General features: G+C 38.3%; 57 protein-coding genes, 1 tRNA gene, 2 rRNA genes and 1 other RNA gene (1 of these 61 running past the window's edge). 2 read left to right on the top strand and 59 right to left on the bottom strand.

Annotated features, from left to right (window positions below; all coding sequences use genetic code 11):
• The 17 genes from QMG11_RS09740 to QMG11_RS09660 form a co-directional block, all read right to left on the bottom strand.
• A protein-coding gene (locus QMG11_RS09740; protein WP_281835586.1) for an SEC-C domain-containing protein crosses the window boundary here: on the bottom strand, positions 1 to 1,602 show its 5' portion. Its footprint begins 597 nt before the window's first position; only the first 1,602 of its 2,199 coding nucleotides appear in the window; the start codon lies at positions 1,600 to 1,602; its stop codon lies off the left edge, out of view.
• Between the two features lie 604 nt (positions 1,603 to 2,206).
• Positions 2,207 to 2,611, bottom strand: coding sequence for a hypothetical protein (locus QMG11_RS09735; RefSeq protein WP_281835584.1), 405 nt, complete (start codon positions 2,609 to 2,611; stop codon positions 2,207 to 2,209).
• A 66-nt stretch (positions 2,612 to 2,677) separates the two neighbouring features.
• Positions 2,678 to 4,324, bottom strand: a complete 1,647-nt coding sequence (locus tag QMG11_RS09730) for a recombinase family protein (protein ID WP_281835582.1) — start codon at positions 4,322 to 4,324, stop codon at positions 2,678 to 2,680.
• 60 nt (positions 4,325 to 4,384) lie between these two features.
• Positions 4,385 to 4,531, bottom strand: a complete 147-nt coding sequence (locus QMG11_RS09725) for a hypothetical protein (RefSeq protein WP_281835580.1) — start codon at positions 4,529 to 4,531, stop codon at positions 4,385 to 4,387.
• A gap of 59 nt (positions 4,532 to 4,590) precedes the next feature.
• Entirely contained in the window at positions 4,591 to 4,950 is a 360-nt protein-coding gene (locus QMG11_RS09720; protein ID WP_281835579.1) for a hypothetical protein, read from the bottom strand.
• Positions 4,951 to 5,023: 73 nt separating this feature from the next.
• Positions 5,024 to 7,255, bottom strand: coding sequence for a DEAD/DEAH box helicase (locus QMG11_RS09715; protein ID WP_281835577.1), 2,232 nt, complete (start codon positions 7,253 to 7,255; stop codon positions 5,024 to 5,026).
• 206 nt (positions 7,256 to 7,461) lie between these two features.
• Positions 7,462 to 8,277 carry a hypothetical protein gene (locus QMG11_RS09710; protein ID WP_281835575.1) on the bottom strand — a complete coding sequence of 272 codons (816 nt, stop codon included), beginning with the start codon at positions 8,275 to 8,277 and terminating at the stop codon, positions 7,462 to 7,464.
• Positions 8,278 to 8,616: 339 nt separating this feature from the next.
• Positions 8,617 to 9,018: a hypothetical protein gene (locus QMG11_RS09705; RefSeq protein WP_281835573.1), complete on the bottom strand. Its 402-nt coding sequence runs from the start codon at positions 9,016 to 9,018 to the stop codon at positions 8,617 to 8,619.
• A gap of 112 nt (positions 9,019 to 9,130) precedes the next feature.
• Positions 9,131 to 9,499: a hypothetical protein gene (locus QMG11_RS09700; RefSeq protein ID WP_281835571.1), complete on the bottom strand. Its 369-nt coding sequence runs from the start codon at positions 9,497 to 9,499 to the stop codon at positions 9,131 to 9,133.
• Positions 9,500 to 9,519: 20 nt separating this feature from the next.
• Positions 9,520 to 9,810, bottom strand: a complete 291-nt coding sequence (locus QMG11_RS09695; protein ID WP_281835570.1) for a DUF960 domain-containing protein — start codon at positions 9,808 to 9,810, stop codon at positions 9,520 to 9,522.
• Between the two features lie 612 nt (positions 9,811 to 10,422).
• Positions 10,423 to 11,301, bottom strand: a complete 879-nt coding sequence (locus QMG11_RS09690; RefSeq protein ID WP_281835569.1) for a hypothetical protein — start codon at positions 11,299 to 11,301, stop codon at positions 10,423 to 10,425.
• A 401-nt stretch (positions 11,302 to 11,702) separates the two neighbouring features.
• Complete coding sequence (locus tag QMG11_RS09685; protein WP_281835568.1) at positions 11,703 to 12,035, bottom strand: hypothetical protein; 333 nt, start codon at positions 12,033 to 12,035, stop codon at positions 11,703 to 11,705.
• 1 nt (position 12,036) lies between these two features.
• Complete coding sequence (locus tag QMG11_RS09680; RefSeq protein WP_281835566.1) at positions 12,037 to 12,264, bottom strand: hypothetical protein; 228 nt, start codon at positions 12,262 to 12,264, stop codon at positions 12,037 to 12,039.
• Positions 12,221 to 12,526, bottom strand: a complete 306-nt coding sequence (locus QMG11_RS09675; protein WP_281835565.1) for a hypothetical protein — start codon at positions 12,524 to 12,526, stop codon at positions 12,221 to 12,223. The genes QMG11_RS09680 and QMG11_RS09675 overlap by 44 nt, the downstream gene beginning before the upstream one ends.
• A gap of 57 nt (positions 12,527 to 12,583) precedes the next feature.
• A complete protein-coding gene (locus QMG11_RS09670; protein ID WP_281835563.1) occupies positions 12,584 to 13,096 on the bottom strand; it encodes a DUF1643 domain-containing protein in 513 nt (170 codons plus the stop codon).
• Positions 13,097 to 13,222: 126 nt separating this feature from the next.
• A complete protein-coding gene (locus QMG11_RS09665) occupies positions 13,223 to 13,765 on the bottom strand; it encodes a hypothetical protein (RefSeq protein WP_281835561.1) in 543 nt (180 codons plus the stop codon).
• Between the two features lie 35 nt (positions 13,766 to 13,800).
• The gene (locus tag QMG11_RS09660) at positions 13,801 to 14,157 is read right to left on the bottom strand and encodes a hypothetical protein (protein WP_281835559.1); all 357 of its coding nucleotides are present in this window, start codon (positions 14,155 to 14,157) and stop codon (positions 13,801 to 13,803) included.
• A gap of 408 nt (positions 14,158 to 14,565) precedes the next feature.
• On the opposite strand from QMG11_RS09660, the gene QMG11_RS09655 reads away from it, so the two are divergent.
• Positions 14,566 to 15,366 (top strand): phage antirepressor KilAC domain-containing protein, encoded by an 801-nt coding sequence (locus tag QMG11_RS09655; RefSeq protein ID WP_281835557.1) that lies wholly within the window; start codon positions 14,566 to 14,568, stop codon positions 15,364 to 15,366.
• 91 nt (positions 15,367 to 15,457) lie between these two features.
• Here QMG11_RS09655 and QMG11_RS09650 read toward each other — a convergent pair whose 3' ends face one another.
• The 19 genes from QMG11_RS09650 to QMG11_RS09560 form a co-directional block, all read right to left on the bottom strand.
• Entirely contained in the window at positions 15,458 to 15,847 is a 390-nt protein-coding gene (locus QMG11_RS09650) for a hypothetical protein (protein ID WP_281835555.1), read from the bottom strand.
• Between the two features lie 184 nt (positions 15,848 to 16,031).
• On the bottom strand, positions 16,032 to 16,205 hold the full coding sequence (locus QMG11_RS09645; RefSeq protein ID WP_281835553.1) for a hypothetical protein: 174 nt from the start codon (positions 16,203 to 16,205) through the stop codon (positions 16,032 to 16,034).
• A gap of 14 nt (positions 16,206 to 16,219) precedes the next feature.
• Positions 16,220 to 16,378 (bottom strand): hypothetical protein, encoded by a 159-nt coding sequence (locus QMG11_RS09640; protein ID WP_281835551.1) that lies wholly within the window; start codon positions 16,376 to 16,378, stop codon positions 16,220 to 16,222.
• A gap of 218 nt (positions 16,379 to 16,596) precedes the next feature.
• A complete protein-coding gene (locus QMG11_RS09635; protein WP_281835550.1) occupies positions 16,597 to 18,270 on the bottom strand; it encodes a hypothetical protein in 1,674 nt (557 codons plus the stop codon).
• On the bottom strand, positions 18,270 to 19,274 hold the full coding sequence (locus QMG11_RS09630; RefSeq protein ID WP_281835548.1) for a dsDNA nuclease domain-containing protein: 1,005 nt from the start codon (positions 19,272 to 19,274) through the stop codon (positions 18,270 to 18,272). The genes QMG11_RS09635 and QMG11_RS09630 overlap by 1 nt, the downstream gene beginning before the upstream one ends.
• Before the next feature lie 258 nt (positions 19,275 to 19,532).
• Positions 19,533 to 20,684 carry a protein kinase family protein gene (locus QMG11_RS09625; RefSeq protein ID WP_281835546.1) on the bottom strand — a complete coding sequence of 384 codons (1,152 nt, stop codon included), beginning with the start codon at positions 20,682 to 20,684 and terminating at the stop codon, positions 19,533 to 19,535.
• 113 nt (positions 20,685 to 20,797) lie between these two features.
• Positions 20,798 to 21,145: a transfer-messenger RNA gene (gene ssrA, locus QMG11_RS09620) on the bottom strand.
• 563 nt (positions 21,146 to 21,708) lie between these two features.
• On the bottom strand, positions 21,709 to 22,698 hold the full coding sequence (gene galE / locus QMG11_RS09615; protein WP_281835545.1) for a UDP-glucose 4-epimerase GalE: 990 nt from the start codon (positions 22,696 to 22,698) through the stop codon (positions 21,709 to 21,711).
• 416 nt (positions 22,699 to 23,114) lie between these two features.
• The gene (locus QMG11_RS09610; RefSeq protein ID WP_281835543.1) at positions 23,115 to 24,389 is read right to left on the bottom strand and encodes an ArsB/NhaD family transporter; all 1,275 of its coding nucleotides are present in this window, start codon (positions 24,387 to 24,389) and stop codon (positions 23,115 to 23,117) included.
• Positions 24,390 to 24,402: 13 nt separating this feature from the next.
• Positions 24,403 to 25,329: a PTS sugar transporter subunit IIA gene (locus QMG11_RS09605; protein WP_281835540.1), complete on the bottom strand. Its 927-nt coding sequence runs from the start codon at positions 25,327 to 25,329 to the stop codon at positions 24,403 to 24,405.
• Positions 25,330 to 26,162: 833 nt separating this feature from the next.
• Positions 26,163 to 28,682, bottom strand: a complete 2,520-nt coding sequence (gene fakA, locus QMG11_RS09600) for a DegV family EDD domain-containing protein (protein WP_281835539.1) — start codon at positions 28,680 to 28,682, stop codon at positions 26,163 to 26,165.
• Positions 28,683 to 28,699: 17 nt separating this feature from the next.
• On the bottom strand, positions 28,700 to 29,221 hold the full coding sequence (locus QMG11_RS09595; protein ID WP_281835533.1) for a KdsC family phosphatase: 522 nt from the start codon (positions 29,219 to 29,221) through the stop codon (positions 28,700 to 28,702).
• A 15-nt stretch (positions 29,222 to 29,236) separates the two neighbouring features.
• Positions 29,237 to 29,785 carry a helix-turn-helix domain-containing protein gene (locus QMG11_RS09590; protein WP_281835531.1) on the bottom strand — a complete coding sequence of 183 codons (549 nt, stop codon included), beginning with the start codon at positions 29,783 to 29,785 and terminating at the stop codon, positions 29,237 to 29,239.
• Positions 29,785 to 30,993 (bottom strand): competence/damage-inducible protein A, encoded by a 1,209-nt coding sequence (locus QMG11_RS09585; protein WP_281835530.1) that lies wholly within the window; start codon positions 30,991 to 30,993, stop codon positions 29,785 to 29,787. The genes QMG11_RS09590 and QMG11_RS09585 overlap by 1 nt, the downstream gene beginning before the upstream one ends.
• Before the next feature lie 9 nt (positions 30,994 to 31,002).
• Complete coding sequence (locus tag QMG11_RS09580) at positions 31,003 to 31,500, bottom strand: phosphatidylglycerophosphatase A family protein (RefSeq protein ID WP_281835528.1); 498 nt, start codon at positions 31,498 to 31,500, stop codon at positions 31,003 to 31,005.
• Positions 31,501 to 31,510: 10 nt separating this feature from the next.
• Positions 31,511 to 33,694 (bottom strand): peptidase U32 family protein, encoded by a 2,184-nt coding sequence (locus QMG11_RS09575; RefSeq protein ID WP_444980837.1) that lies wholly within the window; start codon positions 33,692 to 33,694, stop codon positions 31,511 to 31,513.
• A 329-nt stretch (positions 33,695 to 34,023) separates the two neighbouring features.
• Positions 34,024 to 34,653 (bottom strand): dephospho-CoA kinase, encoded by a 630-nt coding sequence (gene coaE, locus QMG11_RS09570; RefSeq protein WP_281835524.1) that lies wholly within the window; start codon positions 34,651 to 34,653, stop codon positions 34,024 to 34,026.
• A 501-nt stretch (positions 34,654 to 35,154) separates the two neighbouring features.
• On the bottom strand, positions 35,155 to 36,735 hold the full coding sequence (locus QMG11_RS09565) for an AbgT family transporter (RefSeq protein WP_281835521.1): 1,581 nt from the start codon (positions 36,733 to 36,735) through the stop codon (positions 35,155 to 35,157).
• Between the two features lie 192 nt (positions 36,736 to 36,927).
• Positions 36,928 to 37,131: a hypothetical protein gene (locus QMG11_RS09560; RefSeq protein WP_281835518.1), complete on the bottom strand. Its 204-nt coding sequence runs from the start codon at positions 37,129 to 37,131 to the stop codon at positions 36,928 to 36,930.
• Positions 37,132 to 37,319: 188 nt separating this feature from the next.
• Between QMG11_RS09560 and QMG11_RS09555 the strand changes: the two genes are divergently transcribed.
• A complete protein-coding gene (locus tag QMG11_RS09555) occupies positions 37,320 to 40,319 on the top strand; it encodes a DUF748 domain-containing protein (protein ID WP_281835516.1) in 3,000 nt (999 codons plus the stop codon).
• Between the two features lie 126 nt (positions 40,320 to 40,445).
• Here the strand turns inward: QMG11_RS09555 and QMG11_RS09550 are convergent, their stop codons facing one another.
• The 23 genes from QMG11_RS09550 to QMG11_RS09445 all read right to left on the bottom strand — a co-directional run.
• Positions 40,446 to 40,667, bottom strand: coding sequence for a hypothetical protein (locus QMG11_RS09550; RefSeq protein ID WP_281835514.1), 222 nt, complete (start codon positions 40,665 to 40,667; stop codon positions 40,446 to 40,448).
• Positions 40,668 to 41,758: 1,091 nt separating this feature from the next.
• Positions 41,759 to 42,358, bottom strand: a complete 600-nt coding sequence (locus tag QMG11_RS09545; protein WP_281835513.1) for a hypothetical protein — start codon at positions 42,356 to 42,358, stop codon at positions 41,759 to 41,761.
• On the bottom strand, positions 42,355 to 43,050 hold the full coding sequence (locus QMG11_RS09540) for a DUF3800 domain-containing protein (RefSeq protein WP_281835511.1): 696 nt from the start codon (positions 43,048 to 43,050) through the stop codon (positions 42,355 to 42,357). The genes QMG11_RS09545 and QMG11_RS09540 overlap by 4 nt, the downstream gene beginning before the upstream one ends.
• A 342-nt stretch (positions 43,051 to 43,392) precedes the next feature.
• Positions 43,393 to 43,797 carry an ATP synthase F1 subunit epsilon gene (gene atpC, locus QMG11_RS09535; RefSeq protein WP_281835510.1) on the bottom strand — a complete coding sequence of 135 codons (405 nt, stop codon included), beginning with the start codon at positions 43,795 to 43,797 and terminating at the stop codon, positions 43,393 to 43,395.
• 2 nt (positions 43,798 to 43,799) lie between these two features.
• On the bottom strand, positions 43,800 to 45,203 hold the full coding sequence (atpD, locus tag QMG11_RS09530; protein WP_281835509.1) for a F0F1 ATP synthase subunit beta: 1,404 nt from the start codon (positions 45,201 to 45,203) through the stop codon (positions 43,800 to 43,802).
• Between the two features lie 39 nt (positions 45,204 to 45,242).
• Positions 45,243 to 46,091 (bottom strand): ATP synthase F1 subunit gamma, encoded by an 849-nt coding sequence (atpG, locus tag QMG11_RS09525; protein ID WP_281835508.1) that lies wholly within the window; start codon positions 46,089 to 46,091, stop codon positions 45,243 to 45,245.
• 12 nt (positions 46,092 to 46,103) lie between these two features.
• A complete protein-coding gene (gene atpA, locus QMG11_RS09520; protein WP_281835506.1) occupies positions 46,104 to 47,606 on the bottom strand; it encodes a F0F1 ATP synthase subunit alpha in 1,503 nt (500 codons plus the stop codon).
• Between the two features lie 37 nt (positions 47,607 to 47,643).
• On the bottom strand, positions 47,644 to 48,168 hold the full coding sequence (gene atpH / locus QMG11_RS09515) for an ATP synthase F1 subunit delta (protein WP_281835505.1): 525 nt from the start codon (positions 48,166 to 48,168) through the stop codon (positions 47,644 to 47,646).
• Entirely contained in the window at positions 48,165 to 48,671 is a 507-nt protein-coding gene (gene atpF, locus QMG11_RS09510; RefSeq protein WP_281835504.1) for a F0F1 ATP synthase subunit B, read from the bottom strand. Before atpF ends, atpH begins: the two co-directional genes overlap by 4 nt.
• A gap of 85 nt (positions 48,672 to 48,756) precedes the next feature.
• The gene (gene atpE / locus QMG11_RS09505; RefSeq protein WP_281835503.1) at positions 48,757 to 49,029 is read right to left on the bottom strand and encodes an ATP synthase F0 subunit C; all 273 of its coding nucleotides are present in this window, start codon (positions 49,027 to 49,029) and stop codon (positions 48,757 to 48,759) included.
• 65 nt (positions 49,030 to 49,094) lie between these two features.
• A complete protein-coding gene (atpB, locus tag QMG11_RS09500) occupies positions 49,095 to 49,901 on the bottom strand; it encodes a F0F1 ATP synthase subunit A (RefSeq protein ID WP_373877226.1) in 807 nt (268 codons plus the stop codon).
• Positions 49,902 to 49,986: 85 nt separating this feature from the next.
• Positions 49,987 to 50,370: an ATPase gene (locus QMG11_RS09495; protein WP_281835500.1), complete on the bottom strand. Its 384-nt coding sequence runs from the start codon at positions 50,368 to 50,370 to the stop codon at positions 49,987 to 49,989.
• A gap of 97 nt (positions 50,371 to 50,467) precedes the next feature.
• Positions 50,468 to 50,656, bottom strand: coding sequence for an AtpZ/AtpI family protein (locus QMG11_RS20035; RefSeq protein WP_373877225.1), 189 nt, complete (start codon positions 50,654 to 50,656; stop codon positions 50,468 to 50,470).
• A gap of 43 nt (positions 50,657 to 50,699) precedes the next feature.
• The gene (locus tag QMG11_RS09490; protein ID WP_281835497.1) at positions 50,700 to 51,428 is read right to left on the bottom strand and encodes a class I SAM-dependent DNA methyltransferase; all 729 of its coding nucleotides are present in this window, start codon (positions 51,426 to 51,428) and stop codon (positions 50,700 to 50,702) included.
• Positions 51,429 to 51,691: 263 nt separating this feature from the next.
• Positions 51,692 to 53,050, bottom strand: a complete 1,359-nt coding sequence (gene glmM, locus QMG11_RS09485) for a phosphoglucosamine mutase (RefSeq protein ID WP_281835495.1) — start codon at positions 53,048 to 53,050, stop codon at positions 51,692 to 51,694.
• Positions 53,047 to 53,559 carry a Gx transporter family protein gene (locus QMG11_RS09480; protein ID WP_281835493.1) on the bottom strand — a complete coding sequence of 171 codons (513 nt, stop codon included), beginning with the start codon at positions 53,557 to 53,559 and terminating at the stop codon, positions 53,047 to 53,049. Before QMG11_RS09480 ends, glmM begins: the two co-directional genes overlap by 4 nt.
• A complete protein-coding gene (gene purB, locus QMG11_RS09475) occupies positions 53,559 to 54,992 on the bottom strand; it encodes an adenylosuccinate lyase (protein WP_281835490.1) in 1,434 nt (477 codons plus the stop codon). Before purB ends, QMG11_RS09480 begins: the two co-directional genes overlap by 1 nt.
• 49 nt (positions 54,993 to 55,041) lie before the next feature.
• A complete protein-coding gene (rimI, locus tag QMG11_RS09470; protein WP_281835488.1) occupies positions 55,042 to 55,479 on the bottom strand; it encodes a ribosomal protein S18-alanine N-acetyltransferase in 438 nt (145 codons plus the stop codon).
• Positions 55,479 to 56,399, bottom strand: a complete 921-nt coding sequence (gene lepB / locus QMG11_RS09465) for a signal peptidase I (RefSeq protein ID WP_281835486.1) — start codon at positions 56,397 to 56,399, stop codon at positions 55,479 to 55,481. Before lepB ends, rimI begins: the two co-directional genes overlap by 1 nt.
• 202 nt (positions 56,400 to 56,601) lie before the next feature.
• Positions 56,602 to 56,952 (bottom strand): 50S ribosomal protein L19, encoded by a 351-nt coding sequence (rplS, locus tag QMG11_RS09460; RefSeq protein WP_281835484.1) that lies wholly within the window; start codon positions 56,950 to 56,952, stop codon positions 56,602 to 56,604.
• Between the two features lie 338 nt (positions 56,953 to 57,290).
• A tRNA-Trp gene (locus QMG11_RS09455) sits at positions 57,291 to 57,366 on the bottom strand.
• 9 nt (positions 57,367 to 57,375) lie between these two features.
• Positions 57,376 to 57,492, bottom strand: a 5S ribosomal RNA gene (gene rrf, locus QMG11_RS09450).
• Positions 57,493 to 57,550: 58 nt separating this feature from the next.
• A 23S ribosomal RNA gene (locus QMG11_RS09445) occupies positions 57,551 to 57,671 on the bottom strand; the annotation flags it as partial.

Here is a 57,671-nt window from a genome sequence, read left to right as displayed (position 1 = left end):
ATTATATCTCTCTTTATCAGTATATGGTACCTTTAAATGCTTAAACTCCATCAAAATTAAGCAATCTTCAAAAGTTCCAATAAAATCATATTCTATCTCTCTACCGTCAAATGCTTCGTACTTTAAAGCATCCTTATTTACATTAATATGAGGATTTAGGCTTAATGCCTCACGAATCTCTTTTTCAAATTGTATTCCTTTTTTAGCAACATCCTCTGATGAGACTTTATTTACAAGCATTTCTATCATTCTAAAAATATTTAATTGTAAAATTAAATTAGTAGAAAATATCACATTATTACCCCCTACATATGGAAGTGGTTGTGAAAACAAGTCTAATTTTAAGTCTTTTCCAAAAACGTATGTTTCTATAATTTGTTTTGCTTTTTTTAGTTCAATGTCATGTACATTTGAAAAATGACCTATTAATTTATCTAAACTTACTAAAGGAACTAATAAATTTTGATTATTTTCTGTTTCTATGAACTTATTCTTCTCAGCTTCTTGGTATATTAGAGCTAAAGTCTGTAAATACTCACAGCCCAATATATATTCTTCAATTTTTATTTCTGATATACTAGTATCAAAATAAATAGGAGCTAGCAACTCTTTAGAAGCTCTTGAAAGTTCATTTATAAAGTAATTAAGTTCCAAGTACTCCTCTTTAGTTATTCTAAATAAATTATCTAAGAGTCCCATCGTTATATTGTCAGAACTTTTTACTATTTTAGTATAAGCTTCTCTCATCTCTCTTTCTTTTTCTTTTATAATATTATTACCTATAGAATTTACTCTATAGGTATACCTATGAGTTGCAACATGCTTCATTGCTTCTATTTTTTTATTATTGGGATAAAATTTTTCTACCTCTTCTTTTGATTCCAACTTCCAGTCAGCATATTTAAATCTGCTCCAGATATCTTCTAATAATTTTCTATGATGTGCTAAATGCATAATTTCTTCAAAGCCTGGGTTCATATAAGGCGATATCCAGTCATTACTTTTATCAAATTCTTCTTCTATACTATCTTTATGCTCATAAAAACATAAATTGTATAGTGCTTCTCCTGATTCTATCAACCCTTCTAAATGCCCTCTATCTGGAACTACTATTTCCCTACCTTCTACAGCATATTTTGCGACTTCTTTTTCCATTCCAGTCACAAACTCTCCTTCTTCTACTACTTTCTCTTTAGACATGTATAGTCTTTGAGATTCAAAAAATGCCATAAAACTATGAATTTTTTGTAAAAAGGTATGATTTTTAAATTTGTTATCTTTTAATCTTTCGTTATTTAACTCAACACTTTTAAAGATAGTATTAATTGAGTTCATTATTTCTAATAACTCTCTAAGATATGCTAATGATTTCACATTATCTTCTTTAATTTCTTCTGCGATAACTTTAATGATAGCCCTTATAAAAAAGTCATTATCTTCCTTATTACATTTACGGTTTAATGGCTCTATTATAGTATTTCTCATTAATACTGCTTTTTTTATATTTTTAGGCTCTTCTTTTATTAGATTTTTTAACCCTTCAACCACTTTTTCTTCATTCTTATTTTTAATTCCCCTTTTTATTTCCTCTAAAGCAACCATGATCTCACCCCTAATTTTTTATTTTATCCCACTCAATAATATACATTAAATTTAGATTTAAAAACAAGTCTTTTGTTTATTTTATAAAAATAAAATCACATTAATAAACATCTCCTATACTCCTTACACCGTTTCTATACGTATTAGAGTCCAAGGCTCATTACACTCGAACTTACAGGGAGCTTCTAAATATTACATTAATAAAATTTAGAAAAGAAAGTAACAGCATGAATGCACATTTAGTTAAATTTGAAAGGAATAAGCACCCATATAAGCTCCCACTTATGATCAACTCCAAGATAGCTGATATGTTGAAAAAATACTCTAAGGGTCATAAACTTACTAAGTCTTGTCTTATTGAAAATCTGATCTTTAGAAATCTTGAAGCTGAAAAGATGGAGCTGAAGCTCTATAGCATAGGGTACATTTCAGATGATAGAACTTTAGTGATTATCTCTAGGGTAGATTCTTTTACTCTAATTTGAGATACAAAAAAAGAGCTAAGAATTTCTTCTTAGCTCTTACTTATATCAAAACCGCAAACTTTACAGTCGTGGATTTCATGGTGGAAGTGAGCTTCCACACACCTGATCCTCGACTAGAACTATTCTGTTATGTGTTGATCGTAACAGTCTTCACAGAGATTACCATGTTCCCCAGCATCTATAACTGCTTTATCATCACAATGTATACAGCCACCTAATCCTACTTCTTCTTCTTCTAATAAGTCACCAAGTAAATCATCAAGTTCTTCTACTTCAAAGTTCCCTGCACCATTTTTAAACTCGGTAATTTCAAAGTTAAGATTTTCAATCCTTTTTTCAATCGCTTCTTCTCCTGATAAAATATTGTACACTCCCCAGTGCAAACCTTCATTATCATTGTGTTCTTTTAAGGTTAGTTTCTTTAATATTTGCCAAACCTGATTTTCTTGTACTTCAGAAAAATCTTCTTCATACATCACTTCTTGCCACTTGTCACAATTTAAATCTCTTGCTATATCGTTCATTCTTCCTCCCCCTTATTTAAATTAATTTTAGGGTTTTAATATAGCACTTTTGAGGTTTTATTTCAATTAGTTTAATCCATATTGACTTGCTTCTCTACTATACTTATATCCCCTTTCTCTTAGAAATTTATAGTAGCAAGCTTGGCTATTCTTTACATACAAGTCATCTCTCTTTTTCTTTATTTGCTCTCCTGACTTTAGCCCTTCAAAAACAAAAGAAGCCACGTTGAGCTTCACCTCAACGTGACTTTCATATACAATTACTTCCTTCACAAAATCCTTAATAAGCTTCCTACACTCAGGTAAGTTCCTTGTCTTGACATATCCCTTCAAATGATTAAGCTTCTCTCTAACAGTCTGTATATCTATATTTGGGGCTATTACCTCTTTAGAATACTTACTTTTCTCTAGCTTTAGTCTAGTTTTTTCCTTTTTAAGCTCCTCAAGCTTCACTTTGAACTCCTCTTGAGCAAATCCGTCCATAATGGCCTTTATGATATTTCCGATCTGGCCATCTAAAGTAGATATCTCCTTCTCTATGTAACTCAGTTTCTCTCTATAAACGTTATTCTCCTGATCTACATACTCGTTAACTCTCTCTACTATGCTAGAAGCTGTTTCATTATTCACCAAGAAATTTTCTAGCTCTGTTAAAACATAGTCCTCGATATACTCCTTCCTAATCTCAGGAGTCTTACATTCGCTTGCAGCACCTTTCTTATGTCTGGCACCACAGCGATAAGAAATGTAAAGTGGTTTCCCTTTAGGCTTTCTTCTATTACCATACATTGCATGTCCACAATCACATTTTATGATACCCGATAGAAGATATATTTCCTTAGCCTTCTGCCTACCCTGACCATGCTTCCTAGTTGCCATTAAAGCTTGTGCTTTCTTATAATCTTCCTCTGAAATGATTGCGGGCATTCCTCCCTTAACTCTGATGATATCCTTTTCATCCTTGGTCTTATGGTTATTTCGTCTTCCAAAGGCATCTTTAGAAGCTGATTTATTAAACACAAATGTACCACAGTATTTTTCATTCTTTATTATCCCCCTTATGCTGTTAGTCCCGAATGAAACGCCTTTTTTAGTCTTGTAGCCCCTCCCATTAAGTTCTTCAACTATACTCATAACTGTATGTCCTTGCAGGTACTTCTCAAAGATTATCCTGATAGACTTCGCTTCCTCTTCATTAATAACGTACTTCCTAGTCTCTTTATCTACATCGTAACCTAAAGGTGGCTTGCCTCCTATATGGATCGCTTTCCTGCTCTGCTCTAACATCCCACGTGTAACAAGATTAGAAAGGTTCTTGCTATAATAATCTGCCATACCTTCTAAAACGCTTTCAAGTATTACCGACTCTGGATTATCTGATAACTGTTCTGTTACACTGACAACCTTAACACCATTTTTCAGAAGTTTCTTCTTATAGAAAACAGCATCATATTTATCACGACTGAATCTATCCAGCCGAAATAAAAGTAATACTTCAAACTCACCTTTTTCACTTTCTCTTATCATCCTTTGAAAGTCTGGCCTTTTATCAGTTGTAGCAGATTTTGCTCTATCAATATAAGTTTCTACAACTTCTATATTGTGACTTTTTGCATAATCATTTATTGCCCTGAGCTGAAAATCAATACTCTCATTTTTTTGGTTCTCACTACTATATCTCGCGTAGGCAATTCCTCTAATTTTCTTTTCCATGTTTTATCTCCTTTTTTGTTAAGGGAATAGGCTATTCGCCTACCCCCATTTTTTCTAAATCTATCCTTGAGTTATCATTTGAGCTACTACCCTTGAAAGACTTTCTTGGATATTTTCCCCACTCACACTACCAGTAAGCTCTTGAATACTATCCCTCTGATACTCCCTCCTATAGAGCTTCTTCCTATCAATAACTGTTAATCTCATCTCAATTCCTCCTATCTAAATTGATCCAACCCAACACATTACAAGACTATAATATATAGTTATTTTTTATTTATAAACGCTTCCAACTGACCTCTGTCCCATAATCCTAAAATTTCTTCATACATTTCACTTGTCCAAACAACAGATTTTGACAACCTTGGATTAGAAGTCTGTTCTAATTTTTTTACTTCCATATAACCCCTTTTGTCCATAAGTATTTCTGCCTTAATAAACTTTCCCTCTAGTGTTTCGGCTAAAGCTTTTAGTTCTAAAGGGATAGAGTAGTAGGTTTCATCAACATTTCCATAAAGCACTTCATCATCAAAATCCTCTGTAAGACTCTGAAGTTTCCCTTCCACGCTAAAGAAGCATTTTTCCTCCATTTTTATAAAGTTCTTCATTTTTCTAATATTTATCATCTTTTGATCTCCTCCAATTATTGTATTGTGAGAAGAGAAGACCTCTTCCCACTTAACTTCTACTCTTTTATTTCTATGCTGCTTCTAAGCCTTCAACTTTAGAAGCTTTTACTTCTTCTTCACTTACATTATCGTTAGAGTCACCGGAGTTTTCCTTAGTTGTGACATCTTCTGGAAAATAAGGAGATGGTATAGGTTTATCCATCTCACCCTCACACTTCTCCATCCAGTGCTTAAAGTCCAGGCTAAAATATACATTACTTTTACCTTCGATAGGATCATCTACATTCAGCTCTGGTGCGTTTGGTGCGACGACCTTGTCTACATAAAGATCTACCAGCTTAGTTTTTATCTTTTCATCTAGTAATTCTTGGAACTCATCTATGTACTTTTGATCCGTTATATTAAAGTTTTCAAGAATACTTTTTGCTGTATGTAAGCCTTTGGATTCTTTATAATGAACCTTTTTACCATCTTTTGTAGTAGATTTCTGTTCTAGGATAAATAGCTCATTCCCTCGTGTTGTGAGTTTATTTCGGGTATAATCCTTTCCTAGAAGGTTCTGATGCTGTACAAGTGTTTTTTTCTCTTCTTCCACAGTTGCACCTTTTTCATAAAGGTTATAAACTATTTCAAAGCTTTTATATCCAATGTCTCTTACAACCTCAGGATCATCTTTTAATCTTGAATAAACATAGGATTGAATATAGCTTCTAATCTTATTCTTCTTCTGATTAGGACCATATGATTTCATCATCAGCTCATAGGCAAGTCGATATTGAAATCCCAACGCCATATACATCCCAAATGTCTCAAAGAGAACGGAGGGCACCGTTACCTTTTTGCTCCATTTATTAGAAGAAAAATAATCTTTAGGTTTTTCACTTCGATAACACTCTAAAGCAAACTTTTGAGTGTCTAGAGCTTGAAGAGTTTTTAGTTGCTGAGATAGCTCTTTAGCGTTCTCCTCTTCTGTTCCCTCTAAAACCGAATCCGCATTTGTTCCACCACTTGATTTCAGGTCATACCCTTCTATCACTGTGGCAAGTCCATATTTAGAAAGTTCCTTTTGTAGAAGCTCAGGGTTAGTTTGAAGACTCCTGTAGTAGTTTTCATACTCAGCATTCCTTAATGCTTCCACATCCACATAAAACTTCCCTTCACTCTCCTCCTTTATATAGAACTCTTCATCGAGGGTATCTTCAACTAAGCTGAATTTAAATCGAAGATATTTCTGTGTTTCATCCTTCATATCGGTAAAACACTTTTCAATATCCCCTTTGATAGAAGCTGCTATTCTTAGCCTATTTGCTATCACTCCCTCCACCTTTTCTCGTGTATATCTATCTTCAGGCTTTCTATCCTTAGTATCTCCTTTGATGATTACATAGTGCTCCCCTAGGCTCACTCGGGGTCTAGCTGAAAATTGCCTTATCGCATTAGGGTCACCATTCTCAATATCAATTACCACCTCCACTTCTTTTAGGTTCACACCTGCATCCAGAAGTGAGGTACAGAATATCACTTGATATTCACTAGGTATGGTCTTTTCTCTTAGGAGCTTCTCCATCACTCCTGTTTTATTTTTATTTTCAGAAGTAAGAACCTCTGAGGAAATTTTGGATTTCTCTAAGCTCTTCTTGAACTGGGTCAGTGTGTTTTTATGGTTCATCTTTACAAGACACCTCTTTCCTTCTGCTACCTTCTTCCTTATAAGATCAAGGGCTACAGCCTTATTTGAACTTTTTCCAGAAGTCAGTATTTTAGATCTCCCTATGATGCTTTTAGGTTCCTCTGGTTCAAACCTCAGGACCTCACCATATAAATCGTGCTTTAAATGGTTTATAGTTGCCGATAAAAAAACCGCCTCCTTGGACTTCTCAACTAACTTCTTAACTCTTAAGATAGCGTCACTTCTGAAGTTAGCCTGCGATTGTAGGTTGTGTGCTTCATCTAAAACTATCAGAAGATTTTCCAAATTAGATTTCAGAAAAAATCCTGCCTTGTCATAGGTAGCTACTACAACGTTACTTTCACTCCAAAGTCCTTCTTTCACTTCATCACCATGCACCCCTGGAATACCATATTCATCAGCTATCTGAGTCACATTAGACACATTAGGAACCAAGAATATAGTTTTCCCCTCCCTATCTTTTGCAAGTTGGATAAAGGTATAGGTTTTTCCACAACCTGTAGGGGCTTTGATCAGTAGTCTCTTGTGCTCTACCAGCTTTTCTTTGATGACTGATAGAGCAACCTCCTCCGAAAGAAACTTTGAGTACTTTGTTACATTACTTTGCTGCATAGTAATACCTCCACAAAATTTATATTTAGTTCTCGATGTGCTAAGAAACCGTTATCCGATCTCTTTGCTGTTATTTTGTGGTACCACTTTCTGTCGACTCCTGTAGTATACAGATATTTTCTTAAGGGGTCGAAATATCAAAAAAATTAATTTCGAACTTTTTGTATATAATAACTTTCCCAATAAAAAAAGAGGTTTTCACCCCTTTAGTATCCTATCGATTCTAAAAATTTAAACTTAATATTCTTTGAATTTTTATTTGTTTCTTCAATATTATTATTAAGACCTTCCTTAAAAGCATTTTCAATATTATAAAACACTTTATTTAAAGTCTTATCAAATTGATCAACCAATGCTATTCTTACGTTTAACTCTGCTGTTTCTAACTTTTCATATCCATCTATCAATTCGTAAATCTCACTAAATCTTCCTAAGTTATTTTTATAGGACATCAACATATCAAACTTAAAATGAGATGAGAAAGAATTAAAAACTTGATCTCTCATTTCTGGATCTTCTATGTATATTTCTAAAAAATTATATAATTGATGAAAAAACATTTCTAAATCTATATATGTAATTCTATCCTTAGCTTGAGTTGTATACATATTCAATAATGCCTGGCTTGTCCCTAGCTCTATCAAAATAAATATTACTATTAGAATTTGAGCCTTAACGAATTTAAAATGCTTCTCACTTGATAAAGTATAGTCCTCTTTAGAACCTATTTTCTCTATGAAAATTAAAAATCTATCATTCATAGTTGTTTCGCTCACTAGATCATCATAATCTATCTTTTTAATAATTTTTATGATGGCTTTCAAACTCAAAAACTCTTCATCTTTTTCCCTAAGTTCAAAATCTATGATTTTATCTAGTGCCTCTTCTTTCTTTAGCCCCTCATAATAAAATTTCTTCTTTTCTACTGCTTTTTTACCTATTAACCCATAGAAAATTTCATCTTTAACTATTTTTCTTTCATGTATTGTATTACATATACGTAAAAAATCTTTAAACTTCATTTATCCCCCTCTATATAAAACAATAATATTTTTGAAAAAATACATCTTATTATAGTACTTTTCTAGTACTTCTGAAACCTTCACTTGAACTATTGTATCTATAAAATGCTTATCTTCAAGATTTTATACCCAAAACTTACAACTTATTTTCTTTAGAATTTTATTCCTTACTTTCGGGTTTTATCTTATACTGTTATTTCTATGATTTTTATAGGTAGTTTTGAAAAGGGTTTATACCTTTAGGTATATATTATTACCCTTTTCAAAACTAGATAGAAAACATCATACCCAAAACTTAGGATACTTTTTCTTTAGAATCTATATTTCTTACTTTCGGGTCTATCTTTCCCAATGTTCAAATATTTCATATCCCTCTACTCTATTGAACCTTTCTACTATTTCCTCTAGCAGTCGATCCAAAGTATCATCGGAGCTATTATACTTTTCCAGTAGTTCTTCTATTGCCTCCTGTACTTCCTCAACATCAAGGTTATTAATCTTCAAAATGTATAAAATCTCTAGCTCAAAATTTTGTACGTTTAAAGAAAATTGATAGACATGGCTCAGATACTTACATTTTAGATATTCCTTCAAAAAATATCCGTACAAATGACATATCCCATCATGCACTACTGGAATTCCCTTTATATACTTTTCAATTTCATCGACCATTCTATCTCTTGATTTAGAATTTATAGCATCATCCTTTACTATTATCTCTCCAATTTTTATTTTCTCCATCTATTCCTCCTACATCAAAAAAAGAGAAACTCTTAGCCCCTCTCTCCGTTTTCCGCTTCCTCAAAACTTAGGATAGTCTATTTTTAAAATTATCTCTCCTTACTTTCGGGTTTTACCTATTATATTTCAATGAAAATTGATCTATCACATCATCTATACAACCTGAAGCATTGATCTGCTCCATCAACTCATCTATATCATCTGAAATGAAGTATTCTGAATCATTTTTCAGATAGTCCACTATATCACCATCTTCAATCTCCTTTAGTAGATTAGTAACAGACAGCTTTTCTACTACAAATTTCTCCATTGAATCTACTCTATCCTCTATAGAATTCCAAAGATTGTCTACATTATGATTTTCTCCAATTATCTTTTCTATATCTTCAATTTCCCAATTCATAGAGATATACTTTTCTATTTCTTCTTTTCCTATTCTTTCTAGTATTTCTATTGGATCTAGCGATACAAAAATATTCATTCTCCCTCTCCTTTTTAGATTCAATATTCCTCTGCCAACATAACAGTAGTATGATCTCCATCATCAATCACAAACACTTTGGCTGTTACAGGTCTAGTGAATGCAAACCTATATATTTTCTTATATTCAGGCTCTTCCATTCTATGCTCCAATACTTGAATGTACCCTTCCTTGCTTAGCTCAAATACCTGCAAGTAGTCCATCTTAGATTTTATCTTCAATTCATCTATCAATTGGAATATTGTTAGTTGTAATTCCAGGGAGATCTCTTGCTGAAATCCTCGTGTCATGTATCTCTTGTTCTCAAACATTTTCTTTTCCTCCATCTTTTCCCAAAAGTTAGATCCTTTTATTTTAAGATTTACTCTCCTAACTTTCGTGTTCTGTTTCTACTACAACATCTTGTTATATTTTGTCAGTGATGATATACATATTGTGTTTTGAAAAGTATTTTATATATAAATCACATTGACTCCGTGAGTTGCTACATTACATTTTCCTTTTCATGATTTTCACTCATTAGTATCCTTGCTGTTAGATCTTGATCTCCTATTTGACTGAGTATTTCTTTCATTCTCTCTACAAACATCCTCACTCCCAACCTCAACACCCTTACGATAGAAAAAAGAAAAGAGATAGCCTTTAGGCTATCTCTCTTACTTATCAATATTATTTCCTATGATAGTTAATCCTGTTCCAACTGCTATTAGTATGGTTCCAAGCATACCTCAGACCTCCTTTCTTGATTTTTATTTTAACTATTCAGTATTTCCCACCAAATTGATAATGGTGTTCTTGGTCTTGGATTTATCCTTATCATACTTTCACCTCCTCATATTTCACATCAAAAAAGGCAGGTAGGATATATCCTATCTGCCTTTCATCTTTACTTTGCAACTTAATCATATTCAAGTTTCTTTATTTTAGTACAAGCTAAAAGATGCGTCTTCAAGATTTTTATCCCCTAGTATATTAACTGCCAAATAGTTAATATAGTCAGCATACCTAAAAGGAGTACCGTTAATTATTCCAACAGATCTTGAATATACTACTTCGTCCTCTTCACTCATTACCATAAATATAGCTGTTTCCATTATTTCTTTGGCTTTTGAATCATAAAGTGCTATCTTTACAGATTTACCTTTATCATCTTCAAGAACTTCCCACTCTGTCACAGCTTTCTTTCCTGTTCTCCAACTAATTTCTTCTTCAACTTCATCCACAAATTCTTCAATAGTCATATCATACCCTGGAACTACTTGAGCATCTTTAGTATTAGCTATTTCAGGATCAGACCCTAGCCCTAGCAATGATATGAATACAACTACCCCAATCACTATCCATTTCAACTTTCCCTTGTCTAACTTTCTTTGGTTTCCATCAAGGTTTACTGCTTCTTCTCTCATTTCAACAGTTTCCCCTCCTTCTATCCTTGCTATATCCAACATCTTATTTCTCACATATAGTAGATCTCTTTTATTATCATCTATCTCTAGTTCAATATTATTTCTTTCACAGTATTGTTTTAGTAGGTTTACCAATTTTTTTCCTACAAGATAGTTCATCCCCACAAGAACAAATGGAGCTACGAAACCACTAGTCATAAATATTACCAATGCTAGTCCTATCACTACGAAAATTGGCAGTATATACTCCCCTTCATTGAGTTCTTTCAATGTCTTGTTCAATGGATAAAACTTTGAAATACTAGCTATCCCAAATGACATCTTATGATACTTTTCAAAGCTCTCCTTTTCCAAACCTAGTTCTTTTACCGCCTCTCTAACTGTTATCTCTCTCATCTCTCTCCCCCTATTTATATTTTTAGTATCTTTATCTTTTAGTATCTAGTCAAATAAATTTTATTCCCTTGTAACTTTAGGTTAAGAATACTTAGTTTCTTTATCTTCTGAAACCTTTATGAGTCTTCCTGATCTCATTTTCTATCTTCACCTTGATCTGACATTCTCCCTTTTGTTGCTCTCTAGTTCTTTGAACTTTATTTTGTATAAGATTTTTCTATAAAGAATAGTGGAGATCACTCGATAATTATATACCATATAAAAAACTTTTTTCAAAATAACGTTCATTTTTAAAAGCTTTTTATTCTATAGATATTTAGCTAAGTCTACTAAATGATCAATCGAATTTTTAAACCACTTTTTGAATTACTTCTCTATCTCTATCTGTTTTATATTTTTTATTATTCCGATAGCCATTCATCATATTTTTTCCTTCTGCCTTCTTCCTTTTTCAAAGTATTCAAGTACTCTGTTATCAGCTTGTCTACTTCCTCTATACTTATTTCCATACCCATCAACTCATAGTTTTCTACTGTTGTCAGATCTTCCTCTTCATCCTGGCACTCAAAAAGATAGAGCTTTGCATGATCTTCTGAATAGTATATACCTTTACACTTATCTCCACTTATCACAATCCCATAGCCCTTCTTTAGGTTCTCCTTCATCTCTTCAATCGTTGTTACACCCTCAAATTCTATTCCTTCTTCCAATCCCAGTTCCTCAAACTCTACCATCCTATCTATACCTCCCTATTATCTCTTCTGTGTATCTTTCTAGCTCTGCTGCTCCATCTTTCCAATAGAGTTCCCTTAGCTCTGATACATCCACATCTTCGTCTGCCATTATAGATTTATAGTTGAGACCCCAAGACCTATTCATTGCTTGGTCATAGGAGTAATACTTCTTATCCATCAATACTTTAGCTTCCCATATGAGAGCCTTGTTCCATTCCTTTAGTACCATGATAGACCTCCTCTACACTTCCTGCTTCATCAGCTAGGTATGATACTAGTACTTCTTCACTCTCTGAAAGAACATGGATTACTACCTTATCTTCATCAATAGGATTTAGATAAGCCATGAAATCTTCATCATTTCCTTCCAGGATCATAGATATTCTCTCTGGTAGTTCTTCAATTCCTAGATAGATCCCCTCTATGGCTTCTTCTTCTACCTCTTTTCCTGTCAGCTTCTCTGCTAGTTCTTTAGACTCTGTTATATTCATGCTTCCCCCTTGAAATAGAAAAAGACAACCCCTATGGGTTGCCTTCGCTTATTATTACTATTTGAAATATGTTACTAGCTCCCACTGCAGCCTTACTGATGGTACAAGTGGATGATACAATGTTTCTCCACCTTTATCAGTTAGATAGAAAACTTTATCTTTGTATGCTTCTAAGCTAGATAGAAGCTCATCTATCCTCTCCTTTACAGTCTTATTACTCTTACCAATTGCTCCATAAGCTAGTATGATCTTTGTAGCTTTATCACATGATTGCATTATAGCTTTCAAGTTTTCTGTCTTAGCTTCTTCTGTCTCAGCTCTTGTAGCTAGTCTACCTATCATAGAATACAGGTTCAATATGTCTACTGATCCATAGTCTAGTTTAGAAAGATTATTAATTACTAATTGTGTAGTTAGATCTACTACTATACCGTCTGCATCGCTTGGATTAATCATTAGTACACAAGCTCTATCTTTAGCTTTATCCCACTCCTTACGCAAAATGTACCTATGTTTCTTATTTTCTGAAAACATAGCCTCTGTTTTTAGTGTTGTTTTTTCTACTACCATTATTACCTCCTTGATTGTTGGTTTTATCTCAAGGTAATAATATAAGTTTGAAGTAGGTAGTTTTTACGGTTTTTACTAACTCCCTATTTTCAGACTTTTCTTAAACTTTTTATATAGTTATTATTATTAATATTTAGCTTTATATAACTGTCCATCTTCTACGTAAAAACTTGTATATCCTCTACCTTTTACCGGCATTGATCCTATTTTATGTAGCAATGTTCTTTCAGTATTTTTTTTAATTTTATGATCATCAATATCATAAGTAATAGAATTACTTTTTAAAATTTCTATAAACATTAACTCAACAAAGGTGTAACTACCTCCTCCATTATTGTATACCTTTACTACATGGGTATTAGGCTCTAATTCTCCAATATATTGATATCCAAAGCCACCTTCACCTTCTTCTCTCCTATATTCAACATATGGAAATCCGTCTTCGCTTTCACGAACTTTATAATCACAATAATACCTATTAGAATCTTGTGAATCCCTTAAATTAATTGCTACAACCTGATCTCCTGTATCCGAAATCCAAGTGCTCATATCCTCTATAATTTTAGGATTAATAAAAGGCTCCTCCTTAAAACTTAAATCATTTATTCCTTCAAAAGCATACCCATTAATATTAACTAGAACTAACAATATAAATATTATTTTTTTCATTGTTCTCCCCATTCCTCTCATATTCTTAAGAATTATTATATAATTGACTCTTCCTCTTCATAAATAGGAATAAAGAGATTAAGCACTCCTAAATATCCTACTTTCTTATCTAGCCTATCAATTTGATATATACTAAAAATGTTCATATCTTTTCTTTTTATAGTCATTTTCCCCTGAAGTTCAATCCCTTCTAAAGCCATTTTTTCTAACCAATTTTTATCCATTTCTTCTTCTGTAATTTGTCTCGAATAATACGCCTCAAAACTTTCTTCTTTTGGATTAGTAACATACAAAACCATAAACCCTAACAATAGTATCACTATTGTTTTAAATGTGTGTTTAAATAATAGATACAAAATCAAACATAAAAAAATAATTAAAAACATTAACATAAAACTCTCCCCCTAATTTTTTATTTTCTCCCACACAATAATATACATTATATTAAGCCCCAAAAACAAGTCTTTTGTTTATTTTAAAAGAATAAAATTACATTAACAAACACATTGTACTCTTATTATATCGTTGCCGTATGTAGTAACTCTCTTAGCCTAATACATTCGAGTTTTCTCTTCCTCTCTAAACATTAAATTAATAATGTTTAGAAAAGGAGGTATTCAATATGAATACAAATTTAATTAGTTTCAAGAGAGGAAGCAACTTATCTAAAGTAACACTTATGCTAAATGATTCAATTTACAAGTTACTGAAAGACTACTCTAAGGATCATAGAATTACTATGTCGTGTTTAGTGGAAAATCTTATCGTAGCTAATCTTTCTACGATGGATGGTGAGAACAATGGAATTACAAACTTATAGTATGAATTCTGTTACTGAGAGTAGAGCTATGGATATTATCTCTAGAGTAGGTTCTCTTGCTATGATAGGTGAAATTGGTGCTACTAAGAAAATGGTTGCTGATTTCTTTAAGGTCAGCGAAAGAACCATTGAGAGAGTATTAGAGTCAAGCAGAAGTGATTTTCTCATGTATGGTGATTACAAGAAAAATAGGAAGGATATCAAAAAACAACTCACCGACAAATCTGTCGGTACCTTATTACCGAAAAGGGTTAGTAAGATTAATCTATTCAATCGAAAGCATATCATGTTATTTGCTTGTCACTTAGGTCAATCTTCTTATGTAGCTAAGAACATTATTCAATACCTTATTCAAGTTGAGAGTAATGCTACAAAAGAAGATAAGATGACTGCAATCTTTGAGCAGCTTATCAAATGGGATGAATTACCAGATGATTCAAAACCGGCTATCTTTATGAAAGCTATTAACTCTGTCAGAGAGTCTAAGGATCAAATTGCATTTGCTGAGAGTGTAGGTGAGTCTGCCAGTTTAGTATCTATCAATGACTTTGCAAAGGCTACATATGGAACCCTGGGATTAGGTCAAAGGAAGCTCTTCAGAGAGATGAGGTTTAACGGAATTCTTAATCATCAAAACAAGCCCTATCAGTATTACATCAATATGGGATATTTTGTAGTTATTACTAAAGTTATCAATGGTAAGGTTATCTATCAGACTAAGATTACTGGGAAAGGTCAGGTTTGGCTGCTTGCAAAGATGAAAATGATATTAGGGATATAGAAAAAAGCACATAGGGGTAATTTCCTATGTGCTTTCTATTTTTATATTTTACTAGAAACTCATGCATTTACTTTTTTCTTAATTCTTGCTATTAAAAAAAATTTTCAGGCCAAAGGTGATCTGGTAGATGTTTTCTAATTATTGCTGCTTCTCTACTAAAACCTCTTTTCTCTACCTCTCTTAAGAAGTAAGGCCATGGTGGAATATTACTTTTATATGCATTTACTGATGAAGTCGACATTCCTCCCCCCGGACCGGTAGATAATCCTCCATATGGTCCCGTAGATAATCCGCCATACGGACCAGTGGATAACCCGCCATATGGTCCTGTAGACAATCCGCCATACGGACCAGTAGATAGCCCGCCGTATGGTCCCGTAGACATCCCACCATACGGACCGGTGGATAATCCACCATATGGCCCCGTGGACATCCCGCCATATGGACCGGTGGACATCCCGCCTCTCGGGCCAGTGGACATTCCTCCTCCTGGACCTGTACTTAGATTTCTAGGCCAGGTTTTCATTTGTGGAATATCTGGTTTTCCCATAATTGCCCCCTTTTTTTTAATTATTTATAGACTATGCATTTCTAACGTTTAAGTGCACTTCGGCTTCAACTTCTTTAAAACCTATATGCACCTTATCAGGTAAAATGCCTATAATCTATTTCTCTTTTCTAACCCCTTTAAATGGTGTCCCATCACTTTTACTATCCATAAATTTACCTGTTTCACTATCTCTTTTAATCCACTTATCTGTCTTAGGGTTGTATACCTGGCTTCTTTTTTTTACTGCTCCTTTCCTTGCATTATCTCCTACAGGTGCATTTTTAGCCATAAAAACCTCCTTCTTTACTTACATCCATTCTTGTCACAAGTAACTTTTGAACCAGATCCTACTTTTATCCAATGAGATGAATTTTTTCTAGGATCACACCCACATCCTGTTTTACCATCAGCTCTTAATACATGTACTTCATTTGTTGGAGTATGCTTTATTTTTCCGGACATTTTATCACCCCCTTATTTTTTCTTTTGTAAACATACGTATACCATAATATTTAATTACTCTCTCTTGTAACTTTTGTCAATAACTCCTAATTAACATCATCTCTAGACTGGTCATTCTTAAACAGTTATTGAAGAAAATATAAAGTTTCAACTAAAGTTAACTGGAAAAAATTAGAGTATAGAAAAAGCACATAGGAAATCAATCCTATGTGCTTTTTCTATCTTATTATATGAGAGTATTTACTGTATACTTCATCATAATCCTCATTTAAAAGTTCTCTTTCTTCTTCTAAATTAATTAGATTATAGTTAAAATCTTTTATGGCCTCTAAAGTTTGACTATTATCAGATATATATACAAAAGATTGATGCTTGTCTTTTAACGAATCAAAGATAAATTTAGATGTTTTCTCTATTTCGTTCTCATTAGAATCTTCTTTTAAATAAGTATCAATAAACATAGGTAAAATAGCAGAACTTGCTCTTTTAACAAATATTTCATAAATTGTTAAATATTGAGCTATAAATGCCTGAGCTTTAGAAGTCCCTGATAATGAAATTTTTGCTGATTCTAAGTTACTATCATACCTGGTATTAAATTCAAACATGATTCCTAATTTATCAAAAGAATTTTGCATTAAAGAGATATATTCTTCCGATACATTATTTTTATCAAGTTTTTTTAAGTTTTCCATTACTATTTCTAGTTCTTCTTCGGTTTTCTCTAAATCTTTTTCTAATTCTAAAATTTCATTAGATAGCTCTAAGTTTATATTTGTAAAGGCAAAACTTTCTGCTCTTTCTTTAAGTTGAATCTTTTGAGAATCAGAGTTTAGCTTTTCCTTCATTGAAACATCTTTAAATCTTATTTCCTTCATTTTAGCCATTTCTTTAGATATTTCTTCTTCAACTTTTCTAATTTCTAAAGCTATTACCTCTTTTTCTTTTATTAAATTTTGCTCTGTTAAGTATAACTTATAATTTTCATCCATATCTAAATGTATCTTCTGATTACAGTTAGGACACTCTTCACTATGTTTAGAACCTAAAATATTAACTATTGAACTTTCTATTTTTTTCTTCATCCCTAGTAAAGAATTCTTCTTAAATATTTTTTCATTCAGCTCTTTTTTTAGTTCGTGCTCTACATCTATTATACTTTGATGTAGTGCTAAATAATGCAAGTATTGTTCCTTAAATTCTTCCCAATCAATACTTTCAATTATCTTTACTTTTTCTTCATTCTTTCTTCTTATTTTTTCTTTACTGGTAATTAAAGCCTCTAATTGTAACCTCTCATTCTTTAATTTTTTTCTTTTTACATCAAGCTCATAAAATTCATTTGAGTGTATCCCTGTGAAATATTCTAAAATAACTTTTTTATATTTTTCTATGAAGTTGATACCTTCAAACGTTGATTTTAAATAATCTTGCCAACTGCTATCTTGATCTATATAAAATGGTAAAAATATATGGTTAGGGTAAAGTTTGGTAATATTTTTATACTTGTCTAAAACTAAGCATTTTATATTCAAAATTTCATTTAAATATTCTTTAAAATCCTTAGTGTCATAAAAATAATTCTCTTCTTTTTTGTTTTTTATTACCCTAAAGAAATTTTTACCTTTTCCTGATTTCAATTTTTTTCTAATTAATATAAAACTATCGGAACCAATTTTAAAATCAAGAATATAAATATTATTAGATAACTTTTTTTTAAAATCAAAATTCTTAACATCACATCCTAAAGTATACATTATTGAACGTGATAATGTCGTTTTTCCTGTATCTTTTTTCCCAACAATCAAGTTTATTTTCTCTTTAAACTCACAGGTTAATGCTTTCATTTCTTCAGGCGAAAGTATCACAAATTTATTTATAATAAAATCCATTAAATTGCCTCCTTTCCTATAACAATTAATAATAAAGCTTTTATTTCATCTTCATCCTTTAATGAAAACATATCTTCAAATTCTTCTTCGTATCTTATTTGATCAAAAAAGCAATCTAAAGTTTTAATCTTATTTCCTTTAAAAAATTTAACTAGCTTTAAATATAGGTCGTTTTCCTCGGATCCTTTTATCTCCACTAAATTTCTTAATATATTAAAGTGCTTCTTTATCCATATATTTTTTTGATCCATATCATTCAAATAAAAAATAACATTTTCATACTCCAAGTTATCTTCTTTATGAGAGTATTTAACTATCTTGTTTTTTATTTTTTCTGTAGAAAGTGTTTCTTTATATTTTCTAATCCTGACTATCTCAGAACATAAAGTGTCGTATAATGCTTTACAATTAACTTTACATTCACCTTCTAGCTTAGTAATTATATCTACAATTGATGATCTTGTAACTTCTTCATGATGTGGTTTGGGAATTATCTTTAAAGCTTCCATCTTATCCCATTCAAAGCTATCATTATTAGATTTTTTTAAAATCCCCTCTTTTACAGAGTTATCAAATTCATCAAAATTTATTTTTTTAACATCATATTCTTTACTTTTTAATTTTAAGCTAGGTCCAAATTGACAATTACTACAAATGATTAAAGTAGTCGTTATTTTTTCTTTCTCTAACTTTTTTCTCACTTTTAAATAGTTATTATACATTTTATCTATTATTGATGGTTTATCTTTTTTCTTTGTTAATAAAAATCCTGGGGTTAAGTTTTTACTTAAACTTTTAGCTTGATATAATGAAACTTCATCAGTATCAACAATTATAAAATCTTCTAATTTTTCATAAATTAACTCTGCTTTTTTATTTAATTCTATTTTTTTAAACATTAGATAAATTGCTGTAGACTGTTGAAATTCAAAACCATTCAATGCATGGTCGCCGCCTTTTTCAGAATCTTCAATTTCAAAGATACTTTGAATTAAATCTAGCATACCCCCTCCTTTGCTTAAATATAAAAATAAGAGGCCAAGCCTCTTAATTTTTATTATCTATTTCTTACAACTTCAGCTCTAGCAGTAATATATTTTATATTGAAAGTAATAAAATTCATTCTTTTTTCAAAGCTATTACCCTTCATTCGCTGACATTCTAACTTTTTTTTTAATCTTATGTCAAGGAATAAAACTTAAATGTTCAAATTATATTAACTATTATTTAAAGTTTTATATTAAGTTAAATAAAGATTAGTTTTAAACGCATAATTCTTTTTTTACTTTCAAATATTCAGCTTTTAATTCTTCTAAATTTTGAAATCTTTTTTCATAATCACTTACCCCTTTAATTAAGAAGTCTTTCAATGGTCCTTCTTCTAAGGTATGAAAAGGATATTTTCCTGAAAGTATTATCACTATCAATTGAGTTAATGCATATGTTTCATGTTTTTCATCATAGTTTTGAAAGCCTGTCACATTTAGCTTTGGATCGTTTAAAGAGCCTCTAACCTTTGAACCTTTAGAAGTTAATTGACTATCTTTAGGCTTCACTAATCCAAAATCTGATACTTTCACTACCTTCATACCATTATAATCTCTTAATAAAACATTTTTAGGACTTATATCTCTGTGTAAATACCCATTATCTCTTAAATGTTGAAAAGCTCTTAATATTTGTCCTACTAAGTTTAGTCTATCTTTTAAAGGTAGAGAATCTCCTGCTTCCTGTAAGTAATCCCACAGGGGAATATCCATCAATTCCATTATATAACTTTTTTCTTCATCATTATAGCTATAAACTTCTACAACATAAGGAGATTTTATTTCTTTCATTACCTCAAACTCTCTTTTAAATCTTTCGAGCTCTTTTGAAGTTAAATCAGCATTAGCTTTCTTAACCACAAATTCTTTATTATAGTACTCATCATAATACTTAAATACCTTTGCATAAGACCCCGAATCAATAAATTCTAACTCGATTTTCTTATTATGTACCACCACTTTATTTTCTTTTGACTCAAAAATAGGAACTACTTCATCTATGTCTATATTTTCAAACCCCTCTGGAATATGTGTGCCCGATCTTCCTAATAAACTATTTAATTGATTTTTTATGGAAGCATACTTAGGAGAAAGCTTTACTACGGTTCTTAGCTGGTTAGTGAATCTATGCAGTTCCCTTAACATAGCGCTAGTTCTTCTTGACCTCTCTGCATGATAATACCCATAATTTACTCCATTGTTAAAATCTCTTAATTCTTCATTAAACCAAGAATGATAGGAACTTAAAAGTAATATTAAATCTTCAGAATCGCTATAATCTTGCTCATATAAAAATGTGTAGTCCTCATTAAGTAGTGAGTTTTCTTCTAGTCTTCTTTTTTCAAGTTCTAAATATTTATCTAACATCCCTTACTTCCTCCTATTTCTAAAAAAAAGACAACTCCCTAAGGAATTGCCTTTATTTCATTTATATTTCTTTCTATGTTTCAAAACTACAATACTTGCAGTCGTGGATTTCATGGTGGAAGTGACGGGAATCGAACCCGTGTCCAGAACTACCAGCGCCATAAGCTTCTACAAGCTTAGTCTACAATTTAATCTCACACTATCTACTCCCATAGACAAGATTAGATAATGCCAGTCTCTTAAATGTCCCTCGTACATCGAGACAGTGCACAAGGTAAGCCGTAAATAAGTTATACTCCTTAAGGATTCCTAAACGGCCTCGGAAACCTGGAGCAAGCTACTTAATTAAGCAGCTAATGCGTAATTATCGTTTCCATCTAAATAGATGAATGACCTCTCACAGCGATCAACCTGACCTGCTACCTATAACCTGATAACCCTGTCGAAACCTTAGCACTCCCACATATTCTTTTTTCTCCTTATATTATAGCATATTCACCGACATTTGCCAATGTCATTGACCTCCCTAAATATAATTCGTTTTATTCATCCTTTCTATAAGCCTTTTTTGTGCTTTTCTCTTATACCCCAAGGGCATCTCTTCCCTATGGTCAGGGCAAAGAAAGGTTCCCAAAGTTCAAATTGTCTTCATTTGCTAATCCATAGTTTCCGTTGCTTTTCAAGGCTCCGAACGGGCCCAAGATAGTTAAACACAACAAAGATACTTCCTACAGTGAAGTTCAGCGACTGCCTCTGGCCAGCTATCTTCTTCTAAACTTTTAGGTTTTCTTTAATAAAAATTATAAAAAAGAGCCCGTAGACTTGCACTACAGACTCTTTAATTTAAATGCTTTTCTCGACCATTTGAAAATATCGTAAACGAAGTATGCAGATAAAATTTAGAAAAATACTCGTCTGTCTGAGCAAAGCGAGTTACGATTTTTTCTAATTTTATCCATTACGGAGTAGATATTTTCAATTAGGTCTTGATTTTTGGTTACTTTGCATCAAGGCAAAGTAACTACTAATCCTCGTAGCCGTGTGGATTATTCACATGCCACTTCCATGCACTAGCGATGATCTCATCCAATGTATTGAACTTTGGCTGCCATCCCAGCTCAGCCATAGCCTTCTCCGAGCTTGCTATTAGTCTTGCAGGATCTCCTGCTCTTCTTGGAGCCAGCTCAGCCTTTATCTCGTGGTTAGTCACTCTTCTGGCTGTTTCTATTACCTCCTTAACAGAGAACCCCTCTCCGTTACCCAGGTTATAGGTTGCCGAGGCATTCTCCCTGTTCAGCTTCTTGAGAGCCAGAATGTGGGCATCCACAAGATCCATCACGTGGATATAGTCTCTGATACATGTTCCGTCCTCTGTATCGTAGTCATCTCCGTAGATAAATATCTTCTCCCTCTTGTTTAGTGCCACCTGAAGGATTATAGGGATCAGGTGTGTCTCAGGATCATGGGCTTCTCCTATCATTCCGCTTTCATGGGCTCCCGCCACATTGAAGTATCTCAGCACCACGTGTTTGATTCCGTAGGCTGTATCTGCCCACTTAAGCATCTTCTCCACAGCAAGCTTTGTCTCACCGTAGGCATTTGTAGGTTCAGTCCTGTCCGTCTCCCTGATAGGTACACTTTCAGGCTCCCCGTAGGTAGCTGCTGTTGAGGAAAATACTATCTTATCCACACTGTTTTCCCTCATTGCCTCTAACAGACACATAGTACCATATACATTGTTCTCATAGTATTTCAGCGGGATCTCCATACTCTCTCCAACTAGTGAATCAGCTGCAAAGTGGATTACTCCCTCTATCTTATTTTCTCTGAATACCCTCTGAAGAAACTCCCTGTCTCTGAGATCTCCCAGACATATCTTAGCTCCCTCCCAGATTGCATCTATGTGCCCCTTCTGAAGGTTATCCACAACAACTACTTCCTCTCCTCTTCTTATAAGCTCTGCCACTGCATGGCTTCCTATATATCCTGCACCGCCGCATACTAATATCGCCATCTCTTCCCCCTCGCTATCGTTCTTTTTTAAATACTAACAGGATTCCTCCCCATTATCAAGGGAGAAATCCTGTTTTAGGCTAATCTTTATTCTATTACTTAACTTTCTATACCTCTGACTAATTTAAAACTAAGAAACTATTCTTTCTGAGCGACCGAAGATAGTCGTTGTGCTCCACAGAACAATCTTACGACCTTCCGTCCCACAATCTAGGTTCAATCTTGAGCCCATAAAAGGAAGGGAAACCTTGTGAATACCTCTAAAGACAATTATCGTAGGTCTTGATTTTTCGGACACATTTGTATCAAGACAAAGGTGTCGAAATTATTTTAAACTCTTAGTTACATTCACTATGAACAAAATAAAGAATTAGCCTTAGATTATCTTTTGATACTTTTATATTTACATAAAAAGTATTAAAGATATCTGAGCCAGATGTAGGCACTAGCAAGAACCAGACTCTGGATAGTTACTATAAGACCGAATTTCAGGAAGTCCACAAAGCTTATCTTACATCCTGCCTTGGTTGCAGCTCCTACAGCCACTACATTTGTTGCAGATGCAAGGATAGTTGCATTTCCTCCCAGGCAAGATCCAAGAGAAAGGGCCCACCAGAAAGCCTGAGTATTGAGTCCCTCAAAGGCAGGACTCATTACATGGATGATCTTGGATACAGTAGCTGCATTGGCTACGTTTCCAATAATCGAGGTAAAGAGGGCTGATACCCAGGTTACCACCATAACAGCAAGATTAAAGTTTCCTGCAGTAATATCTATAAGCTTATTACCGATTATGTCGATAAAGTGTACTTCCTCTACTCCCTTTACCATCATAAACAGTCCCACAAAGAAGAAGAGGGTATCCCACTCTACATGCTTAAAGATCTCCTCTGGCTTTTTCTTGGCTATTATACAAAGGTAGATGGCACCACTTAGGGATATTACCATAAGTCCCTTGTGGATGAAGTTGTTCATAAGGAACCCAACTATGATAAGGATGAAGATAGATCCCGACTGCTTTAGAAGGGTCATATTCTTAAGAGATCTGGATGCATCTAGTTCCATGATCCTTGCCTTGAGGTCTCTGGATACCTCCAGCTTCTTCCCGTAGAGAAGGTAAACTGTCACTATAAGGCATATTAGAGCCACTATAGACAGGGGAGCTGTATTAAAGAGGAAATCATTGAATCCCAGATCTCCCTCATTTCCTATGATCAGCTGGGTAGGATCTCCAATAAGGGTTGCTGACCCACCAATATTAGCAGCCATTATCTCCGTCATAATAAATGGGAAGGGATTCAGCTTCAGCTGGTTGGCCAGTAGTATGGATATAGGGGCCATAAGTAAGATTGTAGTTACATTGTCCAGGAAAGCTGAGCACACTGCAGTTACTATAGACAGGAGTACAATAAGGGCAAAGGGCTCTCCCCTTACCAGCTGAGCCACCTTTACTGCAAACCACTGGAATACCCCCGTTTCAGATATGAGGTGTACCACGATCATCATTCCCACAAGCAGGAAGATTATCTCCAGTCTGTCTGCAATGGCTTCCAATGCGTGCTCCTCATGGATGATTCCAGCGAGGGCCATGGCTAGTCCCCCTGCCATAGTTGCAAGAGCCCCTGGAACCTTCTCCGTTATAATCAGATAAAAAACAAATACAAAAATAAATAATGATAATAATAGTTGCATACTTACCTCCCGTCTATATGTGCAGAACTTTCTTGATTATATCGCTTCTCTGGATCATTCCATAGTATCTTCCATCTTCCACTACATATATTCTGGTCTTACCCTTATTTACCATTGAGAAGCATATCTCCATAATGGAAGCCTTCCTGTCCACTAGAAGTACTCCCTCTCTTCTGTAAAGCTCCTCTATAGTTGCTGTTTTCTCATTTTTCAGGTACTCCTCAAAGGGCTCTCCCACAGTAAGGAAACTGATATCCTGCATTACCGATATATACTTAGGCAGTCCGAACTCGATAAGCTCCTTTTCAGTTATCTCTCCCAGGAACCTTCCGTTTATATCCAGCACCGGCAGTCCAGTCCTCTCCTCTATAATCAGCCTCTTAGCTACCTCTTCTAAAGTATCGCTAGGATGTACCGGCATAAGGTCTGGGCTCAGTACGTCCTCTGCAGTTATCTTTCCGTCTATCTCTATCTCGGCATCCTTTACAAGGTTAAAGATATCCTGGGCATTATCCGATCTCTTTATCTTCTCTATTATCTTAGGGTTCTTGGCGGCTATCTTCATAAATCCTGCCATCATCTTCAGCATCCTCTTGTTCTTCAGGACCTCGGACACTATTACGATAAAGAGCTCCACATCATCCTCAGCCTTAAGGGCTGCCACCTGGGTTCTTATTGGTTTTTTCAACACTCCCAGGGCTATAACAAAGTCCTCAAATCCCTCTACTCTGGCATGGGGAATAGCTATTCCTCCTCCCATGGCTGTAGAGATCTCCTCCTCCCTGTCTAGCACACACTTCCTTATCTTCTCCTCCATAGCTGCCACCTTTTTATCGTGAAGAGCTATTCCGCTGATAAGCTTCTCTATAGCCTCCTCCTTTGTAGCAGCCTCTAGATTAGTAAAGATCAGCTTAGGATCTAAATAACTAGATAATTTCATAAACTTCCTCCTATATAAAAAATTTAATACACATAATTAAGGGACTCTCCGGCCCTTCCTATAAATCACAAGGAAAATTCTAACACAAAATAAAGTTTAGTAACACTTCTAATTTTCTATAATAATTATAGGTCTTTAACTATATAATACACTTATTTTTTCCCTATAACCACTCAATCTCAGGTTTTTTTATATTTTTTTGACTTTATCTATATAGTATCACCTGAAGAAAACCTTCAGGGATGACAATTGCCATAATAGTTATTTTTCTTTAGCACTTTTTTTAAGTGGGTTCATAATTATCATATCCCACAATTTAATTATTCTTCATTTTACTATGCAACCTCAGGCTCTATAAAAGATAAGTTCTTTTCTTGTCTTGATAGCCCTGTAAAGAGTATCACTAGATTCCTAAAGTTTACTCTATAAACTAAGAACTCTTCGAAAGAAGGTACCACAATAATTAAACTTTTGAATTAAAGTGACTGTCTGGAGGCAGTCGTCAGACTTTGCATCAATATTCTACTTCATTGCGTTTAACTCCTTTAGGCTCTGTAGAGAGCCAAGGAGAGCAATGGAAAACTCATTTTACTCACAAAGACAATTGCCGAAAGACTTGATTTTTGGGATACCTTTGTATCAAGACAAAGGTATCGAATTTCTTTGGATACTTTCTTGCATCATGGTAAGAAAGTACCTCACTCTCTTCAGAGAGTAAAATTCTTTTTCTTATTTACTTCCAAAACCTTTTCTACCTTCAAATAACAAAGAAAAGGTCCGATCTCCCAACAAATGGGAGGTCGAACCTTTAAACTCTATTTTATTAAAATACCCTATCTTATCTTAGGGAAGATAGCCATACCATATACTGGTCCCGAGTGGGATCCGATGATACCACCGATCTCAGATCTTCCTCTGTACTCTACCTTTCTCAGCTTATCTCCAGCTGTCTTCAGCTTATCTGCCTTATCTAGCTCCTGCTGAGTTCCACCCCATCCTGTGTACAGGATTATAGAGTTGTTTCTGGCCTCATCCTTTATTAGCTTCTCCATATATCTCATGGCACCAGCTTCACCGATGGCCTTCTTCTCAGTACAAACCTCTCCCCCTTCTACCTTAAGGACAGGCTTTATCTGGAACATACCTCCGATTACCGAGGAAGCCTTTCCGATCCTTCCACCCTTTTCCAGGAATAGAAGATCCCTTACTGTAAAGTAAAGCTTCATCTTACCCTGTACCTCTTCCAGCCACTGAAGTACACTTTCAAAGGATTCTCCGCTCTTTACCATTCTTGCAGCCTCTGTAGCCATGTGTCCAAGAGCAAAGGTTACCGTCTTAGAGTCAACGATTGCTATATCCTTTTCCCTTCCAGTCATTCCTCTGGCTACCTTAGCTGCCTGCTGAGTACCACTCAGCTTGCTGGAAAGGTGGATAGATATAATCTTCTTATACCCCTTAGCCAGAAGCTTGTCGTAGAGAGCTTTAAACTCCGCCGGAGACGGCTGAGATGTCTTTGGTATTACTCCTCCCTTTAGAAGGGTCTTCCAGAAATCTCCCTTGGAGAGGTCCACTCCGTCTCTATAGTACCTGTCTCCCTCCAGCTTGATCTTCAGAGGAATTATCTCTATATTCAGATCTCCCATAAGCTCCTTGTTCAGGTCTGAAGTAGAATCCGTTACAATAGCCACCTCTGGAAGGTTTGGGTCTCTGTTTTCTATATAGATGTAGTATGGGTAGTTTTCCTGCATTGCATCAAACTCCCTGTATCTTGCTCCCAGCTTAGGGTCCAGAACCTTGTTAGCTTCTGCTGTAGCTCCCCTTCCCTTTACTGCAAAGATATTCAGAGCATCTGTTGTAACAAGCTCTGCATACACCGTCTTAATAAGAGCAGGCATCGTACCCTCTCTGTACTTGATCTTACCGTTTACCATGGCGATGTAGTCACCATTGGCAATTACAAGGTCTCCCACCTTGGTATCTCTTACAGCCTGAGTTATCTCTATTGAGAAGTTTCTCTTTAGGTGGCTTGTAAGGGAGGTCATACCCTCCTTCTTGTTCTTCACCACGTAGTGTCCCTCAAGCATGGAAGTGGTCTCAAGTACTGCAATCTCCTTGTCGGACCTTTCAGCTGCTATCTTAGCTGCTGAAATAATGTTCTTGTTGTTTGGCAGCAGTACTATCTCCCTTGAGTTGATCTTGGAGATAGCCTCCTCTATATCTGCCACACTTGGGTTCTGTGTCTGTCCCCCGATAAGTACTGCAGTAGCTCCGTCCTCTATAAAAAGTTCCGCCAGCTTGTGGTTGTCAACTATTGCAAGGAAGGCAACTGGTACGCTATTTTCATTCCTTACGATTATATTTCTACCAGACTTCTCCATCTCTCTGGTAATCTCAGATGGCATAAGACCGCTGTGCTGTATCTCCATATTCTCTATCTTTATGTGGTTCAGGTTCCCCAGCTTCCCGGCTATCTCAAGGACAAGCCCTGGATTGTTTGTATGGATGTGGGTCTTAGTCTTCTTAGGTGTCTGTGCACATACCAGCGAGTCTCCGTAACCTATTACCTGGCTCTTATAGTCCTCCAGGTCAAAGTTTCCTGCCTCGATTATAAACTCTGTACAGTACTTAAACTCGATCTCCTCGTGCTCGTGGGTCACTGTGTGCTCCAGCTTCTCCCTTCTGTGCGCCTGGGACTGAACTATTCTTTCAAGATCCTTAAGCATTTCTGGGTCGGTAACAGATTTTTCAAATCCTTCAAGGATGTAGAATATTCCCTTACCTCCTGCATCTACCACTCCAGCTTCCTTCAGCTTAGCAAGCATGTTCGGAGTCTCCTCCACAGCTTCAGCAGCTACATTCTTAAGGAATGCCAGGAACAGGATAAAGTCATCCTGAGGCCCGTCATACTTCTGAGCTTCCTCTGCTACCCTTCTGATTACAGTCAGCATCGTTCCCTCTACTGGTTCAGTTACTGCCTTATATGCCTTCTCTTTGGCATTGATGAATCCCTGTACTACATCGGCTACACTTACCTCCTCCTTACCAGAAAGGGCAGACAGGAATCCCTGGATTATCTGGGAAAGGATAGTTCCCGAGTTTCCTCTGGCTCCCAGCAGTATGGATTCAGATACCAGGTCACAAAGCTCCTCCATATTGGGTTCATGGTTAAGCTTTACCAGATCATTTTCCACTGCCTGAAGAGTCATAGACATATTTGTTCCCGTATCACCATCTGGTACCGGGTATACATTCAAGTCATTCAGTACGTCTGCATACTTAGACAGCCACCTGCTGGCAGCGATAAGCAGCTTAGTCAATCTTGTTACATTCAAGACCTTTACTTCTATCTTCATCTTTTCCTCCGTTTGTACTACCTTTTATTTCTATATTCCTCCAGTACCTTCTCCCAGCTTCCCTGGCTTCTCATGATAAACTCCACAAACTCTCTCACTGCTCCCTCTCCTCCGTTCCTGGTAGACTTAAAGTGAGCAAGGGATACTATGTCTGGACAGGCATCGTAGGGTACCCCGTTAAACCCTGCCTTTAGCATCGCCGGGATATCGTTTATATCATCTCCCATATAAGCTACCTGGTCGTATCCCAGCTCATATTTCAGGAGTATCTTATCCAGTACCTCTATCTTGTTGGAAATCTTCTGGTGGATCTCAGTTATCCCCAGTTCAGCAGCTCTCTTCTCCACTATCTTGGATTCCTTACCAGTTATTATGGCAAAGAGGAGACCCTGCTTTCCTCCCTGGGCTATGGACATTCCGTCCTTTACATTAAAGGCTTTGCTCTCAATGCCGTTGTTATCTATATACAGCTTTCCGTCGGTAAGGGTTCCGTCTACATCCAGCACTACCATCCTTACCTTTTTAGCTCTCTCTATCATTACTGTGTCCTCCCATTAGAATGTTGGCGGAGTTACCACCCATACAGCTCTTGCAAGCTTGTCACCATTGTTCTTAAATCTGTGCTTCTGAGTGGACTTAAAGTATAGGCTGTCCCCCTCCTCTAGAGTGTGAACAACATCATTTATATGTACATCTAGAGTCCCCTCTAGGATGAATATAAACTCCTCACCTGGGTGAGTGTAGTAGTCTCTACCGCTCTCTCCACCTGGAGCTATCTCATACAGGATTGGTTCCATGTTCTTTTCAATATTGGAAGATGTAAGAAGTGAGATCTTTGTATTGGAGTCGATGCTCTCTATTGCATGTCTCTCATTTTTTCTCATTACGTCGGTATTTTTCTTTACCTCATCGTCCTCTATCAGGTAGCTTACCCTTACATCCAGGCAGTTAGCTATCTTCTTTAGATTTTCAATTGATGGTGACGCCTTCCCCTGCTCGATCTGGGATAAAAAACTTGCAGACAGATCCACCTTTGATGCCAGGTCTCTCAGCGACAGACCCTTTTCATTTCTGTTTTTTTTGATTCTTTCCCCTAAAGACATTAAATGTTCCCCCTCGTATCTAAAATTTTCAATAATTTAAATAAAGCATTCATAACAGTCAGCTTTCTTACTCTCTCTCTGCTCCCTTTAAAGTTATACCTCTTTATATAAACTTCATCTCTTACTTTAATTCCTATATATACAGTTCCCACGGGCTTCTCCAAACTTCCGCCCCCGGGTCCTGCTATTCCTGTTGTTGCTATTCCTACATCTGTGGTGAGTCCCGCCAGCATCTCCCTTGCAGTCTCCTCACTTACAGCTCCGTACCTATCCAGAGTCGCCTGAGATACTCCCAGCCTCTCTACCTTGGCTTCATTGCTGTAGCACACGATTCCCTCGGTGAGTACCTGAGATACTCCGGGAACATCTATAAGCTTGGCTGCAACAGCACCGCCGGTACACGACTCTGCCAGGGAGATGGTGTAATCCTTCCGGATAAGCTCCTCAGTAACACGGGTTTCCAGTCTCTCATGGCCTTCGCCGAAGATATTTTTTCCAATCCTTCTGTATATCTCCTGGGCTGCCCCCTCTATCTTGTGGGCCATCCCATTTCTGCTCTGAAGTCTTACTATTATACCATAATCCTTCACCAAAAATTCATAGTGAATATCTTCCTCTACAAAAATATCCTTCAGGGTATCGTCTAGGTGGGATTCAGGTATTCCCCATACAAGGAGATCCCTTATGACCATCTCGTCGTCGATCCCTTCCTCCTTTACATAATACTCTAAAAACTTGGGAAACATATTATAGAGCTCCCTGGGAACTCCCGGAAAGGCAGCTATGCCGTCTATATAGATCGCCGGTGCCATCCCCACATCATTTTTAAAGGAAACTGCCCCTACAGGCTTCTCCACTTCCTTCTTGTTGTTGGGCAGGAGCTTTATCCCTCTCTCCTCAAACTTCCTCTCAAGTTCCCTGTACTCCTCGGGATCCACAACCAGGTCCAGCCCCAGGTATCCAGCTACAGCTTCCTTGGTGAGGTCGTCCATAGTAGGCCCCAGACCTCCGCTCAGGATAACGAGCTTGGTCCTCTTTTTGGCAAACTCTATGGCTTCCCTTATCTCCTCTATATTGTCCCTCACAGTACTCTTATATACTATCTCCAGACCGTATTTATTCAGCTCCTCTGCCATGTAGACACTGTTGGTATCCACAGTCATTCCGTTGAGGAGCTCAGTTCCCACAAGTATTATGCTCGCTTCCATAGCTTCCTCCTAGAATAATATAGTCCACAGACATACAAGGACAAAGTTTCCGATTATTCCTGCCAGGAAGTCATCCAGTACCACTCCCACACCATTTTTAAAGTGCTGAGATTTATCTATAGGTCCCAGCTTGGTTATATCAAAGAATCTGAAGATGATAAATCCAAGGATTATCGCCACTATAGTTTCCTTTGATCCCACGGGATTTATAAGGAAGAGCGTTGTGAGGAATCCAAGAACCTCATCGATTACAACATTCTGAGGGTCCTTCTTCTTATAGATCTCCCTCTCACAGATATCACACACATATACAGATACAGCAAACAGTGTAATCAGAAACATAAAGTAAAATGAGTTATATACCATATTGTTTGGAAATAACCCCTTTATCATGGTAAGACCTATAAAGATAGGTATTCCCCCTAAAGTTCCAAATGTTCCCGGTGCCTTTGGCAGGTCTCCCAGACCAAAGCAAGTAGCCAAGTTCTTAACAAGTTTTTTATTCATAGCTCCCCCTCTAGTATGCTCCCCTCTCATAGTTGTAGGGATTATATACTCCACTTTTATCCTTCAAACTCTCTATTACTGCTCTTATCTCCTCTGGACTCTCATCTGTGAACTCAAGGATCACTTCATCCAAGCCTGCGTCCTCAAGGTCATCCATCCTAGGTATTAGGTTCATAGGTTTATCCAGGGTTACCTCTGTGTTCCCCATCTCATTTCCCCTGATAACAAAGGTATCCCCCTGCTCATTCTGGATGGTCTCTGCCTTACCTTTGCCAGCCAAAGGTACTTCAATATACATTCCCAGAAGTTTTCCATATATTACAGCTGCTTTTCTCAGCCCCTGAACCTCTCCCATATTTCTCATGGTATCGTAGTTTATCTCTGGAGAGAGGACCACTGTGTCCACTCCCTCTATCTTAGATGCCTCTCTGAGGGCATAGGTATTTGTAATATTCAGGTTCCAGTTAAGGACCGTTCCTCTCTCCTTCTTCCCTCTTGCAAGGGCATGGTAGAGGGTTGTTGCCAGCTCCTCGGTAGTGTTTACCTCCCCTAGCCTAGCCTCTCTGGCCACGTGCATCTGCCTCAGGTACACCTTATCTATTCCCAGGGTTCTTATAACTTCTCTCTGCTTCTCGTTAGCAGCTACAGCACTTATCTCTACCTTCCCCTTATCCAGAAAATCCAGCTCCATCTTTTTCACGGTGCCTGAAACCTTTCTCAGATAGCTTGCCAGAAGCTTTTCAGTTAGGGCTGCTAGAGCCTCCCTTCTCAGGCTCTTAAGGATACTCACTGGAAGGAAGGTCTTTCCGTCTGTTTCCACCTCTATACTCTTAAATCTGAAGGTTGTATCTCCAGTCTCTCCCAGCTTGTTCTGGATCTCCTCCACTGAAAGGACCCTCTTGCTTGCTTCCTCCAGAGGTTTTTCAGTGAGGGCCACAGCCTCTACCCTCTCTCCCCTGTTGTTTATAGCCCATACAGTTATCCTACCCTGGGTTCCTACAGCAGCTTCAAACCTTCCCTCTATATCCATCTGCCTCTTAGCCAGCTTTATAGAGTTATCTGCACTGTCCATGGCTTCCTTGGAGTAGCTTCTGTATACATACTTACTCCCCTTGGGTACCTTCTCCTTGGAAAGTTTTATCTTTTCTCCAGCTCTGGCTGACTTCCTCTTCTCTCTCAGACCGTCCACCACTATTTTGCTGAGGTATTCTCCCCCCAGTTTGTAGTAGTCCTTGGAGATATAGGACAGTCCGTCTCCCAGTACTACATCCTCAGCCAGCACCAGGTATCCGTTCTTTATCTCCCCCAGGTATCTTCCGAAATCCGAGGAGTATCTATCATTCATTATCTTTTTATCCACTCCATAGAAGTACCCCTTGGAATACCCTCTGTTAAAGAGCTCTTTACTCTTAGCCTCTGCAAACTCTCCTCCGATGAGGGTCTTATAGTAGTTTACAGTTTCATATACATATTCCGGAGATTTCATCCTTCCCTCTATCTTGATGGATTCTATCCCTATCCTAGCAAGAGCTTCCACCTCGTTTTGTCCCATCATCTGGTCCTTGGGACTGAGATTGTAGGCCACCTGTTCCTTCCCGTCCTTGTAGATCTTTCTACATGGCTGGGCACACAGACCCCTGTTTCCGCTTCTTCCTCCGATAAAGCTGCTCAGGTAGCAGTTACCAGAGTAGGAGATACACAGGGCTCCCGATACAAATATCTCAAGCTCTATGTCGGTCTTTTTTCTTATCTTCTCTATCTCTTCAAAGGAAAGCTCCCTTGCCAGTACCACCCTTGAGAATCCTATCTCCTTTAGGTAGTTGGCTTCCACGTGGTTGGCCACAGTCATCTGTGTACTCCCGTGAAGGTCTATTCCTGGAAAGTTACTCCTTAAGAAGCTAAAAAGACCCAAATCCTGTACTATGATTGCGTCTAATCCATTTTCATAAAGTTTTTTTACATTTTCATAGAGTGCCTCTATCTCCACATCCCTCATCACAGTATTCAGTGTAAGAAAGATCCTTACTCCCCTCTCATGGGCGTAGTTGAGAGCCTCTATATACTCTGTAAGACTAAAGTTTTCGGCGTTCCTTCTGGCACCAAAACCCTTTAAGCCCATATATATCTCATGAGCTCCTCCCTTTACAGCTGCATGGAATCTCTCCATATTACCTGCTGGAGCCACTATTTTCATCATATCTTCTCCTTTAAACTTCAGAGTTTCTAAATAAATTCTACTCTCAATTATAACATAGTGGTTTTGATTTTGCAAAACACTTGAACACTCTCACTTCACTCTTTTCAAACCCTAAATGATGGAAACCTTACCCATCCTCCAGGTTGAAATTACACTCTAAACCCCTGAAGGTTCTTAGGGGGAGAAGCCCCTGCTATTCCAATACTGAGCTATCTCACTTCTCTCCTCCTGGCTCCTTCTTCTCCTCTTCTCTGTCCTTCCGCTCCCGGCGGTATCTGTCCATGAGGCCTCAGGAGCAGCCCCTGCCCTTCTGGGTACTTCTCTCCTTACTCTCTGCCAGCCTCTCTACTATCCTCTCCAGCAACCTTCCTAACCTCTTCATAGATCTCTACCACCCTCTCCTCCAGCTCCTCAAGACTCCCCTGGTTTCTTATGATGTAGTTGGCTCTTCTCTCCCTCTCCTCTACACTCATCTGGTTATCTATTATATTCTCCGCCGTCTCTCTACTGCTACCGTCCCTGGCTGCTATCCTCTCTACTTGGGTCCTTCTGTCCACACTTACCACTACCACCCTGTCGCAGAGATACTCCAGTCCCGCCTCAAAGAGGAGGGGGATATCAAAAATTATAACTTCATCTGGAAGGTTTGCCCTTCTCTTCTCCTCAAATACCTCTATAACCCTGGGATGGATCACCTCATTTATACTTCTCACGCTCTCCCTGTCCCTGAAGACCACTTCTCTGAGCTTTCCTCTGTCTAGGCTTTTCCTGCCCTCTTTTCCTTCCTCCAGGATCTCTGATCCAAAGAGCTCCACCAGTTTATCTACTACTTCCTCCTTCTGGCTGACCTCCCTTGCTATCCTGTCAGCATCCACTACCTCTATACCAAGCTTTCTAAAGATCTCTGACACGGTACTCTTTCCGCTGGCTATTCCTCCGGTAAGTCCAAGTATCATACTCTCCTCCTAAAATAAGATTTATATTATATAGGAAATTATAACATATTTGGTTCGTTACTTCTGCCTTGATGCAGAAGTAACCAAGAAATCAAGACCTGTTAAAAATATCTATTCCATAATCAAAGAAGTCTGAAAGAGTCGAAACTCGCTTCACTCAGACAGCCGACACTTTCTAAACTTCTTTTTCATATTCCACTTACGATATTTTTAAATGGTCGACTTTAATAATCAGGTCCAAGTTAAAGAGTCCTCTTTTCATGTGATCAGGCTTTAACTCTAAGGATTTACTCAGCCGTCATACAAGTTAAGTTTATCGTAGTGTTTTACATAATTCTTAACCACCAGAACTACGATTGTAGCTGTAAAAAGGCGGATTATGAATAATCTTGCTTAGGAACTATTTGAAAAGAGGTGTCCTTTCTTGGGTACTTTCTTTGGACAAGCAAAGAAAGTAAAAAATAATATTAAAAAAGCCGCCCCAAGGGGCAGCTATAAAGTTTATCCCATTATGTATGTTGTTGCAGTCCCAGGACCGATTGGTATACCAAGCAGAGACCATACCACAAAGAGCACTATCCATCCTCCAAGGAACACCACTGAGTATGGAAGCATCATGGATACAAGGGTTCCTACCCCAAGGTCCTCACCCTTCCTCTTATACTTCACCGCAAAGGCTACGATAATAGGGAAGTAGGACATCAGCGGGGAGATTATGTTGGTTGTGGAATCCCCTATCCTGTATGCCAGCATAGTGTACTCCGGGCTGAACCCCAGCTGCATAAAGAGAGGTACAAATACCGGAGACATCATCATCCACTTACTTGTAAGTCCCCCGATAAAGAGGTTTATTAGCGCTGTGGCTACTATAAAGACAACCATCAGAGGTGTCCCGCTGAATCCTGTGGCCTTAATAGCCTCTGCTCCCCTAACTGCGATTATCGTTCCTATATTGGAAGCTGTAAATGCATAGATAAACTGGGCAGATACAAAGATGATAACTATAACAGCTGCACTCTGCTTCATGGAATCCACCAGACCTGCAACTATATCCTCTCCCCCGTTCTTAAACTTCCTAGATACAAAACCGAAGACCACCCCAGGGAGGAAGAAGAAGATTCCCAGGATAAATACTATGGCCTCCATAAAGGGGTCCACTACCTTTCCACCCTGAGCTGCATAGGCTCCCAGTGGTGCTCCCTCCCTTGTAAGAAGAAGGACTCCCAGTCCAAAAAGAACCACCGACAGTCCAGCTGCTCTCAGTCCCTTAACCTCTAGAGCAGTCAGTTCAAACTCGCTCTTCCCGCTTTCATCGGTATCCCTTCTGTACCTTCCCAAAGCCGGTTCCACGATCCTATCCGTTACCCACCATCCAAGACCTGTTATAAGGAAGGTGGAAACTATTATAAAGTACCAGTTACTTGCTGGATTTATTGTATATGTACTGTCCAGTATCTGAGCTGCCGGCTGGGTTATCCCTGCCATCACTGTGTCCACAGTTCCTATTACCAGGTTAGCTGAAAATCCTCCGGAAACTCCCGCAAAGGCTGCTGCCATTCCTGCCAGGGGATGCCTTCCAAATCCCATGAAGATAATTGCCCCTAGAGGTATGAGCACTACATATCCTGCATCTGCTGCCACATTGGACATTACCCCTGCAAAGATAACCACCGGTGTCACAAGGGCTGCTGGAACTCCCAGTACTATCTTCTTTATAAGGGCATCTATAAGCCCTGATTTTTCTGCTACCCCTACCCCTAGCATCGCTATAAGGATAGTCCCCAGGGCTGGGTGCCCTGTAAAGTTGGGTATGGCCTTTGTAAATAGGTTTCTGATTCCCTCTACAGACATTAGGTTTACTACTCCCGTTGTCTTCTCTACTATACTTCCATTCTCCAGTGTCTCATAGGAAACCTCTACTCCCAACTTGGCCATTACAAGGGATAACACATAGGTTATCACGGTAAAATAAAAAAACATAATTATGGGGTTGGGGAGCTTATTTCCCCCGGTCTCTACTATGTTGAGGAATTTTTGTATTCTTCCCCTTGAACTCTTCTGCTGCGCTACTACACTACTCATATTTTCCTCCCAAAATAAAATGTTGTGTAATTATAGCACAAACGTCATAAATTTTCAGGCTTCATTCCATACTATTATCAATTTGAATACTACTGTTATAATGTATCAATATTTTCTTTTTAGCTCTTAAATTTTAAACCTTTTTGTATAAAAATAAAACAGGAGCCCTAAGGCTCCTGCCATCAAATATCCCTACAGCTTATCGTGGATACTCCCTGTATCACTGCACTTGCATCCAAGGATGATCTCTACCTCTTCCTTATCGATATATCTTACTTCCCATCCTGGGCACTCTGGATCTCCATCGTCAAACCTTACCACTTCTTTTCCCTCAGCTTCAAGCTTTGCCTCAGTTGTTCCCAGATCTCTTAGAAAATCTTCCTTAGTCATCATCATGCTACCTCCTGTTGGAACGATTACAATTTAGTTGTCATTATCTTAAATCTATTATATCACATATAATATCTGAAGCAAGATTTTTTTGTTAAATATCACTTTACACCTAAAAACTTTAATGGGATACTTAGAGGAGAATAGCCACTTTTTTCTAAGAATGTAGTTAAGGATTTTTTTGGAGGTGAAGTATGAAAAAAGTATATAAGATATCCCTAGGGGTGCTGGGGCTTCTCATAGTCATAGGAGCTTTCAGTATAAACTCAATAGTTAAAAACATCCTCATTACCACGGTAAAGGATAGGACAGGAAAGGATATATCCATCAAGTCCCTCTGGCTGAACCCCCTTACTGGTAATATATCGTCCAAGGGGATAGTTGTTTCAGAGGAGGAGAGAACCCTCCTTACCCTTAAGTCCATCAAGGTGGATTCCGATCCCCTGAAGCTTGCCAGGGGGACACTCTATATAGGGGAGATTACCCTTATCGAGCCCACTATAGATATTAGTAAAGGGGAGGACACTCCTTCGGAAGCAGCTGTTCCTGCCGAGCCCCAGCCTGCAGCTGAGGTTTCTGCTGAAGCTACTCCTGAGAAGACCACAGCGGAAGAGGCTCCGGAGAAGGACTCCTTTATAAAGGAGATCATCGTAAAGAATATAACCATCCAGAACCTGGTATTGGAGGGGGAGGACGCTCAGTATAAGTCCCTCAACACCCTCACCCTGGAGGTTCCAGATTTTACCTACAGGGATGATACCCTGAATCTTACCGCTGCTCTTGAGATTATAGACAGCGGTACCCTGGATCTTCTCCTCAATGCCAATACAGCTACAGGAGAGTTTAAGGGAAACCTTTCATCGGAAAAGCTCCTATTAGAAACCTCCCTGACCCAGGAGGGGGAGACCTACAATATTAAGGGACTCTTTACCGGAGGATTAAACCTTTCAGGGGACTACCTGAAAAAGGTATTTAAGGGAGACGGAACCCTCACCCTCACCCAGGGGGAGGTCTCATCCAAAGATAATATACAACTCCTCTCTGCTGAAAGGGTGGATATTAAGCTGGAGGAATTTGCCTATCCAGAGATAGAGGCAGTGTCCACAGGTAGCTTCAAGGTAAACCTTACCTCTGAACTCCTTCCCCTCATACTGAAGGGGAACCAGGATATAGCAGCCACCCTGGGAGGAGGCGAGGTAAAAGGGACCTATACCTTAGACTACCCAAAGATTACAATAACTCCCAAGGTAATTCTGGAGGAGATAGCCCTCCAGCCAACTGAGAAGATTCCCTACGGAGTAACCCTTAAGGTTGCAGAGGGAGGTTACACCATCACCTCGGATCTGGAGAAGAAGATATCCTCTATAGATGGTTTAATCCACCTGAACTCCCTTGATCTTGCGGACAAGGAGGAGAACACCCTCTTCTTCAGAGGTGGACAGATCGACCTTAAGGGAGCCTTTGCAGAGGAGGAGAACAACATCCTCATCAAAAGGCTGATCCTCTCAGAGGGTAGTATCACAGCCAAGGGCAATAGTCTGACCAACGTTTCCCTGGATATCTCCAACATTACAGATAAATCACTGGATTCAGATCTGATCTTCTCAGCTTCAGGGGAGGATTTCTCCAAGGTTTCAGGAAAGATGAAGCTACTTCTCTCCGACCTTAAAAAACCTGAGGATCTTAAGGTCAGCGGAGACCTGGATATAGATGAGCTGAGATTAGAGGGATTAAAGAAGTTTGTAGAGGATCTTCCCTATGAACTCCAGGGAACCATCTCCTCAAGCTCCTACATCACCTACTCCAGGGATAGGATTACCTCAGCAGGAACTATCCAGGGTAGATCTGTAAAGGTTAAGGATAAGGAAGGCCTGGATCTTTCCATAGGCAGCCTGGACTCCACCCTGGATCTGACCCTGGCAGGAGAGGAAGTTACCCTGAACAACACCACCCTCTCCTTCAATAAGATCTCCGGAAGGGTGGATAAGAATACCCAGGTAGATCTTCCGGCGGGAAAGATCTACATAAGGAGGTATACGCCTTCAGATATAAACCTGAACCTCATAAGCCTTAACAGCCCTGCTGTTACCCTCTACACTCCAGCTGAAAAGAAGGGAGATGCTAAGAAGGCTGAAGCTAAGGAAGTGGCTCCTTCCAAGGAGGCTACCAAGAAAACTGTAGCCCCGGCCAAGAAGGCTCCCCTTCCAAGGGTATACATCAAGAGGACCGATATAAAAAATGCTACCCTTACCCAGGTACATGGAAGTAAGAAGACCGTATTTAGAAATATCAAGCTCCTCTCCCAGAACTTTACCTCTGAGAAGAATAAGGAGTTTGCAGTGGATACCTCCCTCTCCCTGGAGGGAATCCAGAGCCTCTACCTCAAGGGAAGGGCTTCCCTCACCAGAGACTGGGAGTTTGATCCCAAGACTATAAACTTCAATGGTGACCTGGGAGTGACAAACCTCGCCCTGGCATCCTTCAATGAGCACCTGGCTAAGGACCTCCCCAACAGGATAGAGGAGGGGACATTAAGCTCCAGGGGTAACCTCATACTGAAGAGGGGGAAAATCTCCTCTGAGAGCAGGCTCAAGATCTCAGACCTTAAGCTGGGAGCCTCTACAGGGGTGGCAAGCAAGGTTCCCCTTCCTAAGGTAGTGGACGCCTTAAGGGACAAAAAGGGGGATATAAATATCGTGGTTCCTGTAGAGGGAGACCTCAACGATCCTGAGTTTGGAGTTGGAAGCATCGTTATGGGTGTCCTCATAGCCAACTTTACCGAGGCTATAAAGACTCCCGAGAAGGCTATCTCCAACATCCTTACCCTGGGTAGCAGCGAGAAGGACAACGTGGTCTACTTCGACTACCTGGACTCGGAACCCAAGTACTCCGACCTGGATAAGCTGCGTAAGGTCATAGAGATCCTTAAGGGGAATCCTGCAGCTAAGGTTAGGGTGACCATCTTCACCAACGACAAGGTGGAGAAGGGGCTCATGAAGACCAAGGATCTCACTGGAATTCTCTTTGGAGGAAAGAAGGAGAGCTCCTCGGATAAGCTGGATGACCTCATGGACGAGAGGAAGGAGTATATCGAAACCTTCCTCGGAGCAGAGGTAGAGAGCAGCAGAGTAGAGGTTATCATCTCCGACAGGGATAAGAACCTGCCCCAGGCCAAGCTTGAAATCATAAAGTAAAAAGGATGGGGGATGCTCCAGCACTTCTAAGCTTATATAATAAAAAAAGGTGTCTCCTGAAGGGACACCTTTTTTAATACCAGCAAGCAGTTTTTATGAACTTCCTTCAATAATAGCAAGCTAGAATTAGCACATAAACTCGTTGGAATCGGGAAGCTCTCCTACGATAAAGCCTTCAGCTGTGATCATGCAGACCTCCTCATCTGCTAGCATAACCATTCCCCCAACTGTAGTTCCACCCTCTATAAAATACTTCACTGTATACCCGTTGATGGTAGATTCCTCTATCCCCTCCATTATCCTGGGACTGTAACTTTTTACAAACTCCATTAACATAGCTTTTGTCATAATTCCTCCCTTCCAACCTTGAGGTTTCAACTCCAATTTTCTTCACAATGTCACAATCTCAGCCAAAATCAAATTGAAACGATATTCAACCACCCAATCTCAACCTCAATACACTTAATACTCTCTATATTCCTTCATAATTTATTTTTTCACTAAATTCACATAGGATGTTTTTTATAACTTAGAAGGGCATATGAAAATAGTGGACTTTTATAAAAAAACTGTATTTTGAAATTATAATTTTTGTATTATGCTGTTACTTCTGTCTTGATACAGAAGTAACCAAGAAATCAAGACCTCTCAAATGTCTCATTTGTAAAACATTCCTCTACGACCTTTGAAAGCTACAGTCCTCGTTCTGTGAGTAGAGAGTTTTGTAAAACACTGCGGAACTTATCCTGTTTAACGGTCTAGCAAATATTTTCTGGCAAAGCTTTATCGACTTGAGAGTTCATTTGATTAAATACTTATTAGGAAAACTAAAAAAAGGACAATTATGATATTGTCCTTTTCTTAGGCGAAGCTGCCAAGACCCTGCGTACTTCAAATACGCCCTCATGTTACGACATCCGGTACCCTGCTCACCGGAATCTCCAGCATCGGAGAGGTGCTCCGAACCAGACTGAAGCTACCAGCATGGAGATAGCTTCCACTTTGACCACCTATTTCCCTGTCTCCAGTTCTACGATCCAATCCTATATTACTGCCCATATAGGGCTGTGAACGGACTATGGAACCATTCAGTGATCTTATTGCCATTTAGATCCTAACAGCTCCTATTTATATTACTTCTCTTACATTAAAGGATTATTAAAACAATTTCGTTACTTCTGTCTTGATACAGAAGTAACCAAGAAATCAAGACCTTCGCTAATTGTCTTTTCAGGCAAGGTCAGAGTTTTCCTTCCTTCTAGGGGCTCAAGATTGAACCTATTCTGCACGACGGAAAAAAGTAAATTCATCCTGTGATGCCTGACGACTATCTTCGGTCATTAAAACTATACTTTTATTTACACTTGTTTTTTCAAAAAAAATTATGTATAATTTAGTAGCTCACATACCAACAGGGTATGAGGAGAATCCGGCAGTGATTACGATCCAGCCGGCTTTTTTATTTTTTGATATCTTTCATATTGCTTATCAAATTTTCTCTTACTTCCTTTTAAAACAACTGGAAATGCGGTTATTAAACGATAAGAGCTTTTTTTATTATCTTCTTCAAAAATAATTATATAGTCAGCTGTTCCCTCCTGGAATCTCAATTTTAATTTTGTTTTGGATTTTTTAGAATTATAAACTTTCCAAACTTTCACTAGTTTACTTTTTTTAGTCGCTAATTTTATAACTTCATCGATCCAAGTTATTCTGCTTCCACGATAAATACATGGAATTCTATCTAAGATTTCTATTAAATCATTAGAGGTTTCTTCCTCACAATGATTTGTATACTCACATACACCAATAGGAACTTCATTAGTACAAGGGTTTACAGTATATTTCTCTGTTTTATCTATGCTAGATAGATGCCAAAAAAATTTACTTTTTCTCTCTATAAACTCCTTATAATCTATAAAAATGAACTTCCCAAATAACCTTGAACGCTTCTTTGGATCTGAATAGATGTTTTGAAACTCATTATATATTTTATCAAAATTTTCATATAAGGGAATTGGCAGATATTGACTTCTCATCTTCTCCCCTCCCAAACTATATAATTAAATTTCTTTTCAAAATATTCACTTTTACCATTAAGGGAATAACCACTTTTTTCTTTTATTAATTTTATTATATCTAACTTACTTTCACTACTATTTAAACCTCTATGATAATAAGAAAAGGCTCCAATAATCAAATCTGTCAATTGAAGTATCTCAGAATGATCAGAATGAATTTGCTCAACTTTTTTTACAATTTCTCTTTCAAAATCATATATTTTATTACAAAGTACTTCATGTAACTTTCTTACCTTTGAACCACCATTAGTATCTTTTATGTCTATAAAAATTCTATAATTATCACTCTTACTTATCATATGGTTTAAAAGTAAAAAATACATTTTATAATACCACTTATTATAATCACCTGAGTTGTACTTTTTATGATCTAGTTTCTTTTTCCCCTTTGCAACTACCCCTCTAAATTCAAGTTCTTTTTTATCAAAAAAATATTCTATCAACTCTTTATACATGTCTATTTTTCCATTCGAAACTTTAGTCCACTTTATTTCAAAATAAGGGCTAATTCCATGCTTTTCTTTTATAGCTCTTATTTCATTAAAAATATCTTTTTTTACTTTGTCATCACAAGAAATTGCACCTAATACCATTATATCATTCCCGTCATTCTCTAAATGACAGCTCTCATCACAATATATAAGTTTCATTGCCTGCCCCCTTAAATCTTAACTGTTCATTATTATACAATAAAATAAGAGATTAAGCTAATGCCCTAGTTACTTCACTCATAAGTTTAGTCCTCATTGAGAAAAAAGAGTAAATGAAGTATGAAAGAAAATTTTAGAAAAATACTCGTCTGTCTGAGCAGAGCGAGTTACGATTTTTTCAAAATTTTCTGATTACAGAATATCTTTTTTCTCACAGAGGCGTCCTTTCTTGGTTCGTTCTTTGGACGAGCAAAGAATGAACGAAAGTCATGAACAAAAAATTATAATTTAGAATAAAGAAAAAAGGGATTAAACCCGTAGGTTTAATCCCTTTAACTTTTATTATAGGTGCTGCTCAGCTAGTCTAACCTTAGTTAGTGCTTCTTGTAGAGCTTTCTGAGTGGCAGCGATATCTCTGTCCTCTTTAAGCTTTCCAAGCTTCTGCTTAGCAACTTCTGCTTCCTTCTTAGATCTCTCTACGTCGATCTCTCTTACGTCCATAGCCTCATCAGCCAGGATCATAACTCTCTCAGCAGAGATGTCCATGAAACCTCCAGAAACGAAGTATCTTACTTCCTCTCCGGCGTTTTTGATCTTCATCTCACCAATTGCAAGCTCAGCTACAAATGGAGCGTGGCCAGCAAGGATACCCATATCTCCTTCAGATGTTCTAAGCATAACAAATTCTGCTTCCTGCTCAAGAACCTTTTTCTGTGGAGTTATAACTTCTAATTTGAAAGTCGCCATGATTACTCAGCTCCCTTCATTAATTCCCTTGCCTTGTTAACTGCCTCATCGATAGATCCAACATATAGGAATGCCTGCTCAGGAAGGTCGTCGTGCTTACCATCTAGGATCTCTTTGAATCCTCTGATAGTTTCCTTAACTGTTACATACTTTCCTTCCATTCCAGTAAACTGCTCAGCAACTGCAAACGGCTGAGAGAAGAATCTTTCGATCTTTCTTGCTCTGTTTACTACGATCTTATCCTCATCAGAAAGCTCGTCCATTCCTAGGATAGCGATGATGTCCTGAAGTTCCTTATATCTCTGAAGTACAGACTGAACTTCTCTTGCAGTGTTGTAGTGCTCGTGTCCGATTACCTGAGGCTCAAGTGCTGTAGAAGTTGAATCTAGTGGGTCTACCGCTGGGTAGATTCCAAGAGATGCAATTCTTCTTGAAAGTACTGTTGTTGCGTCCAGGTGTGTGAACGTAGTTGCTGGAGCCGGGTCAGTAAGGTCATCGGCTGGTACATATACAGCCTGTACCGAAGTGATCGATCCAGTCTTAGTTGATGTGATTCTCTCCTGAAGTCCACCCATCTCTGAAGCTAGGTTTGGCTGGTATCCAACCGCTGACGGCATTCTTCCTAGAAGTGCCGATACCTCTGCTCCTGCCTGAGTAAATCTGAAGATGTTGTCGATAAATAGAAGTACGTCCTGTCCTTCCTTGTCTCTGAAGTTCTCAGCTACAGTTAGTCCAGTAAGTGCTACTCTTAGTCTTGCACCAGGTGGCTCGTTCATCTGTCCGTAAACAAGTGCAGTCTTGTTGATAACTCCAGACTCGCTCATCTCGTCAAAAAGGTCTCTTCCTTCTCTTGTTCTTTCACCTACACCGGCGAATACAGATAGTCCTCCGTGTCCTTGTGCGATGTTGTTGATTAGCTCCATGATAAGAACTGTTTTACCTACTCCAGCTCCTCCAAATAGTCCAATCTTTCCACCCTTTACATATGGAGCAAGCAGGTCGATTACCTTGATTCCAGTTTCGAATACCTCTACTTCTGTTCCCTGCTCCTCAAATGATGGAGCTTCCCTGTGAATAGGAAGACTCTCTTCTGCGCTTACCTCACCAGCTTCGTCAACTGGCTCTCCTAATACATTTAGGATTCTTCCAAGTACTGCCTTACCAACTGGTACAGTGATAGGCGCACCTGTATCTATTACTTCTGTTCCTCTTTGTAGACCTTCAGTTCCATCCATGGCAACTGCTCTAACAACGTTATTTCCTAAGTGCTGCTGTACTTCAACAGTAAGAGTTTCCCCTTCACCAACATTTATCTTAAGTGCGTTGTAGATTTTAGGCAATTCGTTATCGAACTTAACGTCTACTACAGGACCAATTATCTGGGTAATGATTCCCTTATTATCCACTAAATTGCCTCCTTTATAGGATTATTTGCAAGCTGTATTTTATAGTGCAGCTGCTCCACTAACGATTTCAGATAGCTCCTGAGTGATTGCAGCCTGTCTCTCTCTGTTGTACTGAAGAGTTAGGTCCTTTATCATATCCTCTGCGTTATCTGTTGCATTCTTCATGGCATTCTTTCTAGCTGAATGCTCAGATGCTGTATTTTCTAAGATAGCCTGATATAGTTGAATATTCAGGTACTTAGGAAGTAGTGATGAAAGTATACCTTCAACAGATGGCTCAAAGATATAAGTAGTGTTCTCCTCTACCTCTACCTTCTCTACTGGCAGTATCTTCTTAGTTACAAGCTCAGTAGCCATAGCTGAGATAAACTCATTGTATATTACATATACTTCATCAAATATTCCCTCGTAGAAATACTCAACGATATTTTCGCTGATCTCCTTTGCTTTTTCAAACATAGTTTCAGGAATAAGCTGTACGTACTCTGCCTTAAGATCGTAATCTCTCTTCTTGCAGTAGTCTCTGGCTTTCTTTCCAATGGCAATGACAGATACGTCCTTACCACTGTTTTCAGCCATTAGCCTTTCCATCTCCTTCATCGTCTGGTTGTTAAATCCACCACACAGTCCTCTGTCCGATGCCATAACGATGATACCCACCTTCTTGACTTCATCTCTTCCGTCAAATAAAGGGTGCTTTTCATTCTTGATTCCAGCTGCTATATTAGCAAGGATTCCTGCCATACTCTTAGAGTAAGGTTTAGACTGGTTTACAAGAGTTGAAAATCTCTTAAACTTTGTCGATGAAACGATCTCCATCGCCTTAGTTATCTGGTGAGTAGACTTTACACTAGTAATTCTATTCTTTATTTCCTTACTTCCAGCCATTTTCCCACCTCACTAACTGAAGTTCTTCTTGAAGTCTTCTACAGCTTTTTTCATCTTAGCCTCTAAGTCCTTATCAAGAGCCTTCTTTTCTAGGATTTCCTTTAGGATATCAGAGTTGTTTCTAAGATCAGTTAATAGCTCCTGCTCAAATCTTCTTACGTCTGCTAGAGCGATACTGTCAAGAAGTCCATTGATTACCATGAAGAAAGATACAACCTGCTCCTCTACTGGGTATGGGTTGTACTGCGCCTGCTTAAGGATCTCCATGATTCTGTGTCCTCTCTCTAGCTGAGCTTTAGTAGCTGCATCTAGGTCAGATCCAAACTGTGCGAAAGTAAGTAGCTCTGTATACTGAGCAAGCTCAAGCTTTACCTTTGCAGCAACCTGTTTCATAGCCTTGATCTGTGCAGAACCTCCAACTCTCGATACAGAGATACCTGCGTTGATCGCTGGTCTGAATCCTGAGTTGAATAGCTGTGAATCTAGGAAGATCTGTCCGTCAGTGATTGAGATAACGTTTGTTGGGATATATGCTGATACGTCCCCTGCCATTGTCTCGATAATAGGAAGTGCAGTGATTGATCCTGCTCCTAGCTCATCCGACTGCTTTGCAGCTCTTTCTAGTAGTCTTGAGTGAAGGTAGAATACGTCTCCTGGGAACGCTTCTCTTCCTGGTGGTCTCTTAAGTAGTAGAGACATCTCTCTGTACGCTACCGCGTGCTTAGATAGGTCATCATATACGATTAGTACATGCTCACCCTTGTCTAGGAAGTACTCACCCATTGATACACCTGTATATGGTGCCATATATTGAAGTGGAGCCGACTCCGATGCTGTTGCAGCAACGATAGTTGTGTACTCCATAGCTCCAGCGTCCTCAAGTCTCTTAACGATCTGAGCTACTGTCGATCTCTTCTGACCGATTGCTACGTAGATACACTTTACTCCAGTTCCTTTCTGGTTGATTATCGCATCAAGAGCTACCGCTGTTTTACCAGTCTGTCTATCTCCGATAATAAGCTCTCTCTGTCCTCTACCGATAGGTACCATTCCGTCGATTGACTTGATTCCTGTCTGTAGTGGCTCGTGTACTGGCTTTCTAGCGATGATTCCCGATGCTTTTCTTTCGATCTCCATCATTCTTTCACCCTTGATCTCACCCTTACCATCGATAGCCTCTCCTAGTGAGTTAACTACTCTTCCTAGTAGAGATTCTCCAGCTGGTACCGATGTTACCTGTCCAGTTGATCTTACTTCGTCCCCTTCTTTAACTCCAGTAGGGTCTCCAAGGATTACCGCACCTACGTTATTTTCCTCTAGGTTCAGTGCCATCCCCTTTATTCCATTAGGGAACTCTAAAAGTTCTCCCATCTTTGCATTGCTTAGACCGTATACTCTCGCGATTCCGTCACCAACTTCTACAACAGAACCTGAAGTTTTTACATCTAAAGACTTTTTATAATTCTCGATCTCAGTCTTGATTATCGAACTGATCTCTTCCGGTCTTATTTTCAAGTGGTTACACCTCCTGCTTCATGAAATACCAGACACTCTAGCTCTTAGCTATAGTATCAAGTTGTCTTCTTATACTTCCGTCGATAATCTCATCTCCGATTTTGATGATACCTCCGGCGATAATGTTCTTATCTATCTTAACCTCAAGGTTAACTTTTTTACCTGTTTTCTTTTCAAGCTTCGCTATAAGCTTAGCCTTCTGCTCCTCTGTTGGCTCTAGTGCAAATGTCGCCTGTACATCTACCATTTGATTCTTCTCATAGTAGATCTTCAGAAACTCTGCTACAATACCTCTGATATTAGATAGTCTTCCCTTATCTACAAGGTAGAATAGGATGTCCATGCTAAACTCTTCCATATCTGCTAGTACCTTCGTCAGGAACTCCTTCTTTTCTTCATTCTTTACAAGAGGATGATCCACAAGGTTTTTGAACTCCTTGTCCTCCATGTAAAGCTCCATTACAGAGTTTAAGTCTCCGTGCAGGTCTTTTACTTTGTCGCTTTTCTCGGCAATTTCATAGATTGCTTCTGCATATCTTCTACCGATCTGTGCGTCCATCATTTCTCTTCCCCTACCTCTTCGATGAAGTTATCCAGTAGGTTTGCTCCTAGGTTTGTATCAAGCTTTTCAGCGATCATCTTCTCTGCAAGCTTAACTGCTAGGTCAGTAACCTCTCCTTGAAGCTCTTTTCTTGCTTGTTCCTTCATTTTTTGAACTTCCACATCAGCAGACTTAATAGTCTTTTCTCTCTGAGTGTTAGCCTCTTTTAAGATAGATTCCTTTCTTTCCTCAGCCTTTTTCTCAGCTTTTAAAAGGATCTCTGTTGCTTCTGCCTTTGCAGACTTAAGGATATCTTCGCTCTCCTTGTTTGCTTTTGCAGCCAGCTCTCTATCTATTTCAGCTTGTTTCAGCTCATTTGCGATCTTTTCTTTTCTTGCGTCTAATATCTTGGCGATAGGCTTTTGAAAGTACTTCTTAAAGAAGAACATTAAGATCAAAAAGTTGATTATCTGCCAAAACATATTAATGTCAATAGACACTGCAGGCATATTTTGTGGTGCCAAGTCGTCTACCTCCTTCCTGTGAAGCGATTTTTATGCAACGCGTGCACTTGTAACAAATCAAGCCCTAAAGCTTGTCCATATGCTATTATCCAGCGATTAGTCCGATGAATGGGTTAGCGTATAGTAGGATTAGTGCGATAACTAGTGAGTAGATACCAGTTGACTCGGCTACTGCCTGTCCAAGTACCATTGTAGAGATGATGTCTCCCTTTGCTTCTGGTTGTCTAGCTACAGATTCTACTGCCTTTCCTGCTGCGTATCCCTGACCTACTCCTGGTCCGATACCTGCGATCATTGCTGCTCCTGCACCTAGTGCTGACGCTGCTAGTACTATTGTTCTTAATAAAGTCATTTCCATTTTTAGTTGCCTCCTTTTAATAATAAGATCTCATTTTATAAAAATAGTATCTTTTAAAAACCTTTTTAATCTTCTATGTATTCATGACCGTCTACTGATCCCTGGATATAAACCATTGTCAGCATGATGAATACAAAACTCTGTACAATTCCACTGAATAGATCGAAGTACAGGTGCATTGGTGCTGGTACTACTGCTGGAGCTGCTGTATATAGCAGTCCAATGATAACCATACCTGCAAACATGTTACCAAAAAGTCTGATAGAGATGTTTGTTGGTTTTGCTAGCTCTCCTACTAAGTTGATTGGGAACATTAGAGGCATAGGCTCAAATAGTCCCTTGATATAACCTAGAGGACCCCCTACTTTAAATGATGCTGCTAAGAACGTAAATGTTGTTATCAGCGCTAGTCCCACAGTAGTGTTTAAGTCTGCTGTAGGTCCTCTAAATGCAGGTGCTATCGTAAATATCCCATCCTTGATACTGATTCCAGGAATCGGGAAGAACGATAACAGGTTGGAGAAAAGTATAAATAATAGTAGTGTTGAAATGTAAGTATAATACTTCTTCTTCCATGACCCTAGAGTTCCCTCGACTATACTGTCAAGACCTTCATAGAGCGTTTCGAAAAAGGCTTGCTTTTTAGACGGTAACACATCAAGGTTGCTAGAAGCGCATCTAAAGATTAGTATAAGAACTGCCATAACAAACCAAGTACTTATTACAGTAATAGTTACTGGTAATCCAAAGCTTCCTGGTGACATCTCCATTGCAAATGGGAAATCATGAAGAAACTCAGGAACCGGTACAAAGAACATTATCTTAGGTCCCTCTACTAAAGGTGGCGTTTCAAACCCTACTATGTTAGCCATTTTAAGAGCAAATGTTACCACTGCTATTATTCCGGCAAGAATTATAGGTCCAAATTTTTTCATAATCGTCTGCTTACCTCCTTTCTTATTTAATTTTATCTAGCTTATTTACAAGTTTTTTAAAAAACGTTGCTAATGTCATCAGCGCTATATTGGCCTTTACGTTGAGAAGACCCATAGCTCCCCCTACACCCATAGAGGTTCCAAAGAACTTTAATAAAACTCCTAAAAATACACCATATATGACATACCTCTTCATGTAACCAGTTAGGGTTATCCTAAAGGCATTGTCACTCCTCACTGCTGCTTCAGCTTCCATATATATACTATAAAAGCACATTGCAGAGATTAAGGATCCTACAAATACACCAATATAGACAACAGCACTCCTTACCAATATACCATAAAGAAACACAATTAGTGAAGAGATTATCGAATTTTTTAGTATTTTTTTTATATCACTATTCATATATCCCCCAGAATCATTACAAAACAAACGAAATATCCTTTATTCTAAAGGTCTAAAAAGAGTCCTTTTGTTTTTTTATAACTGCGATTAATTTTGATTACTTCTTTTTCAGGATCAATCTGAAGACGTTATAGAAGCCGCTAAAAATCCCGATTAATAACAGTATTACGAACAAAACTGTACTGGAAAAAAAGTATTTTTCTATAACTTTGTATATAAACACGAAAAAAAGTATATTGAAAACCATCACAAAGCCCAAATACCCTAGTAGGGAGGCATAGTACATAAATTCATTATATTTCTCATAAAATTTCATAGGCTCCCCGCCTCTACTTACTCTTCTTCTCGAGGGTATAGAAGTATCTTCTCCCTGCGAGTTCAGAGTTTTCATATATTCCCCTTACATCCAGTCCTGCCTCTTCAGCGCACTGGCCTATCTCCTCATGGGTAAATACCTTCTTTTCGTAGTCCTCTATATATTTATCGTAGCTTCCCATGTCATTTTTAACAAAGAAGGTTGTATCTATATAGTCCAGTCCAGTCTCTTCATCATACTCGTGCTCCCAGATTACAGTCATATTCTCCCTCTCATCCAGGAAGACTCCCCCGGGAAACATCTCCTCCATGAACTCCCTGTCCACCACATCAAATATATAGACTCCATCTTCCTCCAGGTGGTTGTAGATCCCCCTGAAGAGTTTTACCAGGTCCTCCCTGTTTGTCAGGTGATTCACTGTGTCGAACATAGATACTATTACATCGTATCTCTTACCTAGGGAGAGTTCTCTCATGTCTTGCTCATAGAGAGGCACCTCCACACCTTCGCTGTTCAACTTTTCACTAGCTCTTTTTAGCATTCCAGAGGACAGATCTGCCCCCTCGCACTTAAAATCATGGTGAGCTCTCAGAAGAATTTCTCCCGTTCCGCATCCCAGGTCCAGAAGTTTGTCTCCCTGAACCTCAGTTACACCTATCAACTGGCAGAGTGTCTCATACCACAGGTCATAATCTGCATACTCCATAAATTCATCGTATACCTTTGAAAATTCCTTATACATCTTCCTTCACCCTTCCAAAAGGTTTTGAATCTGTTACTAGATTTTATCACCTTTTACTATCATACCATTTTTTTCACTATTTTTAAACGACATTTGACATAAGTTAACATCTTTTGTGCATAAAGTAACCAGATTCTTTATTTAAACTGCTTTTTTTTGATCACCAAGTTACTTATACTTACTTCCCTTTCTATTTCCTTTACAGAAAAAGCATTTAAAAATAGGGATGCTCACACCCCTATTTTCATTAAAGTATTCAGAGTTTATACCAGCTCTTCCTTAACTACATTAGCTATCTCTTCAGCCACTCTGACTACCATCTCTTCCTCTTTACCCTCTACCATTACTCTTACAATTGGTTCCGTTCCAGAAGTTCTTACAAGAACTCTTCCAAGGCCTGCCATCTCCTCTTCCTTTTCCGAGATGAATCCGGTTATCTTGGAGTTTTTAGACCACGTATTCTTCTTATCTCTGTCCACCCTTACATTGATAAGGGTCTGAGGCCAGTCCACTATCTCGGCAACTACCTCATCCAGTGTCCTTCCACTGTCTCTTAGGGACTCCACAAGCTTTAGAGAGGTCATTACTCCATCTCCCGTCGGGTTGTAGTCCAGCAGGATTATATGACCAGACTGCTCTCCCCCTATATTCAGCCCCTGGTTCTTCATCTTCTCCAGAACATATCTGTCCCCTACATTTGCTCTTACAAGCTCTATTCCATTATCTATAAGGTATTTTTCAAACCCCATATTACTCATAACTGTAGTTACAACTCTGTTGTTGTTCAGCTCTCCCTTCTTCTTCATATCCAGAGCAAGGGTAGCTATGATCTTGTCACCGTCCACTATTTTACCATTTTTGTCCACGGCAATCAACCTATCAGCATCACCGTCATACGCAAGTCCAAGGTCCGCCTCATATCCCATCACTACCTTTGCCAGGATTTCCGGGTGGGTAGAACCGCACTTTACATTGATATTTGTTCCGTTGGGAGCGTCGTTTATTACCACGATCTCAGCCCCTAGAGCCAGGAATGCATCCTTTGCTATCCTGTATGCAGAACCATTGGCTGCATCTAGGATAATCTTCATCCCCGAGAAGTCTCCCTTTACAGTAGATGTAAGGTAGTCTCTGTATAGGTAGTAGTCGTCGTCTGCTACCTTGAACTTCCCTACCTTATCCCCAGGCATACACTCCTTGGAGATATTTTCAAAGTCGTCCATAAGGGCTTCCAGCTCCAGCTCCACCTCATCTGGCAGCTTGTAACCAGTGGCAGCAAAAATCTTGATTCCATTGTCCTTTGCCGGGTTGTGGGAAGCTGATATCATGATTCCCGCCTGAGCCTTCTTCTTTCTTGTGATGTAGGATACTCCTGGAGTAGGTATTACTCCTACAAAATCTATATTTACTCCCATGGAGGTAAGTCCTGCAAATAGTGCCGATCTCAGCATATATCCCGAGATCCTTGTGTCGCTTCCCATAATTACAGTTATATTTTTCTTCTCTGGATTCTTCTTTCTTAAGTAGTATCCCAGGGCATACCCAAGTCTCAGTGCTATATCCACTGTAAGCTCCTTGTTAGCTTCTCCCCTTATTCCGTCTGTTCCAAAGTATTTCCTCATATACTCCTCCTCTTTAAATTCATCTTTTCACCTAGATAACCTGTGAAGATTCCAGATGCACAACCTATGGATAAAAATATCAGCACAAAGGTCAATATGGATCTGGAGTAAAACTCTATATTTCTAAATAGCAGAAAGTACACCACAACTAACTGGGTTGTATTGTGTATTACTGCTGATAGTGCACTTATAGCTAGCAGGCTCAGGTTCTCCCTAAACCTGTATAGGAACACCATAGTTCCCGTACTCACACACCCCGCTGTTATACTTACAAAGAATCCCGGGGTAAATAATGTTCCGAGCATTAGACCCTGAATTACTACACGGAGCATTACCACTTCAAAGGCCATCTTCCTGTCAAACTTCTCCATGGCTATTAGGGTAGCCAGGTTGGCAAGTCCCAATTTCATCCATGGAAAGGGTTTGGGGATGAGGCTCTCTGCTAAAGAAAAATAGAGGGCTACCAAGACTAAGGCAGCCAGGTATCCCTCTCTTTTGTTAAGCTTCATTATACTCTTAGATCTGCTTCCATTCCCAGAAGATCGCTGTACTTTTCTATTATTGGCTTTACCTCAGTTTCAACAAACTCTACAGTCTGCTCACTTGCAAAACCAACAAAGTTCTTAGGGTCTAAGATCTCCAGTAATCTTTTCTTATCTATATTGAAGTTCTCATCTGCGATGATTCTTTCAATCAGGTCATTATCTTTTCCTTCTAGCTTTACTACTTTACCAGCTTCCATAGAGTGAACTCTGATAAGCTCGTGAAGCTCCTGTCTGTCTCCGCCGTTCTTTACACCCTCCATGATGATGTACTCAGTTGCCATGAATGGAAGCTCAGCCATTACATGCTTCTCTATCATCTTAGGGTATACCACAAGACCGTTCATTACATTCTGCCAGATTACAAGAATTGAATCCACTGCAAGGAATGCCTGAGGTATAGATAGTCTCTTGTTTGCAGAGTCATCCAGTGTTCTCTCAAACCACTGAGTAGATGCTGTCATAGCTGTAGATTGCTGCATAGCAATTACAAACTTAGCAAGTGATGAGATTCTCTCACTTCTCATTGGGTTTCTCTTATATGCCATCGCTGAAGATCCGATCTGCTTCTTTCCAAATGGCTCCTCTAACTCCTTAAGGTTCTGAAGTAGTCTCAGGTCGTTGGTAAACTTGTGAGCCGACTGGGCTATGTTAGCCAGCAGGTTAAGCATCTCTGAATCTACCTTTCTGTCATATGTCTGTCCAGTTACTAGGAATCTCTTGTCGAATCCCATCTTTTCAGCTACCATCTGATCTAACCTCTTTACCTTTGAGAAGTCTCCGTCAAATAGCTCCATGTAGCTTGCCTGAGTTCCAGTTGTTCCCTTTACCCCTCTGAATCTTAGAGTTTCAATTCTAAACTCCAGCTCCTCCAGGTCTAGAAGCAGGCTCTGTAGCCAAAGTGTTGCTCTCTTACCAACTGTAGTCAGCTGAGCTGGCTGGAAGTGGGTAAATCCTAGAGTAGGAAGGTCCTTCTGCTCCATAGCAAACTTTGCTGTAGACTCCATTACAGTAACTATCTTTCCCTTAAGTATATTTAATCCGTCCTTTATCTGGATAAGGTCGGTATTATCTCCCACATATGCACTTGTTGCTCCAAGGTGAATAATCGGCATAGCCTTTGGTGCCTGAGTTCCGAATGTGTGAACGTGAGCCATTACATCGTGTCTTACCTCTAGCTCCTTTGCCTTTGCCATCTCATAGTCAATATTGTCAACTACTGCCTTCATCTCTTCAATCTGCTCATCTGTGATGTTCAGCCCCAATTCCTTCTGAGATTCAGCAAGCGCTATCCATAGCTTTCTCCAAGTCGAAAACTTCTTATTTGGTGAGAAGTTCTCCAGCATCTCCTTAGATCCATATCTTTCCACTAACGGGTTTGAATAAACATTATTTTCCATCATTTCATCCTTTCAAATTCATTTTTTATGATTAATGTTTTAACTAGTGTTATTTTCCTAAAACCAGTATCAGGGCATCCTCCCCTGTATCCCTGTAATAACCCCTTCTTAACCCTATTTTCCTAAAACCTAATTTTTCATATAACCTTATTGCGCTCTTGTTGCTCTCCCTTACCTCTAGCATGAGATCAGTTTCCATAGATTCAAAGGACTTCTCTATGAGTTTTCCTCCCAGTCCCCTTCCCCTGTATTCGTCATCAACTCCTACCTTGATGATTTCATGGATATCCACACTGTCATAGGTTATGAGGTAACCTGCTAGGGTACCTCCATACCATACTCCCCAGAAGGAGTATCGGTCGTTTCTATACATCTCCTCTATCTCTTTTTCATTGAAATAGTTTGTTGAAAAACATCTTTTTTCCAGTTTCTTTACCAGGTTTAGCTCCCCTAGAGCTATCCCCCTTACATTCACCCTCTTATCCATTACTTTAAGAGTCCTATCCTGTTAAGAGGCCAGAATCTGATGAAGGCCTTTCCCTTAATTCTGCTCTCAGCCACAAATCCCCACATTCTGGAGTCATAGCTTCCATTGGTATTATCCCCAAGGGCCAGGTAGTAGTCCTCCTGTACAATCCCCTCATAGGTCTTACCGTTAAGAAGTAGGTTTACAACATTCTCATCGTGAATGTAATCCAGTAACATCCCTGTTTTCTTACCATTTATATAGAACTCCACATCTGGGAGTATCTGACTTATTGCTGCTGGGGCACTTAACAGCTCCTTCTGTATCTTCTCTATATCCCCGCTTTTAAATTCAGTTGTGTAGTTGGCTCCAGGTACAATCTTCACTGTATCCCCCTTTTTAGGAACTATCCATGTATTGTAACCTAGCTGGCCGAGGTTGGAATACTCCCTCTCCTCCACCTTCCTTCCATTGATATAAAGATGACCATACTCTATCTCTACAGTATCTCCTGGCCTTCCCATAAGTCTTTTTGTATAGAGTACCTTGTTCTCCACAGGCTCCTTAAATACAATTATATCCTGCAGCTCAGGCTTTTTAAACTTATAGATCACCATATTTCCAAAAAGTCTGTCCTTTGGAACTATAGTAGGTATCATAGACCCTGTAGGTACTAAAAAGTTACCCAGATAGAATTTTTGTATCAATAGAACAAGAATCAGTGCTGACCCTATTGTCTCTATAAAGTTTACAGTTTTTCTAAGTATCTTTTGTGCTGTGTCTCCCTTTAAGCTCAGTATACCTATTAGCTTGTCTGAAAATGAATCCCTGTACCCTCTTATTACAGCCACCACTTCCTTCTCCTTTATCCAGAGAAAAAGAAAGAGCGTTGTTAAGACAAGGTAGAAGATGCCATTAACTATTATCTTGCTCTTCTCCATAACTTAGCCACCTCTTTATAAAAATTCTTCCTTATTATAACAGAAAAATCTCATTTTTTCGAACTTTTTAAGGTCATTTAATCCACCAATAGCTTTTTAAACCCTTAATCTTTCTTAAGTTTTACTCCTTTGATCCCCTCAATACTCCCTCTAAAAGAAAAAGAGTCCGGGTTTAAAACCTGGACTCTTATAAAAGTAATAATTACTTTCTGATCTCTTTGATTCTTGCTTTCTTTCCAGAAAGTCCTCTTAGGTAGTAAAGCTTTGATCTTCTTACCTTACCAATTCTCTTAACTTCGATCTTTTCGATCATTGGAGAGTTAACTGGTATGATTCTCTCTACACCGATTCCTGAAGATATCTTTCTTACAGTGAATGTCTTAGCAACTGATCCACCAGATACTCTGATTACTACACCTTCAAAAAGCTGAACTCTTTCCTTGTCTCCCTCTTTAACTTTGTAGTGAACAACGATAGTGTCTCCTGCCTTGAACTCAGGAATGTCAGTTCTTAGGTAGTTTTGCTCTACTAATTGGATTAACTTTTCTTTCATTTTCTTCCTCCTCGAAGTATTCATTTAACTATTCCATTAAAGCGGAATACTGATTTATAACTTTAGTATTTTATCACGATTATAAGATTTCGTCAATCTATAAAACCTTAAATAACTTAATATGTACATATTCAATAATAACAGTAGTTATATCGGCATCAAATCCTTATTTTAAAGGAGTTCCCTCTGCAATTATCTCCTTACTTTCTTAAATATTTCAGGCTAAACCAAGGAATTATCCCCTGACCTTCTTAATTGAGACCCAGTCTTATATCTAGAACTTTATTATTATCTATATACAATAAAAAAAGTGCTCCTAAAAGCACTTTGAATTCATATGGCAGGACAGTAGGGACTCGAACCCTAAACCCGCGGTTTTGGAGACCGCTACTCTACCAATTGAGCCACTGTCCTATAAAAAAAACTTGGCAAGTTCCTATCCTCCCAGGGGGCTGCCCCCCAAGTACTTTCAGCGTTTACGGGCTTAACTTCTGGGTTCGATATGTGACCAGGTGTACCTCCGTAGCTATTCTCACCAAGCTATCTATTGAATTGTCATAGACATTCAAAACTATATAGTAGATTGTAGATCTTTCTTTTGGTTAAGACTTCGACATATTAGTATTGGTCAGCTAAAGGTCTCACAACCCTTACACCCCCAACCTATCAACCTCCTAGTCTCGAAGGTGTCTTAGATCATAAAGATCAGAGTACTTATC

Origin of the sequence: Propionigenium maris DSM 9537 (assembly GCF_027925155.1) — a bacterium.
Taxonomy (GTDB): Bacteria; Fusobacteriota; Fusobacteriia; order Fusobacteriales; family Fusobacteriaceae; genus Propionigenium; species Propionigenium maris.
This window is presented reverse-complemented; position numbering and strand designations above follow the sequence as displayed.

Coding starts and splice junctions, on each gene's coding strand:
- QMG11_RS09555 (WP_281835516.1), top strand. CDS start 37,320: ATGAAAAAAGTATATAAGATATCCCTAGGGGTGCTGGGGCTTCTCATA.
- glmM (WP_281835495.1), bottom strand. CDS start 53,050: ATGAGGAAATACTTTGGAACAGACGGAATAAGGGGAGAAGCTAACAAG.
- rimI (WP_281835488.1), bottom strand. CDS start 55,479: ATGGATAAGAGGGTGAATGTAAGGGGGATAGCTCTAGGGGAGCTAAAC.
- atpG (WP_281835508.1), bottom strand. CDS start 46,091: ATGGCTGGAAGTAAGGAAATAAAGAATAGAATTACTAGTGTAAAGTCT.
- QMG11_RS09605 (WP_281835540.1), bottom strand. CDS start 25,329: ATGAAATTATCTAGTTATTTAGATCCTAAGCTGATCTTTACTAATCTA.
- QMG11_RS09595 (WP_281835533.1), bottom strand. CDS start 29,221: ATGATAGAGAGAGCTAAAAAGGTAAGGATGGTAGTGCTGGATGTAGAC.
- QMG11_RS09710 (WP_281835575.1), bottom strand. CDS start 8,277: ATGAAGTTTAAAGATTTTTTACGTATATGTAATACAATACATGAAAGA.
- QMG11_RS09680 (WP_281835566.1), bottom strand. CDS start 12,264: ATGGTACTAAAGGAATGGAACAAGGCTCTCATATGGGAAGCTAAAGTA.
- coaE (WP_281835524.1), bottom strand. CDS start 34,653: ATGATACTTGGACTTACCGGAGGAATAGCCAGCGGAAAGAGTACCGTG.
- QMG11_RS09545 (WP_281835513.1), bottom strand. CDS start 42,358: ATGAGAAGTCAATATCTGCCAATTCCCTTATATGAAAATTTTGATAAA.
- QMG11_RS09540 (WP_281835511.1), bottom strand. CDS start 43,050: ATGAAACTTATATATTGTGATGAGAGCTGTCATTTAGAGAATGACGGG.
- QMG11_RS09665 (WP_281835561.1), bottom strand. CDS start 13,765: ATGAAAAAAATAATATTTATATTGTTAGTTCTAGTTAATATTAATGGG.
- QMG11_RS09565 (WP_281835521.1), bottom strand. CDS start 36,735: ATGAGTAGTGTAGTAGCGCAGCAGAAGAGTTCAAGGGGAAGAATACAA.
- QMG11_RS09720 (WP_281835579.1), bottom strand. CDS start 4,950: ATGATAAATATTAGAAAAATGAAGAACTTTATAAAAATGGAGGAAAAA.
- atpE (WP_281835503.1), bottom strand. CDS start 49,029: ATGGAAATGACTTTATTAAGAACAATAGTACTAGCAGCGTCAGCACTA.
- QMG11_RS09735 (WP_281835584.1), bottom strand. CDS start 2,611: ATGAACGATATAGCAAGAGATTTAAATTGTGACAAGTGGCAAGAAGTG.
- QMG11_RS09675 (WP_281835565.1), bottom strand. CDS start 12,526: ATGAATATAACAGAGTCTAAAGAACTAGCAGAGAAGCTGACAGGAAAA.
- QMG11_RS09645 (WP_281835553.1), bottom strand. CDS start 16,205: ATGGCTAAAAATGCACCTGTAGGAGATAATGCAAGGAAAGGAGCAGTA.
- QMG11_RS09655 (WP_281835557.1), top strand. CDS start 14,566: ATGGAATTACAAACTTATAGTATGAATTCTGTTACTGAGAGTAGAGCT.
- QMG11_RS09625 (WP_281835546.1), bottom strand. CDS start 20,684: ATGTTAGATAAATATTTAGAACTTGAAAAAAGAAGACTAGAAGAAAAC.
- QMG11_RS09575 (WP_444980837.1), bottom strand. CDS start 33,694: ATGAAAATAGTGGCTCCAGCAGGTAATATGGAGAGATTCCATGCAGCT.
- QMG11_RS20035 (WP_373877225.1), bottom strand. CDS start 50,656: ATGTACTATGCCTCCCTACTAGGGTATTTGGGCTTTGTGATGGTTTTC.
- QMG11_RS09695 (WP_281835570.1), bottom strand. CDS start 9,810: ATGTTTGAGAACAAGAGATACATGACACGAGGATTTCAGCAAGAGATC.
- QMG11_RS09610 (WP_281835543.1), bottom strand. CDS start 24,389: ATGCAACTATTATTATCATTATTTATTTTTGTATTTGTTTTTTATCTG.
- galE (WP_281835545.1), bottom strand. CDS start 22,698: ATGGCGATATTAGTATGCGGCGGTGCAGGATATATAGGAAGCCATGCA.
- QMG11_RS09660 (WP_281835559.1), bottom strand. CDS start 14,157: ATGTTAATGTTTTTAATTATTTTTTTATGTTTGATTTTGTATCTATTA.
- QMG11_RS09585 (WP_281835530.1), bottom strand. CDS start 30,993: ATGGAAGCGAGCATAATACTTGTGGGAACTGAGCTCCTCAACGGAATG.
- QMG11_RS09480 (WP_281835493.1), bottom strand. CDS start 53,559: ATGAAGCTTAACAAAAGAGAGGGATACCTGGCTGCCTTAGTCTTGGTA.
- QMG11_RS09560 (WP_281835518.1), bottom strand. CDS start 37,131: ATGATGATGACTAAGGAAGATTTTCTAAGAGATCTGGGAACAACTGAG.
- QMG11_RS09715 (WP_281835577.1), bottom strand. CDS start 7,255: ATGCAGCAAAGTAATGTAACAAAGTACTCAAAGTTTCTTTCGGAGGAG.
- QMG11_RS09670 (WP_281835563.1), bottom strand. CDS start 13,096: ATGGTAGTAGAAAAAACAACACTAAAAACAGAGGCTATGTTTTCAGAA.
- purB (WP_281835490.1), bottom strand. CDS start 54,992: ATGGAAAATAATGTTTATTCAAACCCGTTAGTGGAAAGATATGGATCT.
- QMG11_RS09725 (WP_281835580.1), bottom strand. CDS start 4,531: ATGAGATTAACAGTTATTGATAGGAAGAAGCTCTATAGGAGGGAGTAT.
- QMG11_RS09705 (WP_281835573.1), bottom strand. CDS start 9,018: ATGGAGAAAATAAAAATTGGAGAGATAATAGTAAAGGATGATGCTATA.
- QMG11_RS09730 (WP_281835582.1), bottom strand. CDS start 4,324: ATGGAAAAGAAAATTAGAGGAATTGCCTACGCGAGATATAGTAGTGAG.
- QMG11_RS09640 (WP_281835551.1), bottom strand. CDS start 16,378: ATGTCCGGAAAAATAAAGCATACTCCAACAAATGAAGTACATGTATTA.
- QMG11_RS09690 (WP_281835569.1), bottom strand. CDS start 11,301: ATGAGAGAGATAACAGTTAGAGAGGCGGTAAAAGAACTAGGTTTGGAA.
- QMG11_RS09490 (WP_281835497.1), bottom strand. CDS start 51,428: ATGTATAAGGAATTTTCAAAGGTATACGATGAATTTATGGAGTATGCA.
- QMG11_RS09650 (WP_281835555.1), bottom strand. CDS start 15,847: ATGTCCACTGGCCCGAGAGGCGGGATGTCCACCGGTCCATATGGCGGG.
- rplS (WP_281835484.1), bottom strand. CDS start 56,952: ATGAAAGAAAAGTTAATCCAATTAGTAGAGCAAAACTACCTAAGAACT.
- QMG11_RS09685 (WP_281835568.1), bottom strand. CDS start 12,035: ATGGTAGAGTTTGAGGAACTGGGATTGGAAGAAGGAATAGAATTTGAG.
- QMG11_RS09580 (WP_281835528.1), bottom strand. CDS start 31,500: ATGAATAAAAAACTTGTTAAGAACTTGGCTACTTGCTTTGGTCTGGGA.
- QMG11_RS09630 (WP_281835548.1), bottom strand. CDS start 19,274: ATGCTAGATTTAATTCAAAGTATCTTTGAAATTGAAGATTCTGAAAAA.
- atpH (WP_281835505.1), bottom strand. CDS start 48,168: ATGATGGACGCACAGATCGGTAGAAGATATGCAGAAGCAATCTATGAA.
- QMG11_RS09495 (WP_281835500.1), bottom strand. CDS start 50,370: ATGAATAGTGATATAAAAAAAATACTAAAAAATTCGATAATCTCTTCA.
- QMG11_RS09590 (WP_281835531.1), bottom strand. CDS start 29,785: ATGTCTTTAGGGGAAAGAATCAAAAAAAACAGAAATGAAAAGGGTCTG.
- QMG11_RS09550 (WP_281835514.1), bottom strand. CDS start 40,667: ATGACAAAAGCTATGTTAATGGAGTTTGTAAAAAGTTACAGTCCCAGG.
- fakA (WP_281835539.1), bottom strand. CDS start 28,682: ATGAAGATAGAAGTAAAGGTCTTGAATGTAACAAGATTGACTAAGCTG.
- QMG11_RS09700 (WP_281835571.1), bottom strand. CDS start 9,499: ATGAATATTTTTGTATCGCTAGATCCAATAGAAATACTAGAAAGAATA.
- QMG11_RS09635 (WP_281835550.1), bottom strand. CDS start 18,270: ATGGATTTTATTATAAATAAATTTGTGATACTTTCGCCTGAAGAAATG.
- lepB (WP_281835486.1), bottom strand. CDS start 56,399: ATGGAGAAGAGCAAGATAATAGTTAATGGCATCTTCTACCTTGTCTTA.
- atpC (WP_281835510.1), bottom strand. CDS start 43,797: ATGGCGACTTTCAAATTAGAAGTTATAACTCCACAGAAAAAGGTTCTT.
- atpB (WP_373877226.1), bottom strand. CDS start 49,901: ATGGCTAACATAGTAGGGTTTGAAACGCCACCTTTAGTAGAGGGACCT.